Origin of the sequence: Streptomyces sp. AC602_WCS936, from assembly GCF_019049125.1 — a bacterium.
GTDB lineage: Bacteria > Actinomycetota > Actinomycetes > Streptomycetales > Streptomycetaceae > Streptomyces.
Genome location: NZ_JAGMUF010000026.1, coordinates 1 through 56735, shown reverse-complemented (window position 1 = coordinate 56735; position 56735 = coordinate 1). Strand labels below are relative to the sequence as shown.

Genomic DNA, 56735 nt, shown 5'->3' with positions numbered 1-56735 from the left:
GAGATCGTCAGGGGGACGAACAGGAAGTGGTAGACGGTCGTGATGCCGAACTGCCAGCGCGCCAGCGTCTCCGGCGCCAGAGCCATGTCCACGTCGTCACTCTCCTTGCATCGCCACTCGCCGTGGTCGGCGGCAGTTTGTGCGTGTATGTCACACCCAACTCGGGCGCAACCGAGACACGCTTGTGAACGCGTTCACATTCACAAGCAATTATGACGTACAGCTTTTCGACACCGGAAGGGGGGTCCCTTGTGACGTCAACCCCTTGGCGAGAACTTCAACATCTTGTTGAATTCGCCGCATGAAGATACGGATCTCATGGCCCGCGGGTCACCTCACCGCGACCCTCACCGACACCCTGAGCACGCAGGCGCTCCTCAAGGCCCTGCCGCTCACCGCCTCCGCCCACACCTGGGGCGAGGAGGTGTACTTCGACACAGGTGTGTCGGTTTCACGTGAAACGGACGCCCGGCAGGTCGTCGAGCCTGGCACGGTCGCCTTCTGGACCGACGGCGACGCCCTGGCGCTGCCGTACGGGCCCACGCCGATCTCGCGAGGCGACGAGTGCCGCCTCGCGAGTCCCTGTAACATCCTCGGCCGCCTCGACGGCGACCCGCGCCTGCTGGCGACGGTGCGGAACGGTGACCCGGTGCGCGTCGAACGCATCGACGCCTAGCAACTGAGGACGCCGCGCTACGACGACCCCGCCCGTGGGCGCGCCACAGCCGCCCTACAGCTCCTTGCGGAACTCCTGCGCCACCTTCAGGAAGATGTCGTTCGCCTCGCTCTCACCGACCGTCACCCGCACACCCTCGCCCGGGAACGGTCGGATGACCACGCCGGCCTGCTCGCACGCGTCCGCGAAGGCGACCGTGCGCTCCCCCAGCCGCAGCCACACGAAGTTCGCCTGGGTGTCCGGCACCGTCCAGCCCTGCGAGCGCAGCGCGTCGACCACGCGCGTGCGCTCGCACACGAGCGAGCCGACCCGTCCGATCAGCTCGTCCTCGGCCCGCAGCGACGCGATCGCCGCCTCCTGGGCGATGTGACTCACTCCGAAAGGCACCGCCGTCTTCCGCAGTGCGGCCGCCACCGGCTCGTGGGCGATCGCGAACCCGACCCGCAGGCCGGCGAGACCGTACGCCTTGGAGAAGGTCCGCAGCACGCAGACGTTGGGCCGCTCTCGGTACAGCTCGCAGCCGTCCGGCACCTCGGGGTCGCGGATGAACTCGCGGTACGCCTCGTCGAGGACCACCAGCACATCGCTGGGCACCCGGTCCAGGAAACGCTCCAGCTCGGCCCGTCGCACCACCGTGCCGGTCGGGTTGTTGGGGTTGCAGACGAAGATCAGCCGGGTCCGGTCGGTGATCGCGGCCGCCATCGCGTCCAGGTCGTGCACGTCGCCCGGGGTGAGCGGCACCTTGACCGACGTCGCGCCGCTGATCTGCGTGATGATCGGGTACGCCTCGAACGAGCGCCAGGCGTAGATCACCTCGTCGCCCGGGCCAGAGGTCGCCTGGATCAGCTGCTGCGCCACACCGACCGAACCGGTGCCGGTGGCCAGGTGGGAGAGGGGGACGCCGAACCGGTCGGAGAGTTCGCTCATCAGCGACGTACAGGCCATGTCCGGGTACCGGTTGAACGACGAGGCCGCGGCCGTCACCGTCTCCATCACGCCCGGCAGGGGCGGGTACGGGTTCTCGTTGGAGGACAGCTTGTAAGCCACCGGGCCGTCGGCAGCGGCGGGCTTGCCCGGCTTGTAGGTGGGAATACCCTCCAGCTCGGCGCGCAGCTTGGGGCTCGTCTCGCTCACCACAGTCCTCCTCATGACCACCACCGGCATCGAATACTTCTCACCTTAAGAGGATTCGGCGCCGCTGCGTATAGGTGAGGCCAGACCTCGTCCGTCACACCGGCATCAGGGGCATCAGGACACGAAGGCGCACGATTCAGGGGGCGCGCCGCACATATATCTACGCGCCGGTGGCTCGCGCCGTGGCGCGCATCCCTCGTGCAGGTGAGTTGAGACCTCTTCGCAACATCGGACACGCGGCAGGCCCTCAGTCGTCGGCACGTCAGGTACTGGGGTAGATGGCCCCATCTGGCTTGGTTTCCACGGCAGTTGATCCCTAACGATCTTGCAGAAACGTGACTGTCAACGCCTGCATATGCGTCCGCCCTACCCCACCCCATGAGCCCTACTATCGGCTCGCCATGACAGCAGCAGGGAAGCACCAGGTGAGCCGCGCGGAAACCTCACGCCGAGGCAGCCGGCCGGGCCGGGCGGGCATCAGGGACGTGGCCGCCGCCGCCGGAGTGTCCATCACAACCGTCTCCGACGCCCTCAACGGCAAGGGCCGACTCCCGGATGCCACCCGGCGCCATGTGCGCGAGGTCGCGGACCGACTGGGCTACCGGCCCTCGGCCGCCGCCCGCACGCTCCGCACCGGCAAGTCCGGACTCATCGGCCTGACCGTGACGACGTACGGGGATGAACCTTTCACCTTCACCGAGTTCGCGTACTTCGCCGAGATGGCGCGCGCCGCCACGTCCGCCGCGCTCGCCCGGGGCTACGCGCTCGTCATCCTCCCGGCGACCTCCCGTCACGACGTGTGGTCCAACGTCGCGCTCGACGGCACGGTCGTCATCGACCCCTCCGACCACGACCCGGTCGTCAGCGAACTCGTACGCCAGGGTTTACCGGTCGTCTCCGACGGCCGCCCGGCCGGCACGCTCCCTGTCACCGCCTGGGTCGACAACGACCACGAGGCAGCCGTACTCGGCATCCTCGACCACCTCGCCGACGCCGGCGCCCGCCGGATCGGCCTGCTCACCGGCACCACGACCGACACGTACACGCATCTGTCGACCACCGCCTACCTGCGCTGGTGCGAGCGCGTCGGCCAGGACCCCGTCTACGAGTCCTACCCGGCACACGATCCGTGCGCCGGGGCCGTCGCCGCCGACCGGCTGCTGGCCCGCCCCGACCGGCCCGACGCCGTCTACGGACTGTTCGACCCGAACGGCACCGACCTGCTCGCCGCCGCCCGCCGCTACGGACTGCGCGTCCCGGAGGACCTGCTGCTGGTCTGCTGCAGCGAGTCCACCGTGTACGCCAGTACCGAGCCGCCCATCACGACGTTGTCCCTGAAGCCCCGCCGTATCGGTACGGCGGTGATCCAGGTCCTGATCGACGCCATCGAAGGGCTCGCCCAGGACCAGCCGGTCGAACAGGTGATACCGACCGAGTTGATCGTCCGGACGTCTTCGCAGCGCCGCCCGCCCCGGACGACGGTCAGCCCGCCGCGGTCGCCCGAGCGCGAGTAGGACCGCCGCCCGGCGCGCCCGGAGCACGGTCGTGCCACCGTCGCGGACGGGCGAAGCCGGGCCCAATCGGGGCGAAAGCCGCGGTGAACCGGAGTCCTGTTCTGATTCACCACCCCTGGGTCATCACACAGCGCGATCCGCATTCCTATGATGGGCCCACACACCGCGGGCCGCTGCGACCAGGCAGTCCGAAGCGGTGCAGATGCGGCGCGATGGTGGAGGGGTCGATGACTCAGGGGGCCGGTCAGGGACCCGAGGTGCAGCGGACGGCGACGGTGCGCGACTTCCGGGTGCCCGCGTACGTCCACGAGGCCGCTCCGTACGCCGCCCCTGGACCGCAGGCGAGCGAGGCCGCCCCGCCGTCCGAGGAGGGGCACGAGGAGGCTCTTCCGGACGGGTACACGCCCACCCAGCGAGATCTGCCCGTCATCCGTCGGGGTGACACGGTCCAGGTGACCGTCGACCCGGAGCCGGTCCAGGTGACACAGTCCGCCACGGGACAGGGCCCGCTGTTCGTGGTCGGCGACGTGCACGGCTACCTCGACGAGCTGGTGGCCGCCCTGCGGGAGAAGGGCCTCATCGACGCGGGCGGCCAGTGGTGCGCCGGCACCACGCGGCTGTGGTTCCTCGGCGACTTCACGGACCGCGGCCCCGACGGCATCGGCGTCATCGACCTCGTGATGCGGCTGTCCGCCGAGGCCGCCGCGGCCGGTGGCTACTGCAAGGCGCTGATGGGTAACCACGAGCTGCTGCTGCTGGGCGCCAAGCGGTTCGGCGACACGCCCGTCAACTCCGGCGCGGGCACCGCCACCTTCCAGGCGGCCTGGCTGCTGAACGGCGGCCAGAAGACCGACATGGACCGCCTGCAGGATCACCACCTGCAGTGGATGGCCCGACTCGACGCCATGGAAGAGGTCGACGGCCATCTCCTGGTCCACTCGGACGCCACCACCTACCTCGACTACGGCCGTTCCATCGAGGAGGTCAACGACACCGTCCGCGAGGCGCTCACGCGCAACGACGCGGAAGAGGTGTGGGACCTGTTCCGCAAGTTCACCAAGCGCTTCTCCTTCCGCGACGAGGGCGGCGCCGACGCCGTGCGCTCCCTGCTGGATACGTACGGCGGCACCCGGATCGTTCACGGCCACAGCCCCATCCCCTATCTGTTGGGCGAGGTCGGCTCCGAGGACGGCGAGGACGACACCCGTACCGCGGTCGAAGGACCTCACGTCTACGCGGACGGGCTGGCCATCGCGATGGACGGCGGCGTGACCATGGCCGGAAAGCTGCTGGTCCAGCAACTGCCGCTCGAATCCTGACCGTTCGCCGAACGGGCATTTCGGCGGCGGCCTCCTCACAGGTCGGCACCCAATTTCTGGAAACCCCCTGTCACCCTCCACCGTCACCGCTCTACCATCGGCTTATCCGTAGCAGGCTCCCCTCCGTTTCTGCCCGACGGCTCGTTGGCATGCGAGCCCCAAGCCCTACGGAGCATCGGGGGATGCACATGAACAGCGTTCCGCAGCACCTGCCGAACGAGGACCGCCAGGAGTACGAGCGGATCCTCGACGAGGCGCTGCGCTCCGCACCACGCCGCCCGGAGCTGGCCGCTGTCGGACAGCGGCTCAACTCCGAACAACTGCGCACCATGGCACTCAGCGCCACCGCCCTCATCACCGCGGCGGCCACCACCGAGTACCAGCACTACGTCAAGGTCCGTGAGGAACTGCGCCACCCGGCGCCGTCCGCCAAGGACCCGGCCACGCGCGGATCCGGCTCCGAGGAGCAGGGTCCGGGCGCGGCAGGACTCGCCGCCACCATGGGCGAGGTCGCCGAGGCGACCGGTGCGGGGGCCGTGGCCGTCGTCGCCGTCCTGGCGCCCGTCCTGGCCGGCACCGCCGCAGCGATCTTCCTGCTCGTCGGTTACCTCCTGAAGGTGCTCGACCCGGGGCAGACCTTCGCGCAGACCATGCTCACCACCGGGTGGGTGTTCGGCGCCGTGACCGCGGTCGCGATCCTCGTCGCCGCGGTGGGTCTGCTGCTCACCGCACTGCGCAACCGCCCCTTCGCCGAGCCCGGCTTCTACGGCGAACTCGACGAGGAAGTGGTCCGGGCCAGGGACGCCTGGCACGAAGCCCTGCTGGAGCGGGGCATCCTGCCGTTCCTGCGGGAGGCACTCGCCGATCCGGGCGCCGCGGCCCTGCGCACGGGACCGGCGGCGCCGACGAGCCGCATGCCGCACCTCGGCTACGGCCGTCCGGGCTTCACGAGCCCCGGTGAGGGCACCGCCACCGGCCCGGGCCCGAGCTACTCGAGCCCGGACTACAGCAGCCCGGACTTCGGCGGCCCGGAACACCGGCCCGATTAGTCACCTCCCGGGCGCCGTACCCCCCTTGCCTTCGGGGGTACGGGGCACCGGGCCGGGTGACGTCAGTCGGCGATCGGCAGGTACACCCGGTTCCCGCTCGCCGCGAACTCCTTCGACTTCTGGAGCATCCCCTCGGCGACCTCCTCGGGAGACGCGCCCTCGGCGGCCGCACCACCGAACCGCTCCGTGATGCTCTGGCTGATCTTCATGGAGCAGAACTTCGGCCCGCACATCGAGCAGAAGTGAGCCGTCTTGGCAGGTTCGGCGGGCAGTGTCTCGTCGTGGAACTCCCGCGCCGTGTCCGGGTCGAGGGCCAGGTTGAACTGGTCCTCCCACCGGAACTCGAAACGGGCGTCCGACAGCGCGTCGTCCCACTCCTGGGCACCCGGGTGACCCTTGGCGAGGTCGGCGGCGTGGGCGGCGATCTTGTAGGTGATGACGCCGGTCTTGACGTCGTCACGGTTGGGCAGGCCCAGGTGCTCCTTGGGCGTGACGTAGCAGAGCATGGCCGTACCCCACCAGGCGATCATCGCGGCACCGATGCCGGAGGTGATGTGGTCGTAGGCGGGCGCGACGTCGGTCGTCAGCGGGCCGAGCGTATAGAACGGAGCTTCATCGCAGATCTCCTGCTGAAGGTCGATGTTCTCCTTGATCTTGTGCATCGGGACGTGGCCCGGGCCCTCGATCATGGTCTGTACGTTGTAACGCTTGGCGATCGTGTTGAGTTCCCCGAGCGTGCGCAACTCCGCGAACTGCGCCTGGTCGTTGGCGTCCGCGATGGAGCCCGGCCGCAGGCCGTCACCGAGCGAGTAGGTGACGTCATAGGCGGCGAGGATCTCGCAGAGCTCCTCGAAGTTCTCGTACAGGAAGGACTCCTTGTGGTGCGCCAGGCACCACGCCGCCATGATCGACCCGCCGCGCGAGACGATGCCGGTCTTGCGATTCGCGGTCAGCGGTACGTACGCCAGGCGCACACCGGCGTGGACCGTCATGTAGTCCACGCCCTGCTCGGCCTGTTCGATGACCGTGTCCTTGTAGATCTCCCAGGTCAGCTCCTCGGCCCGGCCGTCGACCTTCTCCAGGGCCTGGTAGAGCGGCACGGTCCCGATGGGGACGGGGGAGTTGCGCAGCACCCATTCGCGCGTGGTGTGGATGTTGCGGCCGGTGGACAGGTCCATGACCGTGTCGGCGCCCCACCGGCTCGCCCAGGTCATCTTCTCGACCTCCTCCTCGATGGAGGACGTCACCGCCGAGTTGCCGATGTTGGCGTTGACCTTCACCAGGAACCGCTTGCCGATGATCATCGGCTCGATCTCCGGGTGGTTGACGTTGGCGGGCAGCACGGCTCGGCCCGCCGCGATCTCCTCGCGGACCACCTCCGGCGCCACGTTCTCCCGGATGGCCACGTACTCCATCTCCGGCGTGATCTCTCCCCGGCGTGCGTACGCGAGTTGCGTGACCGCGCTGCCGTCCCGGCCGCGGCGCGGCTGGCGCGGGCGGCCGGGGAAGACGGCGTCGAGGTTGCGCAGGCCGCCACGCGGCGAGGTGTGCTTGATTCCGTCGTCCTCGGGGCGAACGGGACGGCCCGCGTACTCCTCGGTGTCACCGCGGGCGATGATCCAGTTCTCCCGCAGCGGCGGCAGCCCCCGGCGGACATCGGTGTCGACGAGCGGATCGGTGTACGGGCCCGAGGTGTCGTAGAGCGTGACCGACTTCCCGTTGGTGAGGTGCACCTGACGGACCGGCACCCGCAGGTCGGGGCGCGAGCCCTCGACGTACGCCTTGTGCCAGCCGATGGACTTCCCGGCCTCCACGGTCTCCTCCTGGGCGGAGTTCTGAGCGGAGGCAGGCGTGCGTGCGTCCTTGATGGTCATGAGACCTACTCCCTACGCCGGCATTACCCGGTAACAGGTTCGGCGGTCGACGCAGCGGCTTCCGTCTGACGACGCTTCGTGGGATACATCACTCGGGTTCGGTGACGTTTCCCGTGAAACATCGCTGGGACGGAGGTCAGCGCCCTCTCAGCCCGGTGCTCCGAGCTCCCGCGTGTACAAAGGTGCCTCCACGCTAGCGTCAATTCGGGCGCGGTGAACAGAGGGCCCCCCTCGTTCTTGCGATGATCGGTCGGTGACCACACCGCAGCATCCCCCCTTCCCACCGCACGAACCCCGCCGCGGACCGGGCACCGAGCACGGCGACAACCGCGGAGCCGGTCCGGCCTCACCCGGTCCTCACGGCGCGGGCGGAGACCGACATGACGCGGGGGGCGGGCACGGCTCGGGCGGTGGGCAAGGCCCTGGCGGCGGGCACGGTGCCGGCGGGGGCCATGGCTCGGGCGGCGGAGACGGGGGCGGTGGACACAGCCACTCGCACGCGCACAGTCATGGTCCGGCGGCGCCCGTCTCGCGGCATCTGCGGAAGGTCATCGCCGCGGTCCTCATCCCGTTCGCCGCGGCCGTGCTGATCGGCCTCGCGGTGCTGTGGCCGGGCGGAGCCCCGCCGCACGAACGCACCGGGGTCGGTTTCGACCGGCAGACGCAGCAGGCCACGGTCACCAAGGTGGTCGAGCTGAGCTGTCAGTCCGTGAACGCCTCGGGCGTTCCCCCGACCGGCGACACGTCCACCGCCGAGGGTTCCTCCGCGGTGCAGCGGGCGAACGGCGACTGCAAGCGGGCCACGATCCGCGTAGACAGCGGCAGCGACAAGGGCCGCACCTTCACCGAGATCGTGCAGCCGGACCAGTCACGGCAGTTGCACGAGGGCCAGAAGGTCGTGGTCGCCTACGAGCCCTCCGCGCCCGAGGACCTGCAGTATTCGGTGACCGACATCAACCGCCGTGTCCCGATGGCGCTGCTCGCCGGCATCTTCGCCCTCGCGGTCGTGGTCGTCGGCCGTCTACGGGGTCTCATGGCCCTGGTCTCGCTGGCCGTCAGCTTCCTGCTGCTCAACTTCTTCATGCTGCCCGCGATCCTGCAGGGATCGAACCCGCTGCTCGTGGCGGTGATCGGATCCAGCGCCATCATGCTGATCGCGCTGTACCTGTGCCACGGTCTGTCGGCCCGCACGTCCGTGGCGGTACTGGGCACGCTCATCTCCCTGGTGCTGATCGGCGTGCTCGGGTCGCTGTTCATCGGCTGGGCCGCGCTCACCGGCAATACGGACGACAACACGGGCCTCATCCACGGCCTGTATCCGACGATCGACATGAGCGGCCTGCTGCTCGCCGGAGTCATCATCGGTTCGCTCGGTGTCCTCGACGACGTGACGGTCACCCAGACGTCGGCGGTCTGGGAACTGCACGAGGCCAATCCGACGCTGGGCCGGCGCGGGCTGTACCGCGCCGGAATCCGTATCGGTCGCGACCACATCGCTTCGGTCGTCAACACCCTGGTCCTCGCCTACGCGGGCGCCGCCCTTCCGCTGCTGCTGCTGTTCTCCATCGCGCAGAGCGGGGTGGGGACGGTCGCCAACAGCGAGTTGGTCGCGGAGGAGATCGTGCGCACCCTGGTCGGCTCGATCGGCCTGGTGGCGTCCGTTCCGGTCACCACGGCCCTCGCTGCCCTCGTCGTGTCGGCCGACCGGCCCGCCGACCACCCCGCGGCCCGGACCGCCGGAGCGGCACCGGGTTCGGGCCCGGCGCCCGTACGTGGCGGGCGGGGCCGGCGTCGTAAGCGCTGAGCCACCGACGGGAGCGCCCAGGTGAAGCGTTACGGCACGTGGAGGGATTCCTGCCGTAACGGTTCAGCCCGCGCTCTGTTCCTCCGCCAGGATGCGGTCCAGGGCCTCGTCGAGGTGGGCGTCGAAGTCGGCGAGCGCGCCCTCCTGGCCCAGCGGCACCAGTTTGTCGGTCCGGTCCAGGAACGCCACCAGAGGCGCCGCCGACGAACGGAAGAGCGCCTGGTCGTTTCCGACCTGAAGGCGGATCAGCACCTCGGCCAGCGGCTCCGGGTCGACGGGGGCGATGCGCACATCGCCGTCACCGCACGGCCGGCCCACCCCGTCCAGCAGCAACTCTCGGCCGAAGGCCCAGGTCACCGGCGCGTCCCCGGGCAGATGGAAGGTCAGTCGCACGGCATAGGGATCACAGGTCTCGTAGCGCAGCTCCACCGGGATGCGGAACGAGAGCTCCTCGGACACGAGAAAGCTCATCATGACCTCTGCCTGTACGGACTCGCCCATCGCACACCCGTCATTCGCCGTCGACTGTCCGGGAATCAAACCTCTAACACTGGTGGCATCTTGCTCAACGTACACACCAGATCACAAGGAGTGAGTTTTCAGATACTGATAGAGATCGCCAGTGACCCCAGAAGCCGCCCCACCTCGTCCTGCAAACGCTGGGCCGCGGGCAGCAGCCGGTCGGCCTGCTGGAGGGGCAGGGAAATGGCCATGGTGGCGGCCGTGGTGCCGACGGTGATCGGGATCGCCGCGCACACCGTCCCCAGGGCGTACTCCTGGCGTTCGACCACTGGGGCCATCCGCCGCATGCGTTCCAGCCGCTTCAGCAGGGCATTGCCATCACGCACCGTGTACGGCGTGACGGGCCGCACGGGGTAGCGGTCCAGATGGTCGCGGCGGGCATCGTCGTCCAGCTGCGAGAGCAGGCACTGCCCGATGGCGTGCGCGTGCCCGGTCTCGCGGAAGTCCGCCCATTCCTCCACGGCCGGATTCCCCGGGGTGTCGGAGACGCACATGACTTCGATCTCGCCGTCGCGGTACATGGCGTAGTACACGGGGACGCCGATCGCGTCGCGCCAGCGCGCCAATGCGTCGATCACCGTGCTGCGACGTTTCTGCTGGGCGCCTCTGCCGCTCAGCCGCTCGGCGGCCTCGCCGAGGAAGAACAGTCCCTTCTCACGGCGCAGATAGCCCTCGTGCACCAGGGTGCGCAGCAGGTGGTACGCCGTGGGCAGCGCCAGTCCGGTCTCCCGGGCCAGTTGCTTGGCGGGGGCTCCGTACGTGTGCCCGGCGACGCACTCCAGAAGGCGCATCGCCCGCTGAACGGATCCGATGAGCGTCGCGGAGGGCGGGTCCGTGGAGGACGTGGGGGGCGTTCGGGGCGTCGAGTGTGGTTGCACGGGCAATGCGTGCAGCGGAACCAATACGGTGTCGGCCGTGGCCAAGGGTCACTCCCGGAACGCGAGGGGGCAGCCCCGTGCGGGGAACACGGGTGGGGTGTACGCCGCTCGCGGGGTCACCCCCGCGTCGAGTTCCGGACTCTAATCGCCGGTCACCGCTCACCGACGATCCGTCCGGGAAACTTCCCTCGCGCGAGGGAACCGGTGATTCCTGTTACCGCCTCCGGTGTCCCACAGTCCTCACCAGTCGCTGCGTGACGATGAACTCGACATGAACTTGCGCACCACGTAGATCAGTCCGCCGACGAGCGCGACGAAGACCAGCAGCTTGAACAGCAGTCCGATCACGAAGCCGACCACGCTCGCGATCAGCCCGCCGAACACGACCAGGGCGATGACCGGCACCGCGATCCACTTCACCCACCACGGCAGCCCCGTGAAGATCTCTCGCATCGCCCTCGTCCTTACCTCTCCGCCCGTTCGAGTGCCGGGTCCTTCGGCGGCCCGGAAGCCCGCTGGGAGTTCTGAATGTCCTGCACTCGATGCTAGGGCCGCGCGGGCCCCGGCAGGGGCCCCGCATCCCTTGTCTCCCCCTGACCGATCCCCTAGGGAACCCCGAGGCGCGGCTCAGCTCTCGGGCGGAGAGAAGACCACCAGAACCCGCAGGTCCTCGCTGATGTGGTGGAACTTGTGGGCGACCCCGGCCGGCACATAGACCACGCTGCCGCGCGCGACCTGGGTGGTCTCCATGCCCACGGTGATCGCGGCCCGGCCGCTCACCACGAAGTACACCTCGTCCTGCGCGTGCGGCTGCTGCGGGTCGGACGTTCCCGCGTCGAGCGCGTACAGACCGACCGACATGTTCCGCTCGCGCAGGAACTGCAGGTAGGCACCGTCGTTGGCGGCGCGCTCCGCCTCCAGTTCGTCCAGCCGGAATGCCTTCATCGCTTCGTCCGCCCCTGCCTCACCGTTCGTTTCCGATCGCGTCTGCCACGATCAGACACATGAAGAATTTCCTAGTCAAGACGATCGCCAACGCGGCCGCCCTCGCGGTCGCCGTGTGGCTGCTCGACAAGATCACGCTGACCGGGGGCAGCACCGGCGAGAAGACCCTCACACTGATCGTCGTCGCCCTGGTGTTCGGCTTGGTCAACATGCTGGTCAAGCCGATCGTGCAGGTGCTGACCTTCCCGCTGTTCATCCTGACCCTCGGCCTGTTCACGCTGGTGGTCAACGCGCTGATGCTGTTGCTCACGTCGTGGCTGGCCGACAAGCTCGACCTGAGCTTCCACGTCGACGGGTTCTGGACCGCCGTCCTGGGCGGCCTGATCATCTCGGTCGTCTCCTGGGCCCTCAACGCGTTCCTGCCCGACAAGGACTGATCCCATGACCTACCGCGTCTGCTTCGTGTGCACGGGCAACATCTGCCGCTCCCCGATGGCCGAGGCCGTCTTCCACGCGCGCGTGGCGGACGCAGGACTGGACGGCCTGATCGAGGTCGACAGCGCCGGCACCGGCGGCTGGCACGAGGGCGAGGGCGCCGACCCCCGCACGGTGGACGTCCTCACGGAGAACGGCTACACGCTCGACCACACGGCACGGCAGTTCCAGCCGTCCTGGTTCACCCGTCTCGACCTCGTCGTCGCCCTGGACGCCGGCCATCTGCGGGCGCTGCGCCGCCTCGCGCCCACGGAGCAGGACGCGGACAAGGTGCGGCTGCTGCGCTCCTACGACCCCGCCGCCGACCGCGGTGACCTCGACGTACCCGATCCCTACTACGGGGGCGTGGGCGGCTTCCAGGAGTGCCTTGAGATGGTGGAGGCGGCGAGCGGCGGACTGCTCGCCGCGGTACGCGAGCAGGTGAGAGGACGGGTGGCATGAGCGATTCCGTTGCCAGCGGCAGGGACGGTACGGGAGCGGAGGGGTCCCTTCCCGGCGCCGGCGAGGGCACCCGCGCCGTACGGGCCGGGCTGCCGGAGCCCGTCAAGCACGAACCGACGCTGCCCGGCCCCGTGTTCGCCGCCCACTTCCACCTGCCGGGGGAGCCGACGGGCCCGTACACCTACGGACGCGACGAGAACCCGACCTGGACCCACCTCGAGCGCGCCATCGGCGAACTGGAGGCACCAGGGCAGGACGACGTCGAGACACTCGTGTTCGCCTCGGGCATGGCCGCGATCTCCTCGGTGCTCTTCTCGCAGCTGCGCGCCGGGGACGCGGTCGTCCTGCCCGACGACGGCTACCAGGCGCTGCCGCTGGTTCGCGCCCAGCTGGAGGCGTACGGCATTGAGGTGCGCACCGCGCCGACCAGCGGGGACGCCCAGCTGGACGTCCTGGACGGGGCGAGGCTGCTGTGGATCGAGACGCCCTCCAACCCGGGGCTGGACGTCTGCGACGTCCGGCGGCTCGCGGAGGCGGCCCACGCACGCGGCGCCCTGGTCGCCGTCGACAACACGCTCGCCACGCCTCTCGGCCAGCGCCCGCTGGACCTCGGCGCCGACTTCTCGGCGGCCAGCGGCACCAAGCAGCTCACCGGGCACGGCGACGTCCTCCTGGGCTACGTGGCGGGTCGCGACCGCGAGGCGATGGCCGCCGTACGGCGTTGGCGCAAGATCGTCGGCGCGATCCCCGGGCCCATGGAGGCCTGGCTGGCGCACCGCTCGATCGCCACCCTCCAGCTGCGCGTGGACCGGCAGAACGCCACCGCGCTCAAGGTGGCCGAGGCGCTCGGCGCGCGGTCCGAGGTCACCGGCCTGCGCTACCCGGGGCTGCCCGACGACCCCTCGCACAAGATCGCCTCGCAGCAGATGCGGCGCTACGGGTGCGTGGTCTCCTTCACGCTGCCCACGCGCGCGCGTGCCGATCGTTTCCTCGACGCACTGCGGCTCGTGGAAGGCGCGACCAGCTTCGGTGGGGTACGGTCCACGGCCGAGCGGCGCGGACGCTGGGGCGGCGACGCGGTACCGGAGGGCTTCATCCGCCTCTCGGTCGGCGCCGAGGACCCCGAGGACCTGGTGGCGGACCTGCTGCGCGCGCTCGAGGAATCGGCGGACTGACCGAAACCGCGCAGCTCCTCGCCGGGCCGGCCGAAGACGCCGGGCGGTCCGAGCCTCCCCCCTCGTGGCTCGGACCGCCCTCCGGTTCTCGCGCGCGAAGAACCGCGCGACTCAGGCTAGTTGACTCTGTGTCAGTGTCCAATCACAGTAGCGACAGCGACCTATCGACATATTTATAGTTGAGCGCGGCCGGAGGGCCGGTGGAGAACAGAAGAGGGGACGGCTTCCGTGGATCTGGCCTTGCTGCGCACGTTCGTGACCGTGCACCGGGCCGGTTCCTTCACACGCGCGGCGGCCCTGCTCGGCCTCTCTCAGCCGGCCGTCACCTCCCAGATCCGCACGCTGGAGAGGCAGCTCGGACGCCCTCTGTTCCTGCGGCAGGCCCGCGGCGTGACTCCCACGACCATGGGCGACGAACTCGCCCACAAGGCCGCACCCCACCTCGACGCCCTGGTGGAGATAGCCGAGACCGGGCTCGACGACGACTCCTCCCTGCGGACCCTGCATCTGGCCGGTCCCCCGGAGTTCACCGCCGAGCGGGCGCTGCCCGCGCTCACGGAGCTCACCGGCGAGGACGGACAGGGCTTCGCCCTGCGCGCCTCGTTCGGGAACGCCGAGGAGGCCCTGGAGGGGCTGGCCGCCGGGCACCACGATCTGGCCATCGGTACGGCCCGGCCGCGCGGGGCGCTGCTCACGGCGACTCCGCTCTGCGACGAGGAGCACGTCCTGGTCGCCGCTCCCCACTGGACGGAGCGGGCGGGCCCCGGGCAGCTCCGCCGCACCGCCGCACCCGATCTGGAACACATCCCCGTGGTCGAGGTGCACGAGTCGCTGCCCTTCGTCGCCCGCTACTGGGCATCGGTCTTCGACGCCCGCCCGGCAGCCCCGGCCACGGTCGTCGCTCCCGACCTGCGTGCGGTGCTCGCCTGTACGGTCGCCGGCGCCGGACTCGCCGTACTGCCCCGCTACCTGTGCGCCGGAGCGCTGGAGCGCGGTGAGGCAGTCGCCCTGCACGACCCCGCGGTGCCACCTCTGCGGACGTATTTCCTGGTGGTGCGTACCGGCACGCTCGCGATGCCGCACATCGCCCGGGCCCATGAGTGGCTGCTGCGCGCGGCCGCCGACTGGAGCTGAGCCGTCGGACCGGAGCGGTTCACGCCCTCGATGTTTCACGTGGAACCAGCCGGGCCACATTTCTCCCATGACCGTCCGACCCGTGGTCAAGCGCACCGCCCGCGCCGTTCTCCTGGACGACGGCGCCCTGATTCTGATCAAGCGCACCAAGCCCGGCGTCGATCCCTACTGGGTCACTCCCGGGGGCGGGGTCGAGCCGGACGACACCACCGTCGTGGACGCCCTGCACCGCGAGGTGTACGAGGAACTGGGCGCCAAGATCATCGACGTGGTCCCGTGTTTTGTGGACACGGTGGAGCACATCGGCGAGGACGGTGGGGCGACCGGTGTGAAAGTGCAGCATTTCTTCGTCTGCCGCCTGGGGTCCATGGACCCGTCCCTGCGACACGGTCCCGAGGTCGACGAGCCCGCCGGTGAGTACGAGATCGTCCGAGTGCCCTTCACCAGGGTCGGGATCGCCTCCGTGCACCTCGTCCCGCTCTCGCTCCGGCACTATCTGGACGGCAACATCGAGGGCGTGCGCGCCATGCTCGCTCCCGACCTCGGCTGACCCCGGCCGTCGTACGGGATGGCCAAAAGCTCGCGTGTTCCATGGAAAGTGGTGGACGCCGACGGCTGCCGTCGGACAGCCTGACCTGCGTGTCGACACCTTCCCTCGCCTCGCTGCCGATCCGCCGTCTGACGCTCCGCGATCTCACCGCCTGCGCCGACCTGTCCGAGGACCGGGGGTGGCCCCGTGAGGAACACAAGTGGTCCTTCCTCCTCACAGCCGGGAACGCGTACGGCATCGACGATCCCGGCGGCGGCCTCGTCAGTGCCTGCACCGTCACCGAGTACGGGCCGCACGGACGCCCCTGTCTCGCCGCCATCGGCATGATGCTGGTCGCGGAGCGGCACGCCCGCCAGGGCGTCGGGCGCCGGCTGATGCGCCACGTCGTCAACGCGCTGGACACCACCCCACTGACGCTGCACGCCACCCCGTACGGCTGGCCCCTCTACGAGGAACTCGGTTTCAAGACCACCGGCCGGGCGGAGATGGTGCGTGGGCATTTCGCGCCCGACGGGAGCGAGCCCGCGGTCCTCACGCGCGCGGCCACGGCCGAGGATCTCGCCGCGATCCTCCGGCTCGACGAGGAGGTGTTCGGCGCCGACCGCACCCACATCATCACGCGGCTGCCCGCCTTCGCCGATCAGCTCCGGGTCGCCGAGGAGGGCGGACGGCTCATCGGATACGCCGCCGCCTGGCCCAACATGGACACTCACGTCGTGGGCCCGCTGATCGCCCGTGACACCGAGACGGCCAAGGCGCTGCTGGCCTCCCTCGGCGCCCGCACCGACCGCCCGCTGCGCACGGACATCGACGTACGGCACGAAGAGCTGCTGGCCTGGGTGAAGGAGCATGGTCTCTCCTCCCTCACCACCAACGCGGTCATGACGTACGGCATCACGGAGCTGCCCGGGGACTGGCAGCGGCGGTTCGCTCCCCTGACGGTGGCGGCGGGCTGACCCCGCTCCGTACGGCGAGGCCGGTCCCCGGTGACGTTCCGGGGACCGGCCTCGTGCGGCTGACGGCTGCCGTCAGGCAAGTCCCGCCACGGCGGCCGCGGCGAAGGCGTGGTCCTGCTCGGGCGCTCCGCCACCGACCCCGAGCGCGCCGATCAGCCGGCCGTCGCGGTGCACGGGCACGCCGCCCGCGATGAACAGCAGCGGCCGGTCGAGCGCGGTGGGCAGCGTGTGGAAGAGGCCCCCGGGCTGGACGGCGTCGACGAGATCGGCGGTGGGTGCGTCCAGCTGGAGCGCCGTGTATGCCTTGCGGGTGCTGGTCTCCCCGGAGATCAGCACGGCCCGGTCGTCGCGCCGGAAGGCCAGGAGGTGGCCGCCCGCGTCGAGGACGGTGACGCTGACGGTGACCCCCGCTTCCTCGGCGGCGCGGTGGGCGGCGGTGACGAGGGCTTCGGCGTCCTGGATGGTCAGCGGGGCGACAGCGGTGGTGGTCATGTGCGGTTCTCCTTGGTGGTGCCGGGTGGTACGTGCCCCGGTGGTGTCGAGGCGAGGCGGCCACGGGTGCGGGGACGGCCCTGGCCCCGCGGTCCGGCGGCCGGGATCGTTCAGCGGTGTACGGCGGCGGTCCGCTGTTCGGCGGGGACGGAGCCCGCGACAACGGCGCCGGGGGCGGACTCACGCCGCTCGATGGCGGCCGAGAGGAGGGCGAGGAGCAGGGCGGCTGCGGCGAGCGCGGCACCGACCCAGTTCGGGGCGGTGTAGCCGAAGCCGGCGGCGATGACGACGCCGCCGAGCCAGGCGGAGAGCGCGTTGCCGAGGTTGAAGGCGCCGATGTTCACCGCCGACGCCAGCGTCGGCGCGCCGTGCGCATGGTCCAGAACGCGCTTCTGCAGCGGCGGGACGGTGGCGAAGCCGAGGGCTCCGATCAGGAAGACGGTCACGGCCGACGCGGTCTTGTCGTGCGCGGTGAGCGTGAAGAGGGCGAGGACGACGGCCAGCGCGCCCAGGGAGACGTACAGCAGGGGCATCAGGGCGCGGTCGGCGAACTTGCCGCCCACGAGATTGCCTCCGACCATGCCGAGGCCGAAGAGGACCAGCAGCAAAGTGACCGAGCCGTCGGCGAAGCCCGCGACGTGGGTCATCATCGGCGCGATGTAGGTGATGGCCGCGAAGACGCCCCCGAAGCCGAGCACGGTCATGGCCATCGCGAGCAGGACCTGGACGTTCCTGAACGCGGCCAGTTCGTGCCGCAGGCGCACGCCTTCCGCCTTGGGCATGTCGGGGACCAGCTTGGCGACACCGGCCAGGCCGACGACGCCGAGAGCGGCGACGACCGCGAAGGTGACGCGCCAGCCGGCGGACTGTCCGATGAGCGTGCCCAGTGGCACGCCGACGACGTTGGCGACGGTCAGCCCGGTGAACATCATCGCGATCGCGCCGGCCCTCTTGTGCGGAGCGACCAGGTCGGCCGCGACGACCGAGCCGATGCCGAAGAAGGCTCCGTGGGCGAGGGAGGCGACGACACGACCGGCCAGCATGACGGAGAAGGCGGGGGCGAGGGCGGAGAGCAGGTTGCCGACGATGAACAGGCCCATCAGCAGCATCAGCATCCGCTTGCGCGGGACCTTGGTGCCCAGCACGGTCATCAGCGGGGCGCCGAACATCACGCCGAGCGCGTACCCGGTCACCAGGTAGCCGGCGGTGGGGATGGAGACCCCGTAGTCGTTCGCGACCTCGGGCAGCAAGCCCATGATCACGAACTCGGTGGTTCCGATACCGAAGGCCCCGATCGCGAGGGCCAGAAGCGCGAGAGGCATGGAGGGGACACCTTCCCAGAGGATTGCAGGAGCGCTTTACGAGCGCCCACAATAGTTGCAGACGCGGGTTACTTGCAAACGCTGGCAATCGCGCTACTGGTCTACCCTGGTCTCAGCCGCTCCGGGACGGAGGAAACACATGACAGCGACGGATCCCGCGCTCACCGCCCTCTCCCAGGGCTGGTGCGCCCTCTCCCTGCTGCACGGGAGGATCGAGGCCCACATCGAGCGCGCCCTGCAGGCCGGACACGACCTGAGTGTCCGTGAGTACTCCCTGCTCGAGGTGCTCAGCCGGCAGCACGACGGCGACGGCGGGCATCTGCAGATGAAGCAGGTCGCGGACGCCGTGGTCCTCAGCCAGAGCGCCACCACGCGCCTGGTCACCCGGCTCGAGGACCGCGGGCTGCTCGAGCGCTACCTGTGCCCCACCGACCGCCGCGGTATCTACACCAACGTCACCGCGGCCGGCCTGAAGCTGTTGGACGAGGCACGGCCCACCAATGACGCCGCCCTGCGCGAGGCTCTCGACGAAGCCGCCGGGAACCCCGACCTGGCTCCGCTGGTCCGCGTCGTCGAGACGCTCAAAACACCAGTGCCCGCCTGACCTTCCCTGCGTAGGGTGCGTCCATGGCAGGTCTTGAGATACGGCCCACCGCCGAGGACGACCTCCCCGCGATCGTCGCGATGCTCGCCGACGACCCCCTGGGCGCCCGACGCGAGTCGCCCGACGACCTGAGCCCGTACCTGGCCGCGTTCGAACGGCTCAGCGCCGACCCGAACCAGCACCTGGTCGTCGCCGTCCGCGACGGCCGGGTGGTCGGCACGCTGCAGCTGACGATCGTGCCCGGCCTGTCCCGGCGCGGCGCCACCCGGTCGATCATCGAAGGTGTGCGGGTCCACGCCGACGAGCGCGGCAGCGGCCTGGGCACTCAGCTCATCGAGTGGGCCGTCGACGAGTCCCGCCGGCAGGGATGCCAACTGGTGCAGCTCACCTCCGACAAAACCCGCACCGACGCGCACCGCTTCTACGAGCGTCTCGGTTTCTCGGCCTCGCACACGGGCTTCAAGCTCCAGCTCTGACGGGTTGGCTCTGTTTCACGTGAAACAAAGCCAACCGGCGAGACGTGCGAGTTGCCTAGCCGATCCCGCGCCACCCCTCCGGGTCCACCCCTCCCGGCACAGGCGCACCCTCGTCATACGGCTGGCGCGTGAACACGAACGACCCGAGGTCCAGGTGACTCAGGGTCCCGTCCGGCCGTCGCACGGCTCGCAGCGACTCCCCGGCGTAGTAACCCTCCAGCCCGGTCCACGTACCGTCACCGTTCGCCCGGAAGCGCGAGCGGCGGCCGGTGCCCGACAACGGCTCCAGCGAGACACCTTGGTCGGACGTCAGCCGCAGGGCGAAGGCATGCGTGCCCCAGTACCACTGGCCGGCCAGCTCCAGGACGGAAGCGTCGACGTCCGGAAGCGGGCGCCACGGTTCAGGAATCCTGGGCTCCGCCTCGGCGACGACACGCACGAGGTCGGCGCCGACTCCGGCCAGCAGCGGCCCGGACGTGCAGTTTGCCAGCACCACCGCGGCCACGTCGTCCTCCACACTGATCGTGAGGTTGGCCAGGAAGCCGGGGAGCGACCCGGAGTGCCCCACGAGCAGCCGTCCGTCCCGGTGCTGAATCTGCAGCCCCAGACCGTACGCCGACCCGTCCGCGACATCCGCGGCCTCCACTGGAGCCGCCGGTCCCCGCATCTCCCGCACGGACTCGTGACTCAGCACCCGGTCGTCCCCCTTCGCCAGGAAGACGGCGAACCGGGCCAGGTCCCCGGTGGTGGACCAGAGCTGACCGGCCGGGGCCATCCGCCCGAGATCCTCGGTGGGCTCCGCCAGCATCACGTCGGCCCATGGATGCACGGCCCAGCCGCCGGCGTACGGCGCCCGGGGATGCCCGGACGTCCGGTTCAGGCCCAGCGGCTCCAGCACCTCCTGCCGCAGCACCTCTTCCCACGAAGCACCGCGCACCTTCTCCACCAGAGCGCCGAGCACCGTGTATCCGGGGTTCGAGTAGTGGTGCCGACGGCCCACCGGGTGGAGAAGGGGGTGCTTGCCCAGCACATCGGCGAGTTCGGGCCGCAGCGACCCCGGCGTCCGCTCCCACCACGGCGCGGGCGACTCGGCGGCCAGACCGCCGGAGTGGGCCAGCAACTCGGCGATCGTGGCCTCTCCCGCCCCCGTACCCGGCAGATGCTTCTCCAGCGGATCGCCGAGGTCGAGCACGCCCTCGTCACGCAGCCGAAGCACGAGCACAGCGGTGAACGTCTTGGTGATCGAGCCGATCCGGTACTGCACGTGCTCGTCCGGTCCATGCCCGTCCACCGAAGTCCGCGCACCGTGCCAGACGGCCCGGCCGTCCCGGACGACCGCAGCGACGAGCGACGGCGCACGCCCCTCCGTCTGGGCCACGGCGATCCGGTGCAGCAGCGCCCGGCGGGTTGCGGGAAGCAGCTCTTCCTGAGATGTCGTCATGCCCCCAGTCCACCGGCCCGGGCCGCACACGTCGAGCCGATTTCCGCGCGCCGCGGGGGTCAGGTCTGTGCCATGTCCACGAAGCGTGAGTAGTGGCCCTGGAAGGCGACGGTGATCGTGGCCGTCGGACCGTTACGGTGCTTGGCCACGATCAGGTCGGCCTCGCCGGCGCGTGGCGACTCCTTCTCATAGGCGTCCTCCCGGTGCAGCAGGATGACCATGTCGGCGTCCTGCTCGATGGAACCGGACTCACGCAGGTCGGAGACCATCGGCTTCTTGTCGGTGCGCTGCTCGGGTCCACGGTTCAGCTGGGAGAGCGCGATGACTGGGACCTCCAGCTCCTTGGCCAGGAGCTTCAGGTTGCGGGACATGTCCGAGACCTCCTGCTGACGGCTCTCGGCCCGCTTGGACCCGCCTGACTGCATCAGCTGGAGGTAGTCGATGACGACCAGCTTGAGGTCGTTGCGCTGTTTGAGCCGGCGGCACTTGGCGCGGATCTCCATCATCGACAGGTTCGGGGAGTCGTCGATGTAGAGCGGGGCGGCCGAGACGTCCGGCATCCGGCGGGCCAGCCGGGTCCAGTCGTCGTCCGTCATGGTGCCGGAGCGCATGTGGTGGAGCGCGACGCGGGCCTCGGCGGACAGCAGACGCATCGCGATCTCGTTGCGCCCCATTTCGAGCGAGAAGATGACGCTCGGGAGGTTGTTATTGATCGACGCGGCCCGCGCGAAATCCAGCGCCAGTGTGGACTTGCCCATCGCGGGACGTGCGGCGATGACGATCATCTGACCCGGGTGCAGACCGTTGGTCAGGGAGTCGAAGTCCGTGAACCCCGTCGGCACACCGGTCATCTCGCCGCTGCGCGAGCCGATCGCCTCGATCTCGTCGAGCGCGCCCTCCATGATGTCGCCGAGTGGCAGATAGTCCTCGCTGGTGCGCTGCTCGGTGACGGCGTAGATCTCGGCCTGGGCGCGGTTGACGATCTCGTCGACGTCGTCGTCGGCCGCGTATCCCATCTGGGTGATCCGCGTACCGGCCTCCACCAGGCGGCGCAGCACGGCCCGCTCGTGCACGATCTCCGCGTAGTAGGCGGCGTTCGCGGCCGTCGGCACGGTCTGGACGAGGGTGTGCAGGTAGGAGGCGCCGCCGACCTTGTTGATCTCACCGCGCTTGGTGAGCTCGGCCGCGATCGTGATGGGGTCGGCCGGCTCCCCCTTGGCATAGACGTCGAGGATGGCCTGGTAGACCGTCTCGTGGGCCGGCTTGTAGAAGTCGTGGCCCTTGAGGATCTCCACGACGTCGGCGATGGCGTCCTTGGACAGGAGCATGCCACCCAGGACGGACTGCTCGGCGTCCAGGTCCTGCGGCGGCACCCGCTCGAACGACTGCCCGCCTCCGTCCCAGGCACCGCTGTCCGGACCGCGCTCGTGCTGTTCGTCGCGTCCGCGGCCGCTGTCACTGCGGCGGCGGGAAGCGGGCAGACGATCACTGGGACCGCTGTCGGCCCACGGGTCGTCCAAGGGCTCGGAAATGCTCACCGAGCCACCTCCTCCCGTCCGCCGAGCGGACCTCGCCGTGCCCTCATTTCTACGGCACGACACTGACAAATAAGACGCCCAACTCCGGTTCTGGCGCGTCGGTTTTGTGAGGGTTCACAAGCCGACGGACGGAGCAGGCGCCGGACAACCGTAGGCCTGTCGGCAGCGTCAGCCAATCTGGTTATCCACAGGCCATGTGGACGACGGGCCAGATGCTGTGGAGAACTCCCCGAAACCTGTGCACGAGCCGGTGGACAGCCCTGTGAACAAGCCCTCGCCTCTCCTGAGGAAACGCCGCTGATCTGCGCCTTTACCGTCCACGCCCTGTGCAGAAGAAAAACTTTCCCACTCAGACCAAGATCGCTTCGAACGCTTCCGGGAAGTACATGCCGCGAGACGAGAGGTAAGGGTCACAAAAGCTTTGCATCTCTTACCTGTGGACGATTAGATTGGTGCTCATGACACAGGCTTCCGAGCGCTCCCGGACCGTCCGGCGCCGGCACGACCGAGAGATCATCGCGCTGGCCGTTCCGGCCTTCGGCGCGCTCGTCGCCGAGCCCCTCTTCGTCATGGCCGACAGTGCGATCGTCGGCCATCTCGGCACCGCGCAACTCGCCGGACTCGGCATCGCCTCCGCCCTGCTGACGACGGCCGTCAGCGTCTTCGTGTTCCTCGCCTACGCCACGACGGCGGCAGTCTCCCGCCGCGTCGGCGCGGGCGATCTGCAATCCGCGATCCGCCAGGGCATGGACGGCATCTGGCTGGCACTCCTGCTCGGCGCCGCGGTCATCGCCGTCGTCCTGCCGACCGCACCCTCCCTCGTGGGACTCTTCGGCGCCTCCGACACCGCCGCCCCGTACGCCGTCACATATCTGCGGATCTCCGCTCTCGGCATCCCCGCCATGCTCGTCGTGCTGGCCGCGACCGGTGTCCTGCGAGGACTGCAGAACACCCGGACCCCGCTCTACGTGGCCGTGGCCGGCTTCGTCACCAACGCCGTCCTCAACGTCGTACTCGTCTACGGCGCCGGTCTCGGCATCGCCGGCTCCGCCTGGGGCACCGTCATCGCCCAGTGCGGCATGGCCACGGTGTACCTCTGGGTGGTGATCCGTGGAGCACACCGGCACGGCGCCTCCCTGCGTCCGGACATCACCGGGATCAAGGCCTCCGCCCAGGCAGGAGTCCCGCTGCTCGTTCGCACCCTCTCGCTGCGGGCCATCCTCATGATCGCCACAGCCGTGGCAGCTCGCCTCGGCGACGCCGACATCGCGGCCCACCAGATCATCCTGTCGCTGTGGAGCCTGCTCGCCTTCGCCCTCGACGCGATCGCCATCGCGGGACAGGCCATCATCGGGCGCTACCTGGGAGCCGGTGACAGCCAGGGTGCCCGCGATGCCTGCCGCAGGATGGTGGAGTGGGGTGTCGCGGTCGGAATCGTCCTGGGTCTGCTCGTGGTGCTGTCCCGCCCGGCGTTCCTGCCCCTCTTCACCGGGGACTCCGCGGTCAAGGACGCCGCCTTGCCCGCACTGGTGATCGTGGCTGTGTCGCAGCCGATCTGTGGAGTGGTCTACGTCCTGGACGGCGTCCTGATGGGTGCCGGAGACGGCCCTTACCTCGCCTGGGCCATGCTGCTCACCTTGGCGGTCTTCACTCCGGCGGCACTGCTGGTCCCGACGTTCGGCGGTGGACTCACCGCGCTGTGGGCGGCCATGACGCTGATGATGGCGATGCGCCTGGTGACGCTGTGGCTGCGTACGCGGTCGGGCCGCTGGGTCGTCACGGGCGCGACGCGCTGAGCTTTCCACGCGAGCGTCGTGTTTCACGTGAAACACGACGCTTCGAATGAAACAGGTCCGACGGAAGATGGGGCCGCACCCCCCGACCGGGAGATGCGGCCCCATCTCATCGCTTCAGCCAGAGCAAGGCTCAGGCAGCGACGACCTCGATGCTGACCTTGGCGTCAACCTCGGGGTGCAGACGCACGGACGTCTCGTGAGCGCCCAGGGTCTTGATCGGCGAGCCCAGCTCGATGCGGCGCTTGTCGACCTCGGGGCCGCCGGCGGCCTTGATCGCCGAAGCGACGTCGGCCGGCGTGACGGAACCGAAGAGACGACCGGCGTCGCCGGAGCGGACGGCCAGACGGACCTTCACGCCCTCGAGCTGGGCCTTCACCTGGTTGGCCTGCTCGATGGTCTGGATCTCGTGGATCTTGCGAGCACGACGGATCTGCTCGACGTCCTTCTCGCCACCCTTGGTCCAGCGGATCGCGAACTTCCGCGGGATCAGGTAGTTGCGAGCGTAACCGTCCTTGACGTCGACGACGTCGCCCGCGGCACCGAGGCCGGAGACCTCGTGGGTGAGGATGATCTTCATGAGTCGGTCACCCTTCCCTTATCGCGCGGTGGAGGTGTAGGGCAGCAGCGCCATCTCACGGCTGTTCTTCACGGCCGTGGCGACGTCACGCTGGTGCTGGGTGCAGTTGCCGGTCACGCGGCGGGCACGGATCTTGCCGCGGTCGGAAATGAACTTCCGCAGCATGTTCGTGTCCTTGTAGTCCACGTACGTGACCTTGTCCTTGCAGAACGCGCAGACCTTCTTCTTCGGCTTGCGCACAGGCGGCTTAGCCATGATGTTTCTCCTGTGTGATCAAGAAGTGTGGGTGGAGCCCGCCTAGAAGGGGGGCTCGTCCGAGTAGCCGCCACCGCCGCCGGAGCCGGAGCCGCCGCCCCAGCCGCCGCCACCCTGGCCGCCGCCCTGCTGGCCGCCGGCGGGAGCGCCGGTCGCCCAGGGGTCGTCGGCCGGAGCGCCGCCGCCCTGCTGGCCGCCGCCGGGGCCGCCGCCCCAGCCGCCGCCACCCTGGCCGCCACCGCCGCCGTAACCGCCCTGGCCACCGCGCCCCTGGCCCGAGGTCTTGGTGACCTTGGCCGTGGCGCTGCGCAGGCTGGCGCCGACCTCGTCGACGTCCAGCTCGTAGACCGTGCGCTTGACGCCCTCACGGTCCTCGTACGACCGCTGCTTCAGCCGGCCCTGCACGATGACGCGCATGCCTCGCTGGAGCGACTCGGCGACGTTCTCCGCCGCCTGACGCCAGACCGAGCAGGTCAGGAAGAGGCTTTCGCCGTCCTTCCACTCGTTCGTCTGGCGGTCGAAGGTGCGGGGGGTCGACGCGACACGGAACTTCGCGACGGCCGCACCGGACGGGGTGAAGCGCAGCTCGGGGTCGTCGACAAGATTGCCGACGACCGTGATGACGGTCTCGCCTGCCATGGGGGAACCTCTCGGCGGGTTTGCTCTGGCTGCTTGGTTGCTGCTACTCGGATCCCGGGATCAGCTGAGCCGGAAGGCTCAGTGCATCTCGGGACGGAGGACCTTGGTCCGGAGGACCGACTCGTTCAGGTTCATCTGGCGGTCGAGCTCCTTGACGACCGCAGGCTCGGCCTGCAGGTCGATGACCGAGTAGATGCCCTCGGGCTTCTTCTTGATCTCGTACGAGAGACGACGACGGCCCCAGGTGTCGACCTTCTCGACCTTTCCGCCGCCGTCACGGACGACAGAGAGGAAGTTCTCGATCAGCGGGGAGACAGAGCGCTCCTCGAGATCGGGGTCGAGGATGACCATCACCTCGTAGTGACGCATGTGGAACCCACCTCCTTTGGACTCAGCGGCCACGGTCGTTCCGTGGCAGGAGGGTTGCGATGCGTTGGCACCGGCATCAACGAGTAAACCAGGACCCACTGACAATCGGGCTTCGTCCGAGGAGACGCCCGGCCGTGGACGGCAGAAGACACCAGTGCAGAAGGTACAGAGTACCCGCCCACCGGCTTGCGGTTGAAATCCGGCGGTGAGGGGACACAATCGGTACTCAGCGGATGTGAGGGCCACGACACACTGCCTTCGGCAGGAGGTTCCCCATGGCACAGATCATGCGACCCGCCAAGCCCCGGACCGGCCTGCTGGCCACCGACGGCAAACCGCACCCCCTTCAGGACACCTTGCTGGCCGTGGGCCTCGTCCTAGCCGTGCTCGCCCTGGCCACCGCGTACTTCCGCGGGCTCCACGTCCTGACCTCCTGGGCAGGTCTGCTGGGCGTCCTGACCGCCGGATACGGCCAGCTCATCTCGGTGACGACGCGCGAGCGCTTCGGCCTGGTCCTGGCATTGGGAGGCTCCGCACTCGGTCTGTTCTTCGGCATCAGTCACGGTGGGTTCTTCGGCTGATCCCGGTCGCGTCCGGCCACCGGGGACCCCCTTGTACCCGTACGCCGGACGGGGCGCTCACAGGGCGCAGTAGGCTTCGCGCGAGAGCCGGAGCCCCTGTACCCATGGGGACACACCAGCCCGAGGAGCGCCCCGAATGACCCTGACCCTGAGGACCATCAGTCGCGAGCAGCATCTGGCCTACATCCAGAGCCTGCCGGCGGCGAGTCACATGCAGGTCCCGGCCTGGGCGGACGTGAAGGCGGAGTGGCGCTCCGAGAACCTCGGCTGGTTCGACGACCGGACCGGTCAGCTGGTCGGCGTGGGCCTGGTCCTCTACCGGCAGCTCCCCAAGATCAAGCGCTACCTCGCCTACCTCCCCGAGGGCCCGGTCATCAACTGGTACGCGCCGAACCTCCAGGACTGGATGGAGCCGATGCTGGCACACCTGAAGCAGCAGGGTGCCTTCTCGGTGAAGATGGGACCGCCGGTGATCATCCGGCGCTGGGACGCCGCTTCCATCAAGAAGGGAATCCAGGACCCCGACGTCAAGCGTCTGCGCGACATAGAGGCCGACCACATCGAGCCGCGCGCCTTCGAGGTGGCCGACAAGCTGCGCCGCATGGGCTGGCAGCAGGGCGAGGACGGCGGCGCCGGCTTCGGTGACGTGCAGCCCCGCTACGTCTTCCAGGTGCCGCTGGCCAACCGCTCTCTGGAAGAGGTCCACAAGAACTTCAACCAGCTGTGGCGCCGCAACATCAAGAAGGCCGAGAAGGCCGGCGTCGAGGTCGTCCAGGGCGGCTACCACGACCTGGAGGAGTGGCAGCGCCTGTACGAGATCACGGCCGTACGCGACCACTTCCGGCCGCGCCCGCTGTCGTACTTCCAGCGCATGTGGGCGGCCCTCAACAACGAGGACCCCAACCGCATGCGGCTGTACTTCGCCCGGCACAACGGGGTGAACCTGTCGGCGGCGACGATGCTGGTCGTGGGCGGTCACGTCTGGTACTCCTACGGCGCCTCCGACAACATCGGCCGCGAGGTCCGGCCCTCGAACGCCATGCAGTGGGCGATGCTCCGCGACGCCTATGCGCTGGGCGCCACCGTCTACGACCTGCGCGGCATCTCCGACTCCCTGGACGAGAGCGACCACCTCTTCGGTCTGATCCAGTTCAAGGTCGGCACGGGCGGGCAGGCGGCCGAGTACCTCGGCGAGTGGGACTTCCCGCTGAACAAGCTGCTCCACAAGGCGCTCGACATCTACATGTCGCGCCGCTGACCCCACCTCTCATCCCCACCCGCACCTCTGACAGCCACGAGAAAGGTTCCAGGTCCGGCCATGGCGCTCACCCTCTACGTCGACACCGCGCGCTGGCGGGCGCATCACAAGCACGTGCAGGAGCAGTTCCCCGGGCTGGTCCCGGTCTGCAAGGGCAATGGCTACGGCTTCGGGCACGAGCGGCTGGCGGAGGAGGCGACCAGGCTCGGCTCGGACGTGCTGGCCGTCGGCACCACGTACGAGGCCGCCCGGATCAAGGACTTCTTCGGCGGCGACCTGCTGGTGCTGACGCCGTACCGGCGTGGTGAGGAGCCGGTGCCGCTGCCCGACCGGGTCGTGCGCTCGGTGTCGTCCGTGGACGGCGTGTACGGCCTGGTGGGTGCGCGTGTGGTCATCGAGGTGATGTCCTCGATGAAGCGGCACGGCATCAGCGAGCAGGACCTGCCGCAGCTGCACGCCGCCATAGAGAACGTCCGGCTGGAGGGCTTCGCCATCCACCTGCCGCTGGACCGCACCGACGGCTCGGACGCCGTCGAGGAGGTCATCGGCTGGATGGACCGTCTGCGTGCGGCGCGCCTTCCGCTGCACACGATGTTCGTCAGTCACCTCAAGGCGGACGAGCTGGCCCGGCTCCAGCAGCAGTTCCCGCAGACCCGCTTCCGGGCCCGGATCGGCACCCGGCTGTGGCTGGGGGACCACGAGGCCACCGAGTACCGCGGTGCGGTCCTGGACGTCACTCGCGTCGCCAAGGGGGAGCGCTTCGGCTACCGGCAGCAGAGGGCGGCCTCCGACGGATTCCTGGTGGTCGTGGCGGGCGGTACGTCGCACGGCGTGGGTCTGGAGGCGCCGAAGGCGCTGCACGGCGTCATGCCGCGCGCCAAGGGCGTCGCCCGGGCCGGCCTCGCGACGGTCAACCGGAACCTCTCGCCGTTCGTCTGGGGCGGCAAGCAGCGCTGGTTCGCGGAGCCGCCGCACATGCAGGTCTCCATCCTGTTCGTGCCCTCGGACGCGCCGGAGCCCACGGTCGGCGACGAACTGGTGGCCCATCTGCGGCACACCACCACGCAGTTCGACCGCATTCTCGACCGCTAGCGAAAAGGCCGTACACGGGCCCTCCGTGTACGGCCTTCCCTGCGTTCGCTCAGGGCGAACCGCCCGTCTGCCGACTCACGCCCCACCGCACCTGCGGCCCCTCGAAGTGAGCGGCGTGCTGCCCGGTATGAGCCGCGGGGCCCAGGACGAATACGTCCTGCGCGCCGTCGAGCGCCCCGCCGGAGGGGTCGTCGTCGCCCATGCGCCGGACCGGGTCCCGTTCCGGCATCAGGATGTCGCGCACGACCATCGCGCACAGGAACAGCGTCCCCAGCAGGTGCGCGCCGATGGCCCAGTGATAGCCGTCCGTCGGAAGGCCCTTGTGGGCGTCGCCGCTGGTCGTGTAGGCGAGGTACATCCAGATGCCCAGGAAGTACACGACCTCGCACGCCTGCCAGATCAGGAAGTCACGCCACTTCGGCCGGGCCAGCGCGGCCAGCGGCACCAGCCAGAGCACGTACTGCGGTGAGTAGACCTTGTTGGTGAGGATGAACGCCGCGACGATCAGGAAGGCGAGCTGGGCGAACCGGGGGCGCCGGGGTGCCGTGAGGGTGAGCGCCGCGATGGCGCCGCAGCACAGCAGCATCAGGAGCGTGGCGAGGGTGTTGACGGTCTCGGTGCTGGGCGGGTTGTCGGAGTTGTGGGCCAGGATCAGCCAGAAGGAGCCGAAGTCGACACCCCGCTCCTGGCTGAACGTGTAGAACTTCGACCAGCCCTCGAAGGCGAAGAGCATCACCGGCAGGTTCACCACCAGCCAGGCGACCGCCGCGCCCCCCAGCGCCTTCCCGAACTCCCGCCATCTTCCGGCGCGCCAGCACAGAACCAGCAGCGGTCCGAGGATCAGGAAGGGGTAGAGCTTGGCAGCCGTGGCAAGACCCAGCAGGACACCGAAGGCCACCGGGCGCCTCTGCGACCACATCAGGAGGGCGGCGGACGTCAGGGCGACCGCCAGCAGGTCCCAGTTGATGGTGGCGGTCAGGGCGAAAGCGGGCGCGAGGGCGACCAGCAACCCGTCCCAGGGGCGCCGGGCGTGGGTGCGGGTCACGCAGACGGCGATGACGGCCGCGCACACCATGAGCATCCCGGCGTTGACCATCCAGTACCACTGCTCCTGGTGCTGGATGGAGCCGCTGCCGGGGGTGAGCCAGGACGCGACCTCCATGAACACGCCGGTCAGCACCGGGTACTCGAGGTACTCCATGTCGCCGGGGAGCTTGTCGAAGTACGGCACCAGGCCGTCGACGAACCCGCGTCCCTGGTACAGGTGCGGGATGTCCGAGTAGCACGCGTGCGTGTATTGGGAACTGGCACCGAAGAACCAGGCGCCGTTGTAGCAGGGTGCCTTCTGGACCAGGCCGAGGGCGAACATGCCGATCGCCACGAGAGCGATCACCCGGACAGGCGTCCACCAGGACGTCCCGACGAGGGCCCGCCGCCCGACGGGGCCGCCGATCAGCTCACTACCGGCCGCGGCGACCGCGTCCTCCCGGGTCGGCCGCACCGAATCCGGCTCGCGCACGCTCGCTGGCGTCGATTCTGCACTGGGCATGGGGCACATCCTGCCGTACGCCCCTGAGAAAGGGCCGGGGCCGCCGCACCCTCGTCGGTGCGGCGGCCCCTGTTTCACGTGAAACGTGCGAGTGTTTCACGTGAAACACCCATGCGGTGCGTTCTGCGGCTAACCGTTCGGTCCTGGGAAAAGGCCGCCACCGCCGTTCTGGTTGCCTCTGGTGTCGTCCTCTTCACCTGTCGGACTGGGTGACGTCGAGGGCGACGGGCTGCCGCCCGGGCCGCCTGAGTCATTGCCGGCGCTGTCGTTGCCCCCGTTGTTCCCGTCCTCGCAGTTCCACTCCCAGATGCCACAGGTGTCACCCGGCGAGGGGGAGGGGCTGGTGTCCTCGCTCTTGCTGGGCGACGAGGACGGCGACGGACTCGACTCTTCCTCCTCCTTCTCCGACTTGGAGGGCGACGGAGTCGGGCTCGGCGACGGGGCGTCGTTGACGACCTCACCGATGGGTTCCGGCTTCGGGAACTTCTCCGGCGTGGTGCCCTTCAGCGCGTCTTCCATGTAGTCCTGCCAGATCTGGGACGGGAACGACGCACCATGGATCTTCTTCTCGCCACCCGTTCCGTACATCTCCAGGAACTTCCGGTCCTTGATGGACTCGTCGTCCGGATAGCGGAACATGCTGATCGCGGTGGACAGTTGCGGCGTGTACCCGACGAACCAGGCGGACTTGTTGCCGTCCGTGGTACCGGTCTTCCCTGCCACCTCACGGCCGGACAGCTGGGCGTTGGTACCCGTTCCGTCCTCGACGACGGTCTTCAGGATGTCCGTGACGTTGTCCGCCACCAGGGATGTGAACGCCTGCTCGGTCTTGACCTTGTGCGTGAAGATCGTCTGACCCTCACGCGTCACCTTGGTCACGGAGTACGGCTCGCGCTGCTTACCGCTGGCCGCGAAGGTGGCGTACGCGTCCGCCATGCGGATGGCGCTCGGGCTGGATACACCGATGGAGAACGACGGATAGCCGGCGCCCGCCAGGCTGTCCTCGAGCAGACCCGAGTCGACGGCGGCCTCCTTCACCTTGTCCAGGCCGACGTCCATGCCCAGCTGCACGAAGGCGGAGTTCACCGACAGCCGCATCGACTCCCGGAGGTCGATCTGGTAGTTCGGCGGCTCACCGACCGATTCCTTGCCGTCGTTCTCCTGCAGCCACTGCTCGCCGTCCTCGTTCTTCCAGATCGTCCCGTCGTAGTTCTTGATCTTGAGGTCGTTCTTGCCGCTGTAGAGGCTCTTCGGGGAGACGATGGTGCGTTCGTCCTGGGCCTGGATCGGACCGAGCTCGGGGTCGCGCACGCCCCACTTCATCGCCGCCGCGAGCACGAAGGGCTTGAACGTCGACCCGACCTGGGCGCCGGTCACGTCGGCGTTGTTGGTGAAGTGCTTGGTCGCGTCCTGTCCGCCGTACACGGCCTTGATGGCACCCGTCTCGGGATCCACCGATGCCCCGCCGAACTGCACGTGCGTGTCCTTCTTGGGACGCTTCTCGGGGTCGATCTTCTCCTTGTAGACCTTCTGCACCGCGGTCTCGAGCTCCTCGACCATCTCCTTGTCGAAGGTCGTGTGGATCGAGTAGCCGCCCTTCTCCAGCTGGTCGCGGGTGGCGACGTTGTTCTTGATCAGGGTCGACTTGGCGAGATCGACCAGGTAGCCGATCTGGCCGCCCAGCTTGGCGTTCGACCGCGGGCTCTGCCAGTCGGGCAGCGTCTTGTACTTGGCACGCTCCGCCGCGTTCAGGTAGTCGTACTCGACCATCTTGTTGAGCGTGTCCTGCATCTGCTTGAGGGCGCGCTCCTGGTTGGCCTCAGGAGTGGCACCAGGGTCGATGGAGGTCGCACCCGCCGGGTCGTAGTACGTGGCGCCCTTGACCATGGCCGCGAGGAACGCGCACTCGCCCGGGTTGAGGTCGACCGCGTCCTTGTTGAAGTACGCCCGGGCGGCGGCCTGGATGCCGTAGGCGCCGCGTCCGTAGTAGGCGGAGTTCAGGTAGCCCTCGAGGATCTTGTCCTTCGGCTCCTCGGCGCCGACCTTGATGGAGACGAAGATTTCCTTGACCTTGCGGGAAAGCGTCTGGGACTGGTCGTTCAGCATCGCGTTCTTCACGTACTGCTGAGTGATGGTCGACCCGCCCTGCGTCTCCCCGCCGGTGGCCATGTTGAACACGGCCCGGGCGATGCCCTTCGGGTCGATGCCGCTGTCCGTGTAGAAGGTCTTGTTCTCCTGCGCGATGACCGCGTGCCGCATCTCCTCGGGGATCCGCGACAGATCGACGATCTGACGGTTGCGGTCACCGCCCGTCGCGACCATCTGGGTGCCGTCGGCCCAGTAGTAGACGTTGTTCTGGGCCTTCGCGATGTTGGCGACGTCGGGGACACCCACCATGGCGTACGCGATGCCCGCGGCGGCCACCAGGCTGCCGAAGAAACCGATGCACAGGCCGGACACGAGCTTCCACGAGGGCACCCACCGGCGCCACCCGTCCCGGTCACGGCGCGGATAGTCGATCATCCGCTTCTTGCCGGGCGGCGCCCCGCGGCCCCTACCGGGACCGGCGGGAGCAGCCCGCCGGCCGCCGCGACCGGGCTCGGCCGCTCTGCGGCGGCCGCCTCCGCTGCGCTGTGCCGCACGCCTGGCTTCGGCACGGCTCCCGTACGGACGCTCCTCGTCCTCATGGCCGTACGAGCCGGACGGAGACCCTGTGGCGCCCCGCGGTGCCGCGCGGCGGCCGGAGGACGAGCCGGACTGGCCGCGTCGGGCCGCGGCACGTCCGCCTCCCTGCGGCTGCGGCGGTTTGCGACGGTGCTCGCTCATCGAACGACTACTCCTCGGGCAGGCGCACCTTTGCGCGCCTGGAAAAGGCGGCTGGTTTCCGGTCCCCCCGAAGTACGGATGCGGTCCCTTCCGCATTCACCCGTACTGCACCAGGGACAGGGACGCCCACAGGCGTCACTCGGTTCCCGGTGGTCTGCATGGCGCACAGACTACGCACCGTCAAAACCCCCGAGCCGCGAAGTTCACCTCAAATCAGGCAACTTGCTCGCGATGAAACCCTGATGTGATCCCGTTCACCGATCCCCCTCTTGTCGCGCACGGAAGCTCGTTCTATCGTGCTGATGTATCGAGTCGATACATCAGCGCGGCATAAGGGCGAGAGGAGGCGACGATGAGCCGACGTTCCGGCATCCTCGAGTTCGCCGTACTCGGCCTGCTCCGCGAATCCCCGATGCACGGCTACGAGCTGCGCAAACGACTCAACACATCACTGGGTGTGTTCCGGGCGTTCAGCTACGGGACGCTCTACCCCTGCCTCAAGACGCTGGTCGCCAACGGCTGGTTGATCGAGGAACCGGGGAACGTCGGCGAGGCCGCCGCCTCCCTCACAGGACGCCGCGCCAAGATCGTCTACCGGTTGACGGCCGACGGCAAGGAACACTTCGAGCAGCTCCTCTCGCAGACGGGCCCGGACGCGTACGAGGACGAGACCTTCGCCGCTCGCTTCGCGTTCTTCGGGCAGACGTCGCGTGACGTGCGTATGCGCGTTCTCGAGGGCCGGCGCAGCCGGCTGGAGGAGCGCCTGGAGAAGATGAGCGCCTCCCTGGCCCGCACCCGGGAGCGACTCGACGACTACACGCTCGAGCTCCAGCGCCACGGAATGGAGTCCGTGGAGCGCGAGGTGCGCTGGCTGAACGAGCTCATCGAGAGCGAGCGGGCGGGGCGGGACCTGCGGGGTTCCGCGTCGGAGGGGACCGCTCAACAGGACACGACATCTGGAGCGACGGGCGGCCTGCCCCGGTCCGGGGACGACCCCCGGCCGGATACGCCCGGCGACACCGCCACGTGAGCGCCCAGTCAGGGCCTCACTCGTACACACAGGGAGCAACCGGAATGGGTTCGGTTCGCGTAGCCATCGTCGGCGTGGGCAACTGCGCCGCATCGCTGGTGCAGGGCGTCGAGTACTACAAGGACGCCGACCCGGCGTCCAAGGTCCCGGGCCTGATGCACGTCCAGTTCGGCGACTACCACGTCCGTGACGTCGAGTTCGTCGCCGCCTTCGACGTGGACGCCAAGAAGGTCGGCCTGGACCTGGCGGACGCCATCGGCGCCTCCGAGAACAACACCATCAAGATCTGCGACGTGCCGAACAGCGGCGTCCAGGTCCAGCGCGGCCACACCCTCGACGGTCTCGGCAAGTACTACCGCGAGACCATCGAGGAGTCCGCCGAGGAGCCGGCCGACATCGTCCAGGTCCTCAAGGACAAGCAGGTCGACGTCCTCGTCTGCTACCTGCCCGTCGGCTCCGAGGACGCGGCGAAGTACTACGCCCAGTGCGCCATCGACGCCAAGGTCGCCTTCGTCAACGCCCTCCCGGTCTTCATCGCCGGCACCAAGGAGTGGGCGGACAAGTTCACCGAGGCGGGCGTCCCGATCGTCGGTGACGACATCAAGTCGCAGGTCGGCGCCACCATCACGCACCGCGTCATGGCGAAGCTGTTCGAGGACCGGGGCGTCGTCCTGGACCGCACGATGCAGCTGAACGTCGGCGGCAACATGGACTTCAAGAACATGCTCGAGCGCGACCGCCTCGAGTCGAAGAAGATCTCCAAGACGCAGGCCGTCACCTCGCAGATCCCCGACCGGGACATGGGCGAGAAGAACGTCCACATCGGCCCGTCCGACTACGTCGCGTGGCTCGACGACCGCAAGTGGGCGTACGTCCGCCTCGAGGGCCGCGCCTTCGGCGACGTCCCGCTGAACCTGGAGTACAAGCTCGAGGTCTGGGACTCCCCGAACTCCGCGGGTGTCATCATCGACGCCCTGCGCGCCGCGAAGATCGCCAAGGACCGCGGCATCGGCGGCCCGATCCTGTCGGCGTCGAGCTACTTCATGAAGTCCCCGCCGGTCCAGTACTTCGACGACGAGGCCCGCGCCAACGTCGAGAAGTTCATCGCCGGCGAGGTCGAGCGCTGACGAGCGCCGGCTCCGGCACGTCGGAGGTCCCCGGGTCACGTGACCCGGGGACCTTTCCCGTATGTGAGGCTGTGCCCCATGGCCGTCGTCCGTGACCTGCGCGTCCTGCTGCGCCTGAAGGGCTTCAGGCGCCTGCTCGCCGTGCGCCTGCTCTCCCAGGGCGCCGACGGCGTCTACCAGGTCGCGCTCGCCACCTACGTCGTCTTCTCCCCGGAGAAGCAGACCTCCCCCGCCGCGATCGCCTCCGCGATGGCGGTCCTGCTGCTCCCCTACTCCCTGGTGGGCCCCTTCGCCGGCGCCCTCCTGGACCGCTGGCGCCGCCGTCAGGTCTTCCTCTACGGCAACCTGCTGCGCGCCGTACTGGCCTCGGTTACGGCGGTCCTGATGATCGCCTCCGTTCCGGACTGGCTCTTCTACGTCTCCGCGCTCTGCGTCACCGCCGTCAACCGCTTCGTCCTCGCGGGCCTGTCCGCCGCGCTGCCGCGCGTGGTCGACGCCGAGCGTCTGGTGATCGCGAACTCGCTCTCCCCGACCGCCGGCACCCTTGCCGCCACGGCGGGCGGCGGCCTCGCCTTCGTCGTACGCCTCGTGGTGGCGGACTCCGACGCCGCCGTGGTGCTGCTCGGGGCCGCCCTGTACCTGTGCGGGGCACTGGCGTCACTGAGCATCGCCGTGGAACTCCTCGGACCGGACCGTACGCAGGCGCCGCGCCTGGCGTCGGCGCTCGCCGTCACCGCCCGCGACCTGGTGGCGGGGGTACGCCATCTCGCCGCGCCCGCACGCCGGGAGGCGGCGTGGTCGCTCGCGGGCATGACGCTGATGCGGTTCTGCTACGGCGCCCTGCTGGTCATGCTGCTGATGCTGTGCCGGTACGCCCTGACCTCGGACACGGACGAAGGGCTCGCTCTGCTGGGGCTGGCGCTGGGTGTCTCCGGCGCGGGCTTCTTCGCCGCCGCCGTGATCACGCCCTGGGCGGCGGGCCGGCTCGGGCCCGGCCGCTGGATGGCCGTGTGCGCGGGTGCCGCCACGGTGCTGGTGCCCGTGCTCGGGCTGCCGTTCGCCACCGTGCCGCTGCTCGTCGCGGCGTTCGTCCTCGGGCTGACGACCCAGGGGGCGAAGATCGCCACGGACACGGTCGTGCAGTCCTCGGTCGACGACGCCTTCCGTGGCCGGATCTTTTCCGTCTACGACGTCCTGTTCAACGTCGCCTTCGTCGGCGCCGCCGGGGTGGCCGCTCTGATGCTGCCCCCGGGCGGCCGCTCGGTCACGCTGATCGTGACAGTCGCCCTGGTCTACGGAGCGGTTGCGGTGGCTATGACCCGGTTTGAAAGCCAGTAAGTGTCACATCAGTGCCACGAAGCCCCACTGGACTACAGAGTTGTCAGTGGGGAGCGATAGCTTACGTGCGTCTTATCCGCGACATGTTCGCGACACGCACCTATCTCTTCAGGGGGAACCCAGTGACCACTCCGCCGCCCCAGGGCAACCCGTTCGCACAGGGCCAGCCGCCCGCTCCGCAGCAGACCCAGGGGATGAACCCGTACGCGCAGGGCCAGCAGGGCTTCCCGCAGCAGGCCGGCCAGCCGGGCTTCCCCCCGCCCGGCGCGCCCGTGCCCCCGCCCTCCCGCTCCAACCGGTTCAAGAAGAAGCTGCTGAGCATCGTCGGCGTGATCGTGGTGGCCGCCGCGATCGGCGGGGTCAAGTGGTACCTGGGACAGTCGGACGCCGAGACGACCGCGGTGGGTGACTGCATGCACAACGAGGGCACGCAGATCAGCCCGGACCTCAAGACGGTCGACTGCTCCTCGAGTGACGCGGAGTTCGAGGTGGTCGAGAAGTTCGACAACACCAGCGACGACAGCAAGTGCGAGGCGGTCAAGGAAGCAACGATCGCGTACTACCAGACGGGCAGCAGCAGTCACAAGGTCGTGCTCTGCCTCAAGGAAGTGAAGTAGGGCCCGCGACCGGAACGCGAAAAGCGGGGTCATGTTTCACGTGAAACATGACCCCGCTTTCGCATGATCACCCCTGCTGCGCGGCCCACCACTCCTTGAGCGCACCCACCGCGGCGTCGTGCCCCATCGGCCCGTTCTCCAGGCGCAGCTCCAGCAGGTGCTTGTACGCCTGGCCCACGGCCGGCCCGGGGCGGATGCCGAGGATCTCCATGATCTGGTTGCCGTCCAGGTCCGGACGGATCGCGTCCAGCTCCTCCTGTTCCTGGAGCTGAGCGATCCGCTCCTCCAGCCCGTCGTAGGCACGGGAGAGCGCCGAGGCCTTGCGCTTGTTGCGGGTCGTGCAGTCCGAGCGGGTCAGCTTGTGCAGCCGGTCCAGCAACGGACCGGCGTCCCGGACGTACCGGCGGACGGCGGAGTCCGTCCACTCGCCGGTGCCGTAGCCGTGGAAGCGCAGGTGCAGCTCGACCAGGCGCGAGACGTCCTTCACCAGCTCGTTGGAGTACTTGAGCGCGGTCATGCGCTTCTTCGTCATCTTCGCCCCGACCACTTCGTGGTGGTGGAACGAGACCCGCCCGTCCTTCTCGAAGCGGCGCGTGCGCGGCTTGCCGATGTCGTGCAGGAGGGCTGCCAGCCGGAGGGTGAGGTCGGGGCCCTCGGTCTCCAGGGCCATCGCCTGTTCCAGAACGATCAGCGTGTGGTCGTAGACGTCCTTGTGCCGGTGGTGCTCGTCCCGTTCCAGACGCAGGGCCGGCAGCTCGGGAAGGACGTGCTCGGCCAGCCCCGTCTCCACCAGCAGGGACAAGCCCTTGCGGGGGTGGGACGAGAGGATGAGCTTGTTCAGCTCCTCCCGGACCCGCTCGGCCGAGACGATGCCGATGCGCCCGGCCATGTCCGTCATGGCCTTCACGACCTCGGGCGCCACATCGAAGTCGAGCTGCGCGGCGAACCGGGCTGCGCGCATCATCCGGAGCGGGTCGTCCGAGAACGACTCCTCGGGTGTCCCCGGGGTGCGCAGGACTCGGGCCGCGAGGTCTTCGAGCCCGCCGTGCGGGTCGATGAACTCCTTCTCCGGGAGCGCGACGGCCATCGCGTTCACCGTGAAGTCGCGCCGGACCAGATCGTCGTCGATGGAGTCGCCGTACGACACCTCCGGCTTGCGCGAGGTGCGGTCGTACGCCTCCGACCGGTAGGTGGTCACCTCGATCTGCCAGGTCCGGTCAGCGTCTCCCACGCGGGCGGCCTTCTGCGCACCCACCGTGCCGAAAGCGATCCCGACGTCCCAGACCGCGTCCGCCCAGGGCTTCATGATCTTCAGTACGTCCTGCGGGCGGGCGTCGGTCGTGAAGTCCAGATCATTGCCGAGCCGGCCGAGCAACGCGTCCCGGACCGAGCCGCCGACCAGGGCGAGGGAGAACCCGGCCTCCTGGAAGCGGCGGGCGAGGTCGTCGGCGACAGGGGCGACCCGCAGCAGTTCACTCACCGCTCGGCGCTGCTCCTGGCTGGGGACACTGGGGTTGGCTTCGTTGGCGTTCGGCACAACAGAAAAGGGTACGTGGCTCGCGCGGAACCCCGCGCCCCCTTTGATCGTCCACCGATCACCCTCATCAGCGCCCCTCCCTATATAGGCGCACATACAGGACGGCCGCGACCGGCGGCGGATCTTGTGGCGTACGTCGCGGCACTTACCCTCAGCGCGCATCGTTACCATGCGTGGACGCACATTCCGACGACCACTGACGATGACGAGGGACGGGCGAGCGCGTGGCCGAGGCGGCAGACTTCCAGGGGACCAGTCCCTCACCTGCCCGCCGGTGGCTACGGCGCACCACGGCACTGGTCGCGGGCGCGCCGCTGCTGGCCGGCCTGGTCCAGCTGCCGGCCGCGGGTCCGGCGCACGCCGACGGGCAGCCCTCCGCGAAGGCAGACGGCGACGCGGGCTCCGTGGCCGTCGCCGTGGACTCGCTCACCCCCTCGGCACCCACCGACGGTGACACGGTGACCGTGTCCGGCACCGTGACCAACAACGGCAAGCAGACCGTCACCGACGCCCACGTGGGCCTGCGGCTGGGACCCGAGGTCAACACCCGCTCGGCCGTCGACGCGATCGCCAAGGACGGTGACGATCTTCAGGGGTCCATTCCCCCGGAGATCGACGACAAGTACACGGAGAAGTTCTCCAAGCTCACCCCCGGCGTCGCCGAGCACTTCAACATCTCGGTACCGGTCGACGACCTGGACCTCGGCGACGACGGTGTCTACGAATTCGCCGTGTCCCTCTCCGGGGAGACCTCCGCCCAGCCCTGGGAGCGGGTCCTCGGCATCCAGCGCACCTTCCTGCCCTGGCAGCCCGACGAGGCCGGCACCACGACGAAGACGACGGCGCTGTGGCCGCTCGTCTCCACCACGCACATGGCCGCCGAGACCGGGCCGAACGAGGAACAGACGCCGGTCTTCCTCAATGACGACCTGGCCGAGGAGATCTCCCCCGGGGGGCGCCTCAACCAGATGGTGACGCTCGGCAAGGACCTCGACGTCACCTGGGTCGTCGATCCCGACCTGCTGGCGTCCGTCGACGCGATGACGGGCAACTACAGCGTCCGCGACGGGGACAAGACGGTCGCCGGCACCCACCAGGACGTGGCCAAGCAGTGGCTCGCCGACCTCCAGGACGCGGTGGCCGACGAGGAGGTGATCTCCCTCCCCTTCGCCGACCCCGACCTGGCCTCCCTGGCCCACAACGGCACCGATGTCACCGGTTCCCTGAGCCAGCTCAAGAGCGCCACGGACGTCATCCACAACACGGTCGATCCGATCCTGCACGTGAAGCCGAGCACCGACTTCGCCTGGCCCGTGGACGGCGCGGTCGACCGCTCCATCGTCAAGGTCGCCACCTCGGCGGGCGCCGACAAGGTGATCGCCCGCAGCGACAGCCTCCAGGAGACCAGCGGCCTGCCGTACACACCCTCCGCGGCCCGACCCGTCGGCGGTGGCACGACGGCAGTGGTAGCGGACTCCCGGCTGTCCACGGCGTTCGAGGGCGACCTGACCGACGCCTCCGCGTCCACGCTCGCGGTCCAGCGGTTCCTCGCCCAGAGCCTGTCCCTGAACCTCCAGACCGGCAAGCAGCGCAGCGTCGTCATCGCCCCGCAGCGGATGCCCTCCGGCAGCCAGGCCCGCGCGATGGCCGAGGCGCTGCGCGCGTTGCAGGACGGCACCTGGTCCGAGTCCCAGAAGCTGTCGGCGGCCGCCGCGGCCAAGCCGGACCCGGACGCCACCACGAAGGTCCCGAGCGCCTCCGCCTACCCCGCGTCCCTGCGCAAGCAGGAGCTGCCCCGGTCGGCGTTCGTGCAGATCGCGCGTACACAGGACGCGCTCGACAACTTCAAGGTCGTCCTGTCGGACCCGTCCCGGGTGGCAACCCCCTTCGGACGCGCGCTGAACCGGGAGATGTCCGCGTCCTGGCGCGGCCGGGCCGACGAGGCGAAGTCCTTCCGCACCGGGGTCAAGGAGTACCTCGACGGGCTGACCGGCCGGGTCAGACTGATCGACAAGTCGGAGACGAAGCTCTCCGGCCGCAGCGCCACGATCCCCGTGACGGTGCAGAACAACCTGGTGCAGGACGTCGGGCCGCTGGTCCTGCGGCTCACCTCCACCAATCCGACCCGCCTGGAGATCGACGGCGCCGACTACGAGGAGCAGCCGATCTCGGTCTCCGGCGGCCACAGCCAGTCGGTGAAGTTCACCACGTCGGCCAACGCCAACGGCCGGGCCACGGTGATCGCCCAGCTGTACACGATGGACGGGCGCGCGTACGGCGACCCCGTCACCTTCGACGTGAAGGTCACCGAGATCACGGCCACCGTGATGCTCGTCATCGGCGGCGGCGTCCTGCTGCTCGTCCTGGCCGGCTTCCGGATGTACACCCAGCGCAAGCGGGCCGCGGCCCGCGACGCCGAGAAGGGCGAGGCCGGTGACGCGGAGGCCGCCGAGGATCGCGAGGACGGTCCGGAGAACCCAGAAGGCCCCGGTGGGCGTCTCAACGAGGAGTCCGACGCACGCCCCCGGGCAGGCGACCCGGAGCAGCCGAGTGACCCGACACCGGACACCGCAGCGGAAAACGCCGACCCGTCCGGCACGGGTGAGAGAGTGGACCGTTGAGGATGTCGTGGCCGTGGGCCCGGGACGATGAGGTGGGGTAGCCATGAACGCGCCGTACGACGGTGACCGCGGTGGGACCGCGGACGGCTCGGGCCACCCCGGGGGTCCGCCGTCCGACCCCGGGCAGACACCGCCGCAGCCGCACGCGGACATGTACCTCCAGGACGCCTACGACCAGGATCCCTACCGGGCGCACGACCTCTCCGCCCAGGACCCGGTCTCCGAGGCGCTCTACGACCGCGCCGCGCACCCGCCACCGCCGCCGGGCACCCACCCGCCCCAGCAGCCGCTGTACTCCCAGCCCTCCCAGTCGCCCTACGCCCCCGACTCACGCGTCTGGGCCCAGACCCCGGCCCCCGAACCGGAGGGCCCGACGCAGTACCTGCCGTACGGCGACGATCCGCGCACCACTCAGTTCGTCGGCGTCGACGATCTGGTCACCCAGGCCGGCGAGCAGCGCCACGAGCCGGACGCGTTCGCCCACCTGTTCCGCGACCAGCAGCAGGGCGGCGGCCACCCCTCGTACGACGACCACGCCTCCGTCCCCGCCCCTGCCCCGGCACCGGGCCAGTACGGTGGCGGACCCGGGCAGCAGCCGGGCCAGTACGGCTACCCCCAGGGGCAGGCTCAGTACGAGAACGCTCCGGTACCCGGCCCCTACGGCGCGCAGCCGCCGGCGTACGGGCAGCAGCACGCGGCGCCCGCTCCGGGCCAGTACGCGGTGGCTCCCACTCCGGAGGCGGCCGAGGCTCCGCTCCAGGAGCCCGAGCCGGCACCCGCGGCCGCTCCGGCCGCCGCGCCGAAGAAGGGCGGGCGTGCGGGCGGCCTGCTGAAGTCGAGCGCCGTGATGGCGGCGGGCACGATGGTGTCGCGGCTGACGGGGTTCATCCGGTCGGCAATGATCGTCTCGGCTCTGGGCCTCGCGCTGCTGGGCGAGTCGTTCCAGATCGCCTACCAGCTCCCGACGATGATCTACATTCTGACTGTCGGCGGCGGTCTCAACTCGGTGTTCGTCCCTCAGCTCGTCCGTGCCATGAAGGAGGACGACGACGGCGGCGAGGCATACGCCAACCGGCTGCTGACCCTGGTCATGGTCGCCCTGGGACTCCTCACCGCGCTCGGCATGCTCGCGGCGCCCTTGCTCGTACGCGCCCTGTCGAACCCCGTCGCCTCAGATCCCGCGGCCAACGAGACGGCCGTCACCTTCACCCGTTACTTCCTGCCGTCCATCTTCTTCATGGGCGTCCACGTCGTGATGGGGCAGATCCTCAACGCCCGCGGCCGGTTCGGCGCGATGATGTGGACCCCGGTCCTCAACAACATCGTCATCATCGTCACGCTCGGCATGTTCCTCTGGGTCTACGGCACCGCCGCCGACTCGGGCATGACCGTCGAGACCATCCCGCCGGAGGGCGAGCGGCTCCTCGGGGTCGGCATCCTTCTCGGCCTCGTCGTGCAGGCCCTGGCGATGATCCCTTACCTGCGTGAGACCGGTTTCAAGCTGCGGCTGCGCTTCGACTGGAAGGGCCACGGTCTCGGCAAGGCCGCGATGCTCGCCAAGTGGACGATCCTTTTCGTCCTCGCCAACCAGGCTGGCGCCCTCGTCGTCATCCAGTTGGCCACGGCCTCGGTCACGGACACCGACCTCGCCGGCACCGGTTACAGCGCCTACGCCAACGCCCAGCTGATCTGGGGCCTGCCACAGGCCATCATCACCGTCTCCCTGATGGCCGCCCTACTACCCCGTATCTCCCGCTCGGCAGCCGAGGATGACAGCGGCGCGGTACGGGATGACATCTCCCAGGGTCTGCGCACCACGGCCGTCGCTATCGTGCCGGTGTCCTTCGGCTTCGTCGCGCTCGGCATCCCCATGTGCACCCTGATCTTCGGCTCCTCGGGGACGGGCGCCGCCACCAACATGGGCTACATGCTGATGGCCTTCGGCCTCGGCCTCATCCCGTACTCCGTCCAGTACGTCGTCCTGCGCGCCTTCTACGCCTACGAGGACACCCGGACGCCCTTCTACAACACCGTCATCGTGGCCGTGGTGAACGCCGCCGCCTCGGCGCTGTGTTTCTTCCTCCTGCCCTCGCGCTGGGCCGTCGTCGGCATGGCCGCCTCCTACGGGCTGGCCTACGTGATCGGTGTCGGTGTCGCCTGGCGCAGGCTGCGCAAGCGGCTCGGCGGGGACCTCGACGGCGCACTGGTACTGCGGACGTACGCCCGGCTGTGCATCGCCTCCGTGCCGGCCGCCCTGCTCAGCGGCGCGGCCTGCTACGCGATCAGCCGTGCGCTCGGCCAGGACGTCCTGGGATCGTTCGCCGCGCTGCTGGCCGGCGGTGTGCTGCTGTTCGGCGTCTTCTTCGTCGCCGCCCGCCGCATGCGCATCGAGGAAGTCAACTCGCTGGTCGGCATGGTGCGCGGACGCCTGGGACGCTGAGAGGCGGGGTAGGCGCACAACCATCGTTCACCGCCGTGTGTCGTGCATAGCGGCGGACTGTGGGCACAATTGGGTTCGGCGTCGGACCGCGCGCATCGGGAGCCGGTCGGCGCGCATCGAATGGGGAGGCAGAACGACGGTGGCGGAACGGAGCACAGCTGCCGTCGACGTGGCAGACAACAGCGGTGACGAGCCGCTGACCGCACAGGCGGACCAGTCCACGGCCGACGGGGTGGCCAACAACCGGGAGCGGGACACGGACAGCGACGAGGCACAGGGGCGCCCGACGAGCGAGGATTCCGGCAAGACCTCGCCTCCCGAACTGCACAGCGGGCACAAACTCGCCAGACGCTACCGCCTCGAGGAGTGCGTCACCCGTCTGGACGGCTTCAGCAGTTGGCGGGCCGTCGACGAGAAACTCCGCCGCGCCGTCGGAGTGCACGTCCTCCCGGCGGACCACTCCCGCGCCCGCTCCGTGCTGGCCGCGGCACGTTCATCCGCCCTGCTCGGCGACCCGCGCTTCGTCCAGGTCCTCGACGCCGTCGAGGACAACGACCTGGTCTACGTCGTCCACGAATGGCTGCCCGACGCCACTGAGATGACCGCGCTGCTCGCTTCCGGCCCGCTGGAGGTGTACGACGCCTACCAGATGGTCAGTCAGGTCGCGTCCGCGATGGCGGCGGCCCACCGTGAGGGCCTCGCCCATCTGCGTCTGAGCCCCAACGCGGTGCTGCGGACCTCGACGGGCCAGTGGCGGATCCGCGGTCTCGCCGTCAACGCCGCCCTGCGCGGCATCAGTTCCGAGACCCCCCAGCGCACCGACACGGAGGCCATCGGGGCCCTGCTGTACGCGGCGCTCACCCAGCGCTGGCCGTACGAGACCGACGCCCACGGTCTGGCGGGTCTGCCGAAGGACATCGGGCTGATTCCGCCCGACCAGGTGCGCGCGGGTGTCCACCGCGGCATGTCCGAGCTCACCATGCGGGCGCTCGTCAACGACGGCGCTACCGCCTCCCGCCACGAGTCCCCGTGCACCACGCCGGAGGAGCTGGTGAAGGCGATCGGCGAGATGCCCCGCATCCGTCCGCCGGAGCCCGCGTACACGGCCCCGCCCGAGTACCAGCGCACCGCCTACCAACAGGGCGCCTACGGCCGCCCGGCACCGCGTCCCGGTGCCACCCAGCCCGTGCCGACGCCGCCGCCACCGCTGCAGAGCCGTACCGGCAAGGCACTGAAGTGGAGCGTCTCCGCCCTGCTGATCGCCGCGCTCGGCCTGGGCAGCTGGCAGCTCGCCGACGCGCTCATGGAGCGGGGCGGCAAGGCCGACGACCAGAACCAGACGCAGACGACGGACGGCGACGACAAGAACGACGAGCAGTCCCGGCCGGCGAAGCCGATCGCGGTCCAGGGAGCCCGGGAGTTCGTCGTCAAGGGCGACGCGCAGCACCCGGGCGACGTCGGCAAGACCTACGACGGCGACAGCGCGACTCTCTGGCGGACCAACAGCTTCTACGAGGGGCCGGTCATCGGGCCGTTCAAGCCGGGTGTCGGCATCGTCTACGACCTCGGTTCGGCCAAGGAACTGTCAACGGCGGACGTAGGACTCTTCTACGGCGGCGACCACACGACGGTGGAGTTGTACGCCGCGGACTCCTTGCAGCCCTCGTCGATCGACGCGATGCGGAAGATCGGCACGGTCACCACAAGCGGGACCGACGCCACGGTCAAGCTCACCAAGCCGGTGAAGACGCAGTACGTCCTCGTGTGGCTCACCGCTCTGCCGCACGCGCCCGGCGACAAGTACAGCGACCCCGGGTACAAGCAGGCCATCACCGACGTGACGTTCAAGGGCTGAGAGCCCGGCGGCTGAAGGGGAGGGGGTCCGATGGCAGACGGCACCGCCTACGGCGACGTCAGCGATCAGGACCTCCTCGCCCGCCACGTCGAGGGCGACCCCGACGCCTTCGGCGAACTAGTCCGCCGTCACCGCGACCGTCTCTGGGCCGTTGCCCTGCGGACGCTGGGGGACCGCGAGGAAGCCGCCGACGCCGTTCAGGACGCCCTCGTCTCCGCCTACCGGGCCGCCCACACCTTCCGTGGCCAGGCGGCCGTCACGACCTGGCTGCACCGGATCACGGTGAACGCCTGCCTGGACCGCGCCCGCAAGGCGGCCTCCCGGAAGACCGCTCCGGTCGACGACACCGAGCGCCTGGAACAGCTCCTGGAGCCGCACGAGTCGGCATCGGCCCCCGCCGAACGCAACGACCTGCACCGCCAGCTCCTGGAGGCCCTGGGCACCCTGCCGGCCGACCAGCGAGCGGCGCTCGTGCTGGTGGACATGCAGGGCTACCCCGTCGCGGAGGCCGCCCGGGTCCTGGATGTGCCGATCGGGACGATCAAGAGCAGATGCGCCCGGGGCAGAGCCAGACTCCTGCCGCTGTTGACCCACCTGCGCCCGGACGGCAGCGGCGAGGACGAGAAGTCCGGCCAGGACAGGAAGGCCGGCGATGAACGGAACCGGACTCAGGGGGCATCCGTCCCACCGGCAGCGGGACCGCGCCGTGCGGGACCGTCGGACACAGGGCCGAGCGATTCAGCCGCAGTGAAGGGCGGAGGTGGACGAGCGTGACGTCGTCGACGACAGACATGACCGGGCACCCGGACGTCGCCGAGATCTCCGACCTCACCGAGGGCCTGCTCCCTCCGTCACGGACCACGGACGTCCGACGGCACCTGGAGACCTGCGAGCTCTGCACGGACGTCTACACATCGCTGGAGGAGATCCAGGGACTGCTCGGCACACTGCCGGGACCGGAGCGCATGCCGGACGACGTCGCCGCCCGTATCGACGCCGCCCTCGCCGCCGAGGCACCACTGAGCGCAACCACCGCCGACGACGGCGCGCGTGTTTCACGTGAAACATCGGCATCCACGGACCGCCCCGCCGGGAACGCCCGCCCCTCTTCCACCGGCCCGGGACGCAAGGAACGCCGACGAGGCGGACGCCGCCGGATCGCCGTACTCGGTGCCGTGGCCGCCGCAGCCACCCTCGGCCTCGGCTCCGTCGTCGTCTCCTCCCTCACCGGTAGCGACCCGGCCGACGACACCGCCCACGGGCAGCAGACGGCGCTCGCGGACACCTTCTCCGAGGGGAAGCTCAAGGAACAGGTAGCCGGCCTCATCGCCGACGAGCAGGGCACCCGGAACGGATCACGTACGCCGCGCAGCTTCGGCATGGAATCCGAGACCGGCGCCGAGAACCATGTCTTCAAGCAGCCGACGGTTCCCGAGTGCGTCCAGCGGGGCATCGGCCGGGACGACGCGGCACTCGCCACGAAGGAGGGCGTCTACAAGGGCAAGGAAGCACTCCTCGTGGTCCTGCCCGACGCCGCCAATGACAGCCGGGTCACCGCCTACATCGTCGAGTCGGCGTGTATGGGCCAGCCCAGCGTCAGCAAGGCCAAGGTTCTGCTGAAGCACTCCTACGCGCGCTCCTGAGAGCACGCTGCTGAAGACACGCTCAGCCCTCGCCCGGCGCGGGTCTGCCGTGTGCCCGGACACAGCGGGAATGCGCGCCCCGTAGGATCCGTTGGGTGGGGTGAGGGCTCCGAGAGGAGCTCCACCCGGCCCTGAAGACGCAGTCCAGAGACGAGGAATGAAGCCGTGAGCGACGTCCGAAACGTGATCATCATCGGCTCCGGGCCCGCCGGCTACACGGCGGCGCTCTACACCGCGCGCGCGTCGCTGAAGCCGCTGGTGTTCGAGGGCGCCGTCACCGCGGGTGGCGCCCTGATGAACACCACCGAGGTGGAGAACTTCCCGGGCTTCCAGGACGGCATCATGGGCCCCGAGCTCATGGACAACATGCGCGCCCAGGCGGAGCGCTTCGGCGCCGAGCTGATCCCCGACGACGTCGTCGCCGTCGACCTGACCGGCGAGATCAAGACCGTCACCGACACCGCGGGCACCGTCCACCAGGCGAAGGCCGTCATCGTCACCACCGGTTCCCAGCACCGCAAGCTCGGTCTGCCGAACGAGGACGCCCTCTCCGGCCGTGGCGTCTCGTGGTGCGCGACCTGTGACGGCTTCTTCTTCAAGGACCAGGACATCGCCGTGATCGGCGGCGGTGACACCGCGATGGAGGAGGCCACGTTCCTCTCCCGCTTCGCCAAGTCCGTGACGATCGTCCACCGCCGTGACACCCTGCGCGCCTCGAAGGCGATGCAGGAGCGCGCCTTCGCCGACCCCAAGATCACTTTCGTCTGGGACAGCGAGGTAGCCGAGGTCCAGGGCGACCAGAAGCTGTCGGGTCTGAAGCTGCGCAACGTCAAGAACGGTGAGCTCTCGGACCTGCCGGTGACCGGCCTGTTCATCGCGATCGGCCACGACCCGCGCACCGAGCTGTTCAAGGGCCAGCTCGACCTGGACCCGGAGGGCTACCTCAAGGTCGAGTCCCCGTCGACCCGTACCAACCTCACCGGTGTCTTCGCCGCCGGTGACGTGGTCGACCACACCTACCGCCAGGCCATCACCGCCGCCGGTACCGGCTGCTCCGCCGCGCTCGACGCGGAGCGCTTCCTCGCCGCGCTCACCGACGAGGACAAGGCCGAGCCCGAGAAGACCGCTGTCTGACCCCCACCCACTCCACGCACCGACCAGTTAAGGAGCCCGCCGTGGCCGGCACCCTGAAGCACGTGACCGACGACTCGTTCGAGCAGGACGTCCTCAAGAGCGACAAGCCCGTTCTGGTGGACTTCTGGGCCGCCTGGTGCGGTCCGTGCCGCCAGATCGCGCCGTCCCTCGAGGCGATCGCCGCCGAGTACGGCGACAAGATCGAGATCGTCAAGCTGAACATCGACGAGAACCCGGGTACGGCCGCCAAGTACGGCGTCATGTCCATCCCGACCCTGAACGTCTACCAGGGCGGCGAGGTCGCCAAGACCATCGTCGGCGCCAAGCCCAAGGCCGCGATCGTTCGCGATCTCGAGGACTTCATCGCCGAGTGACGTTTCACGTGAAACATGAAGGGGCCGACCCGGATGGGTCGGCCCCTTCGTTCTGCTTCCCTGCCCGGCGTGGTGACATGACTCCGCTACAACGGCCGCAGCGCAGGTTCCTTCTGGACGGCACCCAACAGTCGGTCCAGAGCCATCTCCACGTCTTCCTTCCAGGAGAGCGTGGAGCGAAGGTCCAGGCGCAACCGCGGATGGCTGGGATGCGGGCGCACCGTCTTGAAGCCAACGGCCAGCAGGTGGTCGGCAGGCAGTACACAGGCCGGTTCCTTCCAGCGGGCGTCCCCGAACGCCTCGATCGCCTTGAAGCCTCGCCGGAGCAAATCCTTGGCAACCGTCTGCACCATCACCCGGCCCAGCCCCTGTCCCTGATAGCCGGGCATCACGAACGCGGTCATCAGCTGCACGGCATCCGGCGAGACGGGGCTGGTGGGGAAGGCCGTCGACCGCGGCACATAGGCAGGCGGCGCGTAAAGCACGAAGCCCACCGGCACGTCGTCGACATAGACCACCCGTCCGCACGACCCCCAGTCCAGCAGGACTGCGGAGATCCAGGATTCCTTCTCCAGAGCAGGTGTGCCCGCCTTTACCGCGGCTTCGCCGCTGACGGGGTCCAGCTCCCAGAAGACGCACGAGCGACAGCGCTGGGGAAGGTCCTGAAGGTTGTCCAGCGTGAGCGGTACGAGCCGGCGCCCCATGAAGGCTGTTCCTCGCTTCCTTCGCCCGCCGCGTCGCGGGCGGCTGTCAGAGCGCTCCGCTCCCTGAGCAAGCTGCCGATGAAGCCACCGACCGCGCCCAGCCCCAAGCCCGCGCTCACCAGTCCGGTACGGCTCATCGTTCGCATGGCCCCTGCCTTCCTCTCAGAGGTGCTGCCAGGTGCTTGCGCCATCCCGATCGCATCGTATCCACGAAGCGCTGCCCTCGGCACCGGCGGAAAGCAAAGGGCGGGTCGTGTTCCGGTACGCACCGGGCACGACCCGCCCTGTCGGCAGGGGGACGCTGTTCAGCGGCCCCTCCTGCGCGCCTCAGGAGTCGAGGTCTTCGACCTCGCCGTCGGAAAGGCTCTTCTGCAGCACAGGCCCCTCGCCGGGGGCGAGGCTCCCGAGGATGCGCTCAAGGTCTTCCATGGAGGCGAACTCCACGGTGATCTTGCCCTTCTTCTGGCCCAGGTCGACCTTCACTCGCGTTTCGAAGCGGTCCGAGAGCCGTGTTGCCAGATCGGACAGCGCAGGGGAGACCAGAGAGCCGGCCCGAGGTCCCTTGGCCCGCTGGGGCTTCTGGGGCCGGGAGCCCATGAGGGTGACGATCTCCTCGACCGCCCGGACCGAGAGCCCTTCGGCAACGATCCGGTGGGCCAGCCGCTCCTGCTCCTCCGAATCCTCGACGGAGAGGAGGGCTCGCGCGTGACCGGCGGAGAGCACCCCGGCGGCCACCCGGTTCTGGACCTTCGGGGAGAGCTTCAGCAGACGCAGTGTGTTCGAGACCTGCGGCCGAGAGCGTCCGATGCGGTCGGCCAGCTGGTCATGCGTGCAGTTGAAGTCCTTGAGCAGCTGGTCGTAGGCGGCAGCCTCTTCGAGCGGGTTCAGCTGAGCCCGGTGCAGGTTCTCCAGCAGCGCGTCCAGGAGGAGCTTCTCGTCCTCTGTGGCACGCACGATCGCCGGGATGGCCACCAGTCCGGCCTCACGACAGGCCCGCCAGCGACGCTCACCCATGATCAGCTCGTAGCGCGCCGGCCCCACCTGGCGCACGACGACCGGTTGGAGAAGGCCCACTTCCTTGATGGAGGTGACCAGCTCCGCCAACGCGTCACTGTCGAAGACCACACGCGGCTGCTGCGGGTTCGGCGTGATGGCGTCGAGGGGGATCTCAGCGAAGTGCGCGCCCATCGGAGGCCGGAGAGACTCCGGGCCGCCCGGAGCCACCGACTCCTCTGTTTCACGTGGAACAGGCGGCAGCGTGGTCACCTTGGCCGCGGCCACTCCACGGTCGTTGGGCAGCAGGGGCATCGCAGCCGGAGACGCGGGAGCCGCGTTCCCCAGTGCCGCTGAAGCCACCGACTTCTCCGTCGGGGCGTTGGGGATCAGTGCGCCCAGACCACGGCCCAACCCCCTCCGTCGCTCACTCACTGGATCCCCTCCACCATGTTCGGGTCATTCTGTGCTCCGATGTGGGCGTGCGTCCCGTCGTAGCTGACGCCCACGCCCTTGAGCGCGATCTCTCGCGCCGCCTCCAGATAGGAGAGGGCTCCGCTCGATCCTGGATCGTAGGTCAGGACCGTCTGTCCGTAGCTGGGGGCCTCGGAGATACGGACCGAGCGGGGAATGCTCGTCCGCAGTACCTCGTCGCCGAAGTGGCTGCGCACCTCGTCGGCGACCTGGGACGCGAGCCGCGTCCGGCCGTCGTACATGGTGAGCAGGATCGTCGACACATGCAGTGTGGGGTTGAGGTGGCCCCGCACCAGGTCGACGTTGCGCAGCAGCTGCCCCAGTCCCTCCAGCGCGTAGTACTCGCACTGGATCGGGATCAGCACCTCCTGGCCGGCGACCAGCGCGTTGACCGTCAGCAGACCGAGGGAGGGCGGGCAGTCGATGAGGATGTAGTCCAGCGGCTGCTCGTACGCCTGAATCGCCCGCTGAAGCCGGCTCTCTCGTGCCACCAAGGACACGAGCTCGATCTCCGCACCGGCGAGATCGATCGTGGCGGGCGCGCAGAAGAGACCCTCGACGTCGGGGACCGGCTGGACCACCTCCGAGAGCGGCCTGCTCTCGACCAGGACGTCGTAGATGGACGGAACCTCGGCGTGGTGATCAATCCCCAGAGCGGTGGAGGCATTGCCCTGCGGATCGAGGTCGACGACCAGAACCCGGGCCCCGTGCAGCGCAAGCGACGCGGCAAGGTTGACGGTCGTCGTCGTCTTGCCCACACCGCCTTTCTGGTTGGCGACCACCATGACCCTGGTCTGCTCGGGCCGCGGCAGCCCCTCGCCGGCGCGGCCCAGAGCCTCCACCGCCAGTTGGGCAGCACGACCGATCGGAGTGTCGTCCATCGGCGGCGGTGTTTCACGTGAAACATCCGCCCCCATCGACTCGGTACGGGGACCGGGGACCGGATCGGTCATCGGTCCCGCGATATTGGCGTCGGACCGCAAGGATTCACTCTCCTCGACTTCAGGCTCGCAATGAACAGAGCCTCCCATGTCTTCGGGGTCATGAACCAGTGAGGCCTGTTGTTCTGTGGAGAAATCCACCTCTGTGGACAACTCCGTACCCTCTCCGAGCGACCCGAGAGGCTTTCGGTCGCGGGGGTCGGCCGCAGCGCGGCCGCGACTGATGATGCCGTGCAGCAGTGAGCGACGTTTCACGTGAAACACGATGCAGCGCCGCCGAGACCGATCAGCCGCGACACTCCGGCACGCGCAGGGAGGGCAGCTTGTGTGGAGTAGAGCTATCCGCGACGCCGCCGCGCACGGCCGGTCCGCGCCGCCTTGGCCCGCTTGGCGGCGAAACGCACTCCACCGGGACTCTCACCGACCTCGACCCGCACCACGGTGGACATGGGATCCACGACTCCCTCACCCACATGCAGGATGGAGGTCTCCACCGCCCCCAGCTTGCTGAGCGCCGTGGCCGCGGCCTTCAACTCCTCCTCGGCCGTGTCGCCCTTGAGGGCGAGCATCTCGCCGTACGGGCGCAGCAGCGGGACCCCCCAGGTGGCCAGCCGGTCCAGCGGAGCAACGGCGCGGGCCGTCACCACATGCACCGGCGGCAACTTGCCCATGACCTCCTCGGCCCGGCCACGCACCACGGTCACATGGTCCAGGCCCAGAAGCTCCACGACCTCGGTAAGGAAGTTGGTGCGCCGCAGCAGGGGCTCCAGAAGGGTGATCTTCAGGTCGTCCCGGACGAGCGCCAGCGGGATCCCGGGCAGGCCGGCGCCCGAACCGACATCGCACACCGTCACACCCTCGGGCACGACCTCCGAGAGCACCGCGCAGTTCAGCAGATGCCGCTCCCACAGACGGGGAACTTCGCGCGGACCGATCAGACCACGCTTCACCCCCGCCTCGGCGAGCAGCTCGGCGTAGCGGACCGCGTCCGCGTACCGAGCACCGAACACGTCGCGTGCCTGCTCGGGAACAGGGGGAAGCTCCGCTGCCTCCGTCACGAGGGGACCGTCCTTCCGTACGGCACCGGCGCACCAGACGCCGCTACCAGAACCACCAGAACTATCAGGCTGACAAAATTCGGCCCCGTCTGCGCAACAGACGGGGCCGGGGAACGTGGGGAGACCGATCAGGCGGGAAGCACGACGACGAAGCGCTCCGGCTCCTCGCCCTCGGACTCGCTGCGCAGTCCCGCGGCCTTGACCGCGTCGTGGACGACCTTGCGCTCGAACGGCGTCATCGGCTTCATCCGCACCGGCTCGCCGCTGCTCTTGGCCTCGGCTGCGGCCTTGGCGCCCAGCTCGGACAGCTCGGCCCGCTTGCCCGCCCGGTAGCCCGCGATGTCGAGCATCAGCCGGCTGCGGTCGCCGGTCTCCCGGTGCACGGCCAGGCGCGTGAGCTCCTGGAGAGCCTCCAGCACCTCGCCGTCCCGGCCGACCAGCTTCTGCAGGTCACGGCCGTTGCTGTCGCTGATGATCGAGACGGAGGCACGGTCGGCCTCGACGTCCATGTCGATGTCGCCGTCGAGGTCGGCGATGTCGAGCAGACCCTCCAGGTAGTCCGCGGCGATCTCGCCCTCGTTCTCGAGACGAGTCAGGGTGTCTGCGCCCTCGGCAGCGGCGGAGGTGGTGCCTTCCGTCACGGGATGGACTCCTTCTTACTTCTTCGACGGGGACTTGGGCCGCTGCGGGCCCTTGCGCTGTCCGGACTGGGCCTTGCTGCGGCCACCGCCGCCGGGCTTCTGCGCGGGCTTCTTGGCGGTGCCGGACTTGCCGCCTTGCTGGCCGTCCTCCGGCTCGCCGGACTTGCTGAGGGAGGTCTTGGCCTCCGGCTCACCGGCGGACTCACCGGCCTGCTTGGCGGACTGGCGCTGCGCCTTGCTCTGCCGCTTGGGCTGCTGCCGCTTGGGCACCGCGGTGGTGCCGGACGCGCCGTCCGCGCTCTGGGCGGCGGCGGGTGCCTCGCCCTTCACCACGGTGCCGTCGGCCTGGGCCGCGAGGCCCGCCTTGTTCAGACCGTTGATGAACTTGCGCTCGAACTCGTTGCGGTCCCGGCCCTTGGCGACGATGGCCTTGACGATGGACCGCTGACCACGACCGCGCGTCTTGCCGGTGCCCGTGACGTGCTTGAGCAGGCGCTCCAGGTAGGCGGCCTGAGCCTTGGAACCCGGGGTCGGGTTGTTGCGGATGACGTACATCTGCTGGCCCATGGTCCACACGTTCGTGGTCAGCCAGTAGACGAGAACACCGACGGGGAAGTTGATGCCGAAGACGGCGAACATGACCGGGAAGACGTACATCAGCATCTTCTGCTGCTGCATGAACGGCGTCTTCACCGTGGTGTCGACGTTCTTGGTCATCAGCTGGCGCTGAGTGAAGAACTGCGACGCCGACATCAGCACGATCATGATCGCGGTGACGATGCGGACGTCCGTCAGCGAGGACCCGAGAGCTTCCACCGCGGAGGCCCCGTCGGTGAACTTCGAGGCCAGCGGCGCACCGAAGATGTGCGCCTTCTGCGCGCTCTGCAGCAGACCCTTGTCGATCACGCCGATGGTGTCGTTCGACGCGATCGAGTTGAGCACGTGGTACAGGGCGAAGAAGAACGGTGACTGCGCCAGGATGGGAAGGCACGAGGAGAGCGGGTTGGTGCCCGTCTCCTTATACAGCTTCATCATCTCTTCGGACTGACGCTGCTTGTCGTTCTTGTAGCGCTCCTGGATCTTCTTCATCTCCGGCTGGAGCGTCTGCATCCCGCGCGTCGCCTTGATCTGCTTCACGAAGAGCGGGATCAGGCAGATACGGATGAGGATCACCAGGGACACGATGGACAGGCCCCAGGCCCATCCGGTGTCAGGCCCGAAAATGGCGCCGTACACGCTGTGGAACTGGACGATGACCCAGGAGACAGGTGTCGTGATGAAACTGAAGAGGCTGGCAATCGTGTCCACTAATCATGCTCCTTGGGCATGGGACGGGGTCTCTGCGGCCGGACTCGAAGGACTGGACGGACTCGTCGGAGAAGTCTGTCCCTCGTTGGCCGGTTCGGCGGCGGAGGTCCCGCCCTTGCGTGCACGCCAGGCGTCACGCAGCATTTCGTGCCACCGCGGGCGTTTCCGCGGCGGAACATGGTCCACGCCACCCAGCGACCACGGATTGCACCGCAGGATGCGCCAGGCGGTGAGCACCGTGCCTTTGAGAGCACCGTGTCGGTCGATGGCCGTGTAGCCGTAGTGGGAACACGACGGGTAGTACTTGCACACCGGCCCCAGCAGAGGACTGATCGTCCACTGGTACAGCTTGATCAGAGCCAGCAGCGGGTACTTCATCGCGCGCCCCCTCCCAGCAGCCGCTCCAGGGCGGCGTCCAGGTCTCGGGCCAGCTGTGCATGGTCGGCGTCGCCCGCACCGGGCAGCGCTCGTACCACTACCAGGCTACCGGGGGGAAACAGGTCGATCCGGTCGCGCATCAGATGGCGAAGCCTGCGCTTCACCTTGTTGCGCACCACCGCACCACCCACGGCTTTGCTCACGACGAAACCCGCACGTGTCAGGGGAGCGCTCTCCCCAGGCGCGTGCGGGTCCGTGGCACCGCTTCGAAGGTGGACGACCAGGGCCGGGCGTCCGGCCCGGCGGCCTCGTCGTACCGCGGTCGCGAAGTCCTCGCGCCGCCTCAGCCGGTTCTCGGTGGGCAGCACGACGTCATGACCTGACCGGATCAGGCGGACAGACGGGCGCGACCCTTGCTGCGGCGGGTCGCGAGAATCGCGCGGCCGGCACGGGTGCGCATACGCAGCCGGAAGCCGTGGGTCTTGGCGCGACGACGGTTGTTCGGCTGGAAGGTGCGCTTGCTCACTCGGGGGCTCCAGAAAGAATCGGGGTTGGCGGGGTGCCGTCCTGGCTGTCACCGTGCGCCCACGAGTAGCTCGCGTTACGCCCGAGTGCACCGCTTTTCGATCACCTTGGACGTGACCTGTGCCCATCGGAGGCAGGCGGCAGCAGCCATCGACAACTCGACCTGGTTACGGTACGTGGGACTGCGCCATTCGGTCAAACCAGCGGTGACCGGGAGACACTTGTCCACAGGCTGGGGACAACAACTTGAACCCTACCGGCCACGCTGACTACCGTGACTGGACTCCGATTCGTTCCCTTATCCCTGCCCCACCCGAGTTTCATCCCGACCCGTCCCCGAATCACACCTTCGAGGGACTCGTGAGAGAGCGTGCCCTGTGGCTGACGTACCTGCCGATCTTGCCGCAGTGTGGCCACGCGTACTGGAGCAACTCCTCGGGGACAGCCGCGGGCAGGGCGTCGAGTCGAAGGACGAGCACTGGATCCGGCGCTGCCAGCCCCTCGCGCTGGTCGCCGACACCGCCCTGCTCGCCGTACCGAACGAATTTGCGAAGGGCGTACTGGAGGGCCGCCTCGCCCCGGTCGTCAGCGAGACACTGAGCCGCGAATGCGGCCGCCCCATCCGTATCGCGATCACCGTCGACGACACCGCCGGCGAACCCGCACCCGCCACGCCCGCCCCCACCCCGCAAGCACCCCCCGCCCGCCCCCAGCAC

The 56735-nt window shown here is 69.2% G+C and carries 55 protein-coding genes, 1 pseudogene and 1 riboswitch (1 of these 57 running past the window's edge); of the genes and pseudogenes, 29 read left to right on the top strand and 27 right to left on the bottom strand.

The features are described 5' to 3' along the window. Positions 1 to 92, bottom strand: the 5' portion of a protein-coding gene (locus tag KUM03_RS12055; protein ID WP_217247027.1) for a cytochrome ubiquinol oxidase subunit I. It extends 1414 nt beyond the left edge of the window; the window shows 92 of its 1506 coding nt (coding positions 1–92); it begins with the start codon at positions 90 to 92; the stop codon falls past the left edge of the window. A 209-nt stretch (positions 93 to 301) separates the two neighbouring features. Here KUM03_RS12055 and KUM03_RS12050 point away from each other — a divergent pair, with 209 nt between their 5' ends. Beyond that, entirely contained in the window at positions 302 to 676 is a 375-nt protein-coding gene (locus KUM03_RS12050) for a cyclophilin-like fold protein (RefSeq protein WP_217247026.1), read from the top strand. Between the two features lie 54 nt (positions 677 to 730). Here KUM03_RS12050 and hisC read toward each other — a convergent pair whose 3' ends face one another. Beyond that, positions 731 to 1810, bottom strand: coding sequence for a histidinol-phosphate transaminase (gene hisC / locus KUM03_RS12045; RefSeq protein ID WP_217247025.1), 1080 nt, complete (start codon positions 1808 to 1810; stop codon positions 731 to 733). 401 nt (positions 1811 to 2211) lie between these two features. Here hisC and KUM03_RS12040 point away from each other — a divergent pair, with 401 nt between their 5' ends. The 3 genes from KUM03_RS12040 (at position 2212) to KUM03_RS12030 (ending at position 5692) form a co-directional block, all read left to right on the top strand. Then, positions 2212 to 3324 carry a LacI family DNA-binding transcriptional regulator gene (locus KUM03_RS12040; protein WP_073726019.1) on the top strand — a complete coding sequence of 371 codons (1113 nt, stop codon included), beginning with the start codon at positions 2212 to 2214 and terminating at the stop codon, positions 3322 to 3324. A gap of 212 nt (positions 3325 to 3536) precedes the next feature. Next, positions 3537 to 4643, top strand: coding sequence for a metallophosphoesterase family protein (locus KUM03_RS12035; protein WP_217247024.1), 1107 nt, complete (start codon positions 3537 to 3539; stop codon positions 4641 to 4643). Positions 4644 to 4825: 182 nt separating this feature from the next. Next, positions 4826 to 5692: a hypothetical protein gene (locus KUM03_RS12030; RefSeq protein ID WP_217247023.1), complete on the top strand. Its 867-nt coding sequence runs from the start codon at positions 4826 to 4828 to the stop codon at positions 5690 to 5692. 62 nt (positions 5693 to 5754) lie between these two features. On the opposite strand, the gene thiC is transcribed toward KUM03_RS12030, so the two are convergent. After that, a complete protein-coding gene (gene thiC, locus KUM03_RS12025) occupies positions 5755 to 7566 on the bottom strand; it encodes a phosphomethylpyrimidine synthase ThiC (protein WP_254399221.1) in 1812 nt (603 codons plus the stop codon). Next, positions 7559 to 7748: riboswitch (TPP riboswitch) on the bottom strand. (Overlaps the previous gene by 8 nt.) A gap of 71 nt (positions 7749 to 7819) precedes the next feature. Between thiC and KUM03_RS12020 the strand changes: the two genes are divergently transcribed. Beyond that, positions 7820 to 9370 carry a YibE/F family protein gene (locus tag KUM03_RS12020; RefSeq protein ID WP_217247022.1) on the top strand — a complete coding sequence of 517 codons (1551 nt, stop codon included), beginning with the start codon at positions 7820 to 7822 and terminating at the stop codon, positions 9368 to 9370. Positions 9371 to 9433: 63 nt separating this feature from the next. Here the strand turns inward: KUM03_RS12020 and KUM03_RS12015 are convergent, their stop codons facing one another. The 4 genes from KUM03_RS12015 to KUM03_RS12000 all read right to left on the bottom strand — a co-directional run bounded on the left by KUM03_RS12015 (position 9434) and on the right by KUM03_RS12000 (position 11715). Next, a complete protein-coding gene (locus KUM03_RS12015) occupies positions 9434 to 9871 on the bottom strand; it encodes an SsgA family sporulation/cell division regulator (protein ID WP_217247021.1) in 438 nt (145 codons plus the stop codon). Between the two features lie 98 nt (positions 9872 to 9969). Continuing rightward, positions 9970 to 10704: a helix-turn-helix domain-containing protein gene (locus tag KUM03_RS12010; protein ID WP_308406304.1), complete on the bottom strand. Its 735-nt coding sequence runs from the start codon at positions 10702 to 10704 to the stop codon at positions 9970 to 9972. A gap of 306 nt (positions 10705 to 11010) precedes the next feature. Beyond that, entirely contained in the window at positions 11011 to 11223 is a 213-nt protein-coding gene (locus KUM03_RS12005) for a DUF5326 family protein (RefSeq protein ID WP_007388908.1), read from the bottom strand. A 174-nt stretch (positions 11224 to 11397) separates the two neighbouring features. Then, complete coding sequence (locus KUM03_RS12000) at positions 11398 to 11715, bottom strand: cupin domain-containing protein (RefSeq protein ID WP_043382483.1); 318 nt, start codon at positions 11713 to 11715, stop codon at positions 11398 to 11400. 59 nt (positions 11716 to 11774) lie between these two features. Between KUM03_RS12000 and KUM03_RS11995 the strand changes: the two genes are divergently transcribed. The 6 genes from KUM03_RS11995 (at position 11775) to KUM03_RS11970 (ending at position 16466) form a co-directional block, all read left to right on the top strand. After that, entirely contained in the window at positions 11775 to 12152 is a 378-nt protein-coding gene (locus KUM03_RS11995; RefSeq protein WP_073726035.1) for a phage holin family protein, read from the top strand. Between the two features lie 4 nt (positions 12153 to 12156). Further along, on the top strand, positions 12157 to 12651 hold the full coding sequence (locus KUM03_RS11990; RefSeq protein ID WP_217247019.1) for a low molecular weight protein-tyrosine-phosphatase: 495 nt from the start codon (positions 12157 to 12159) through the stop codon (positions 12649 to 12651). After that, complete coding sequence (locus tag KUM03_RS11985) at positions 12648 to 13826, top strand: cystathionine gamma-lyase (RefSeq protein WP_217247018.1); 1179 nt, start codon at positions 12648 to 12650, stop codon at positions 13824 to 13826. Before KUM03_RS11990 ends, KUM03_RS11985 begins: the two co-directional genes overlap by 4 nt. A gap of 228 nt (positions 13827 to 14054) precedes the next feature. After that, positions 14055 to 14960: a LysR family transcriptional regulator gene (locus KUM03_RS11980; RefSeq protein WP_217247017.1), complete on the top strand. Its 906-nt coding sequence runs from the start codon at positions 14055 to 14057 to the stop codon at positions 14958 to 14960. 67 nt (positions 14961 to 15027) lie between these two features. Beyond that, entirely contained in the window at positions 15028 to 15510 is a 483-nt protein-coding gene (locus tag KUM03_RS11975) for an NUDIX domain-containing protein (RefSeq protein WP_217247016.1), read from the top strand. Positions 15511 to 15599: 89 nt separating this feature from the next. Further along, a complete protein-coding gene (locus KUM03_RS11970) occupies positions 15600 to 16466 on the top strand; it encodes a GNAT family N-acetyltransferase (RefSeq protein WP_217247015.1) in 867 nt (288 codons plus the stop codon). A gap of 72 nt (positions 16467 to 16538) precedes the next feature. On the opposite strand, the gene KUM03_RS11965 is transcribed toward KUM03_RS11970, so the two are convergent. Together KUM03_RS11965 and KUM03_RS11960 are read right to left on the bottom strand one after the other, a co-directional pair. Beyond that, a complete protein-coding gene (locus KUM03_RS11965; protein WP_217247014.1) occupies positions 16539 to 16958 on the bottom strand; it encodes a heme-binding protein in 420 nt (139 codons plus the stop codon). Positions 16959 to 17068: 110 nt separating this feature from the next. Continuing rightward, positions 17069 to 18280: an MFS transporter gene (locus KUM03_RS11960; protein ID WP_217247013.1), complete on the bottom strand. Its 1212-nt coding sequence runs from the start codon at positions 18278 to 18280 to the stop codon at positions 17069 to 17071. A gap of 139 nt (positions 18281 to 18419) precedes the next feature. Between KUM03_RS11960 and KUM03_RS11955 the strand changes: the two genes are divergently transcribed. Both KUM03_RS11955 and KUM03_RS11950 read left to right on the top strand, forming a co-directional pair. Beyond that, positions 18420 to 18884: a MarR family winged helix-turn-helix transcriptional regulator gene (locus KUM03_RS11955; RefSeq protein ID WP_073726051.1), complete on the top strand. Its 465-nt coding sequence runs from the start codon at positions 18420 to 18422 to the stop codon at positions 18882 to 18884. A 23-nt stretch (positions 18885 to 18907) separates the two neighbouring features. After that, a complete protein-coding gene (locus KUM03_RS11950) occupies positions 18908 to 19360 on the top strand; it encodes a GNAT family N-acetyltransferase (RefSeq protein ID WP_217247012.1) in 453 nt (150 codons plus the stop codon). A gap of 55 nt (positions 19361 to 19415) precedes the next feature. Here KUM03_RS11950 and KUM03_RS11945 read toward each other — a convergent pair whose 3' ends face one another. Both KUM03_RS11945 and dnaB read right to left on the bottom strand, forming a co-directional pair. Beyond that, positions 19416 to 20801: a serine hydrolase gene (locus KUM03_RS11945; RefSeq protein ID WP_217247011.1), complete on the bottom strand. Its 1386-nt coding sequence runs from the start codon at positions 20799 to 20801 to the stop codon at positions 19416 to 19418. Positions 20802 to 20860: 59 nt separating this feature from the next. Then, positions 20861 to 22339, bottom strand: coding sequence for a replicative DNA helicase (gene dnaB / locus KUM03_RS11940; protein ID WP_217247010.1), 1479 nt, complete (start codon positions 22337 to 22339; stop codon positions 20861 to 20863). A gap of 458 nt (positions 22340 to 22797) precedes the next feature. Here dnaB and KUM03_RS11935 point away from each other — a divergent pair, with 458 nt between their 5' ends. Next, positions 22798 to 24135 carry an MATE family efflux transporter gene (locus tag KUM03_RS11935; RefSeq protein ID WP_217247009.1) on the top strand — a complete coding sequence of 446 codons (1338 nt, stop codon included), beginning with the start codon at positions 22798 to 22800 and terminating at the stop codon, positions 24133 to 24135. Between the two features lie 130 nt (positions 24136 to 24265). On the opposite strand, the gene rplI is transcribed toward KUM03_RS11935, so the two are convergent. The 4 genes from rplI to rpsF all read right to left on the bottom strand — a co-directional run bounded on the left by rplI (position 24266) and on the right by rpsF (position 25975). Then, on the bottom strand, positions 24266 to 24712 hold the full coding sequence (gene rplI, locus KUM03_RS11930) for a 50S ribosomal protein L9 (RefSeq protein WP_003975023.1): 447 nt from the start codon (positions 24710 to 24712) through the stop codon (positions 24266 to 24268). Positions 24713 to 24730: 18 nt separating this feature from the next. Further along, on the bottom strand, positions 24731 to 24967 hold the full coding sequence (rpsR, locus tag KUM03_RS11925) for a 30S ribosomal protein S18 (RefSeq protein WP_003949403.1): 237 nt from the start codon (positions 24965 to 24967) through the stop codon (positions 24731 to 24733). 42 nt (positions 24968 to 25009) lie between these two features. Beyond that, positions 25010 to 25606, bottom strand: a complete 597-nt coding sequence (locus KUM03_RS11920) for a single-stranded DNA-binding protein (protein ID WP_217247008.1) — start codon at positions 25604 to 25606, stop codon at positions 25010 to 25012. 78 nt (positions 25607 to 25684) lie between these two features. Next, positions 25685 to 25975 (bottom strand): 30S ribosomal protein S6, encoded by a 291-nt coding sequence (rpsF, locus tag KUM03_RS11915; protein ID WP_003975025.1) that lies wholly within the window; start codon positions 25973 to 25975, stop codon positions 25685 to 25687. Between the two features lie 275 nt (positions 25976 to 26250). Here rpsF and KUM03_RS11910 point away from each other — a divergent pair, with 275 nt between their 5' ends. The 3 genes from KUM03_RS11910 to KUM03_RS11900 all read left to right on the top strand — a co-directional run bounded on the left by KUM03_RS11910 (position 26251) and on the right by KUM03_RS11900 (position 28906). Further along, the gene (locus KUM03_RS11910) at positions 26251 to 26556 is read left to right on the top strand and encodes a hypothetical protein (protein ID WP_073726065.1); all 306 of its coding nucleotides are present in this window, start codon (positions 26251 to 26253) and stop codon (positions 26554 to 26556) included. A gap of 136 nt (positions 26557 to 26692) precedes the next feature. After that, on the top strand, positions 26693 to 27814 hold the full coding sequence (gene femX, locus KUM03_RS11905) for a peptidoglycan bridge formation glycyltransferase FemX (RefSeq protein ID WP_217247007.1): 1122 nt from the start codon (positions 26693 to 26695) through the stop codon (positions 27812 to 27814). A 60-nt stretch (positions 27815 to 27874) separates the two neighbouring features. Further along, a complete protein-coding gene (locus tag KUM03_RS11900) occupies positions 27875 to 28906 on the top strand; it encodes an alanine racemase (RefSeq protein ID WP_073726069.1) in 1032 nt (343 codons plus the stop codon). Positions 28907 to 28955: 49 nt separating this feature from the next. On the opposite strand, the gene KUM03_RS11895 is transcribed toward KUM03_RS11900, so the two are convergent. Both KUM03_RS11895 and KUM03_RS11890 read right to left on the bottom strand, forming a co-directional pair. Then, a complete protein-coding gene (locus KUM03_RS11895; RefSeq protein WP_217247006.1) occupies positions 28956 to 30464 on the bottom strand; it encodes a glycosyltransferase family 87 protein in 1509 nt (502 codons plus the stop codon). A gap of 120 nt (positions 30465 to 30584) precedes the next feature. After that, on the bottom strand, positions 30585 to 32978 hold the full coding sequence (locus tag KUM03_RS11890) for a transglycosylase domain-containing protein (protein WP_254399219.1): 2394 nt from the start codon (positions 32976 to 32978) through the stop codon (positions 30585 to 30587). A gap of 655 nt (positions 32979 to 33633) precedes the next feature. Here KUM03_RS11890 and KUM03_RS11885 point away from each other — a divergent pair. From KUM03_RS11885 to KUM03_RS11870, 4 genes are all read left to right on the top strand, one after another. Beyond that, a complete protein-coding gene (locus tag KUM03_RS11885; RefSeq protein ID WP_217247004.1) occupies positions 33634 to 34311 on the top strand; it encodes a PadR family transcriptional regulator in 678 nt (225 codons plus the stop codon). Between the two features lie 44 nt (positions 34312 to 34355). Then, positions 34356 to 35438: an inositol-3-phosphate synthase gene (locus KUM03_RS11880; RefSeq protein WP_217247003.1), complete on the top strand. Its 1083-nt coding sequence runs from the start codon at positions 34356 to 34358 to the stop codon at positions 35436 to 35438. A 78-nt stretch (positions 35439 to 35516) separates the two neighbouring features. After that, positions 35517 to 36776, top strand: coding sequence for an MFS transporter (locus KUM03_RS11875; RefSeq protein ID WP_217247002.1), 1260 nt, complete (start codon positions 35517 to 35519; stop codon positions 36774 to 36776). Between the two features lie 122 nt (positions 36777 to 36898). Next, positions 36899 to 37393: a hypothetical protein gene (locus tag KUM03_RS11870; protein WP_217247001.1), complete on the top strand. Its 495-nt coding sequence runs from the start codon at positions 36899 to 36901 to the stop codon at positions 37391 to 37393. Positions 37394 to 37460: 67 nt separating this feature from the next. Here the strand turns inward: KUM03_RS11870 and KUM03_RS11865 are convergent, their stop codons facing one another. Beyond that, the gene (locus KUM03_RS11865) at positions 37461 to 38930 is read right to left on the bottom strand and encodes a CCA tRNA nucleotidyltransferase (RefSeq protein ID WP_217247000.1); all 1470 of its coding nucleotides are present in this window, start codon (positions 38928 to 38930) and stop codon (positions 37461 to 37463) included. A 224-nt stretch (positions 38931 to 39154) separates the two neighbouring features. Between KUM03_RS11865 and KUM03_RS11860 the strand changes: the two genes are divergently transcribed. From KUM03_RS11860 to trxA, 7 genes are all read left to right on the top strand, one after another. Beyond that, complete coding sequence (locus tag KUM03_RS11860) at positions 39155 to 41551, top strand: DUF6049 family protein (RefSeq protein WP_217246999.1); 2397 nt, start codon at positions 39155 to 39157, stop codon at positions 41549 to 41551. Positions 41552 to 41594: 43 nt separating this feature from the next. Further along, positions 41595 to 43991: a murein biosynthesis integral membrane protein MurJ gene (gene murJ, locus KUM03_RS11855; protein WP_217246998.1), complete on the top strand. Its 2397-nt coding sequence runs from the start codon at positions 41595 to 41597 to the stop codon at positions 43989 to 43991. Between the two features lie 139 nt (positions 43992 to 44130). After that, positions 44131 to 45846, top strand: a complete 1716-nt coding sequence (locus KUM03_RS11850; protein WP_217246997.1) for a protein kinase family protein — start codon at positions 44131 to 44133, stop codon at positions 45844 to 45846. A gap of 30 nt (positions 45847 to 45876) precedes the next feature. After that, positions 45877 to 46620 (top strand): RNA polymerase sigma factor SigM, encoded by a 744-nt coding sequence (gene sigM / locus KUM03_RS11845; RefSeq protein WP_217246996.1) that lies wholly within the window; start codon positions 45877 to 45879, stop codon positions 46618 to 46620. A gap of 17 nt (positions 46621 to 46637) precedes the next feature. Then, positions 46638 to 47489, top strand: coding sequence for a hypothetical protein (locus KUM03_RS11840; protein WP_217247034.1), 852 nt, complete (start codon positions 46638 to 46640; stop codon positions 47487 to 47489). A gap of 165 nt (positions 47490 to 47654) precedes the next feature. Next, a complete protein-coding gene (gene trxB, locus KUM03_RS11835; RefSeq protein ID WP_217246995.1) occupies positions 47655 to 48623 on the top strand; it encodes a thioredoxin-disulfide reductase in 969 nt (322 codons plus the stop codon). A gap of 41 nt (positions 48624 to 48664) precedes the next feature. Continuing rightward, positions 48665 to 48997, top strand: a complete 333-nt coding sequence (gene trxA / locus KUM03_RS11830; RefSeq protein ID WP_190203100.1) for a thioredoxin — start codon at positions 48665 to 48667, stop codon at positions 48995 to 48997. An 86-nt stretch (positions 48998 to 49083) separates the two neighbouring features. Here the strand turns inward: trxA and KUM03_RS11825 are convergent, their stop codons facing one another. The 9 genes from KUM03_RS11825 to rpmH form a co-directional block, all read right to left on the bottom strand. Continuing rightward, entirely contained in the window at positions 49084 to 49701 is a 618-nt protein-coding gene (locus KUM03_RS11825; protein WP_043382571.1) for a GNAT family N-acetyltransferase, read from the bottom strand. Between the two features lie 327 nt (positions 49702 to 50028). Further along, positions 50029 to 51129: a ParB/RepB/Spo0J family partition protein gene (locus KUM03_RS11820; protein WP_217246994.1), complete on the bottom strand. Its 1101-nt coding sequence runs from the start codon at positions 51127 to 51129 to the stop codon at positions 50029 to 50031. Next, entirely contained in the window at positions 51126 to 52199 is a 1074-nt protein-coding gene (locus KUM03_RS11815; RefSeq protein WP_073726103.1) for a ParA family protein, read from the bottom strand. Before KUM03_RS11815 ends, KUM03_RS11820 begins: the two co-directional genes overlap by 4 nt. 248 nt (positions 52200 to 52447) lie before the next feature. Next, the gene (gene rsmG, locus KUM03_RS11810) at positions 52448 to 53167 is read right to left on the bottom strand and encodes a 16S rRNA (guanine(527)-N(7))-methyltransferase RsmG (RefSeq protein WP_217246993.1); all 720 of its coding nucleotides are present in this window, start codon (positions 53165 to 53167) and stop codon (positions 52448 to 52450) included. Between the two features lie 128 nt (positions 53168 to 53295). Continuing rightward, on the bottom strand, positions 53296 to 53808 hold the full coding sequence (locus tag KUM03_RS11805) for a R3H domain-containing nucleic acid-binding protein (protein ID WP_217246992.1): 513 nt from the start codon (positions 53806 to 53808) through the stop codon (positions 53296 to 53298). A gap of 15 nt (positions 53809 to 53823) precedes the next feature. Next, positions 53824 to 55116, bottom strand: a complete 1293-nt coding sequence (gene yidC / locus KUM03_RS11800) for a membrane protein insertase YidC (RefSeq protein WP_217246991.1) — start codon at positions 55114 to 55116, stop codon at positions 53824 to 53826. Positions 55117 to 55119: 3 nt separating this feature from the next. Next, positions 55120 to 55494 (bottom strand): membrane protein insertion efficiency factor YidD, encoded by a 375-nt coding sequence (yidD, locus tag KUM03_RS11795; protein WP_073726111.1) that lies wholly within the window; start codon positions 55492 to 55494, stop codon positions 55120 to 55122. Beyond that, entirely contained in the window at positions 55491 to 55862 is a 372-nt protein-coding gene (gene rnpA / locus KUM03_RS11790) for a ribonuclease P protein component (RefSeq protein WP_217246990.1), read from the bottom strand. The genes yidD and rnpA overlap by 4 nt, the downstream gene beginning before the upstream one ends. A gap of 20 nt (positions 55863 to 55882) precedes the next feature. Beyond that, the gene (gene rpmH, locus KUM03_RS11785; RefSeq protein ID WP_003975051.1) at positions 55883 to 56020 is read right to left on the bottom strand and encodes a 50S ribosomal protein L34; all 138 of its coding nucleotides are present in this window, start codon (positions 56018 to 56020) and stop codon (positions 55883 to 55885) included. Between the two features lie 376 nt (positions 56021 to 56396). Here rpmH and dnaA point away from each other — a divergent pair. Continuing rightward, positions 56397 to 56735 (top strand): annotated as a pseudogene (gene dnaA, locus KUM03_RS11780) (chromosomal replication initiator protein DnaA); the annotation flags it as partial.

Bases quoted from the DNA above. Each gene is read 5' to 3' on its own strand.
- KUM03_RS12050 (WP_217247026.1), top strand. From the start codon at position 302: ATGAAGATACGGATCTCATGGCCCGCGGGTCACCTCACCGCGACCCTC.
- KUM03_RS12040 (WP_073726019.1), top strand. From the start codon at position 2,212: ATGACAGCAGCAGGGAAGCACCAGGTGAGCCGCGCGGAAACCTCACGC.
- KUM03_RS12035 (WP_217247024.1), top strand. From the start codon at position 3,537: ATGGTGGAGGGGTCGATGACTCAGGGGGCCGGTCAGGGACCCGAGGTG.
- KUM03_RS12030 (WP_217247023.1), top strand. From the start codon at position 4,826: ATGCACATGAACAGCGTTCCGCAGCACCTGCCGAACGAGGACCGCCAG.
- thiC (WP_254399221.1), bottom strand. From the start codon at position 7,566: ATGACCATCAAGGACGCACGCACGCCTGCCTCCGCTCAGAACTCCGCC.
- KUM03_RS12015 (WP_217247021.1), bottom strand. From the start codon at position 9,871: ATGGGCGAGTCCGTACAGGCAGAGGTCATGATGAGCTTTCTCGTGTCC.
- KUM03_RS12005 (WP_007388908.1), bottom strand. From the start codon at position 11,223: ATGCGAGAGATCTTCACGGGGCTGCCGTGGTGGGTGAAGTGGATCGCG.
- KUM03_RS12000 (WP_043382483.1), bottom strand. From the start codon at position 11,715: ATGAAGGCATTCCGGCTGGACGAACTGGAGGCGGAGCGCGCCGCCAAC.
- KUM03_RS11995 (WP_073726035.1), top strand. From the start codon at position 11,775: ATGAAGAATTTCCTAGTCAAGACGATCGCCAACGCGGCCGCCCTCGCG.
- KUM03_RS11990 (WP_217247019.1), top strand. From the start codon at position 12,157: ATGACCTACCGCGTCTGCTTCGTGTGCACGGGCAACATCTGCCGCTCC.
- KUM03_RS11985 (WP_217247018.1), top strand. From the start codon at position 12,648: ATGAGCGATTCCGTTGCCAGCGGCAGGGACGGTACGGGAGCGGAGGGG.
- KUM03_RS11975 (WP_217247016.1), top strand. From the start codon at position 15,028: ATGACCGTCCGACCCGTGGTCAAGCGCACCGCCCGCGCCGTTCTCCTG.
- KUM03_RS11965 (WP_217247014.1), bottom strand. From the start codon at position 16,958: ATGACCACCACCGCTGTCGCCCCGCTGACCATCCAGGACGCCGAAGCC.
- KUM03_RS11960 (WP_217247013.1), bottom strand. From the start codon at position 18,280: ATGCCTCTCGCGCTTCTGGCCCTCGCGATCGGGGCCTTCGGTATCGGA.
- KUM03_RS11955 (WP_073726051.1), top strand. From the start codon at position 18,420: ATGACAGCGACGGATCCCGCGCTCACCGCCCTCTCCCAGGGCTGGTGC.
- KUM03_RS11950 (WP_217247012.1), top strand. From the start codon at position 18,908: ATGGCAGGTCTTGAGATACGGCCCACCGCCGAGGACGACCTCCCCGCG.
- KUM03_RS11945 (WP_217247011.1), bottom strand. From the start codon at position 20,801: ATGACGACATCTCAGGAAGAGCTGCTTCCCGCAACCCGCCGGGCGCTG.
- KUM03_RS11935 (WP_217247009.1), top strand. From the start codon at position 22,798: ATGACACAGGCTTCCGAGCGCTCCCGGACCGTCCGGCGCCGGCACGAC.
- rplI (WP_003975023.1), bottom strand. From the start codon at position 24,712: ATGAAGATCATCCTCACCCACGAGGTCTCCGGCCTCGGTGCCGCGGGC.
- rpsR (WP_003949403.1), bottom strand. From the start codon at position 24,967: ATGGCTAAGCCGCCTGTGCGCAAGCCGAAGAAGAAGGTCTGCGCGTTC.
- KUM03_RS11920 (WP_217247008.1), bottom strand. From the start codon at position 25,606: ATGGCAGGCGAGACCGTCATCACGGTCGTCGGCAATCTTGTCGACGAC.
- rpsF (WP_003975025.1), bottom strand. From the start codon at position 25,975: ATGCGTCACTACGAGGTGATGGTCATCCTCGACCCCGATCTCGAGGAG.
- KUM03_RS11910 (WP_073726065.1), top strand. From the start codon at position 26,251: ATGGCACAGATCATGCGACCCGCCAAGCCCCGGACCGGCCTGCTGGCC.
- femX (WP_217247007.1), top strand. From the start codon at position 26,693: ATGACCCTGACCCTGAGGACCATCAGTCGCGAGCAGCATCTGGCCTAC.
- KUM03_RS11900 (WP_073726069.1), top strand. From the start codon at position 27,875: ATGGCGCTCACCCTCTACGTCGACACCGCGCGCTGGCGGGCGCATCAC.
- KUM03_RS11895 (WP_217247006.1), bottom strand. From the start codon at position 30,464: ATGTGCCCCATGCCCAGTGCAGAATCGACGCCAGCGAGCGTGCGCGAG.
- KUM03_RS11890 (WP_254399219.1), bottom strand. From the start codon at position 32,978: ATGATCGACTATCCGCGCCGTGACCGGGACGGGTGGCGCCGGTGGGTG.
- KUM03_RS11885 (WP_217247004.1), top strand. From the start codon at position 33,634: ATGAGCCGACGTTCCGGCATCCTCGAGTTCGCCGTACTCGGCCTGCTC.
- KUM03_RS11880 (WP_217247003.1), top strand. From the start codon at position 34,356: ATGGGTTCGGTTCGCGTAGCCATCGTCGGCGTGGGCAACTGCGCCGCA.
- KUM03_RS11875 (WP_217247002.1), top strand. From the start codon at position 35,517: ATGGCCGTCGTCCGTGACCTGCGCGTCCTGCTGCGCCTGAAGGGCTTC.
- murJ (WP_217246998.1), top strand. From the start codon at position 41,595: ATGAACGCGCCGTACGACGGTGACCGCGGTGGGACCGCGGACGGCTCG.
- sigM (WP_217246996.1), top strand. From the start codon at position 45,877: ATGGCAGACGGCACCGCCTACGGCGACGTCAGCGATCAGGACCTCCTC.
- KUM03_RS11840 (WP_217247034.1), top strand. From the start codon at position 46,638: ATGACCGGGCACCCGGACGTCGCCGAGATCTCCGACCTCACCGAGGGC.
- KUM03_RS11825 (WP_043382571.1), bottom strand. From the start codon at position 49,701: ATGGGGCGCCGGCTCGTACCGCTCACGCTGGACAACCTTCAGGACCTT.
- KUM03_RS11815 (WP_073726103.1), bottom strand. From the start codon at position 52,199: ATGGGAGGCTCTGTTCATTGCGAGCCTGAAGTCGAGGAGAGTGAATCC.
- yidD (WP_073726111.1), bottom strand. From the start codon at position 55,494: ATGAAGTACCCGCTGCTGGCTCTGATCAAGCTGTACCAGTGGACGATC.